At 35.5% G+C, this 57,671-nt stretch carries 50 protein-coding genes (2 of these 50 cut by a window edge); 16 read left to right on the top strand and 34 right to left on the bottom strand.

Annotated features, from left to right (window positions below; all coding sequences use genetic code 11):
• The 5 genes from glnH to BAQ44_RS04460 form a co-directional block, all read right to left on the bottom strand.
• Positions 1–447, bottom strand: partial view of a glutamine ABC transporter substrate-binding protein GlnH gene (gene glnH, locus BAQ44_RS04480; RefSeq protein WP_071720995.1) — the 5' portion only. It extends 381 nt beyond the left edge of the window; 447 of the gene's 828 nt are visible here — the first part of the coding sequence; it begins with the start codon at positions 445–447; the stop codon falls past the left edge of the window.
• Positions 448–459: 12 nt separating this feature from the next.
• On the bottom strand, positions 460–1,191 hold the full coding sequence (locus BAQ44_RS04475) for an amino acid ABC transporter ATP-binding protein (RefSeq protein ID WP_063261635.1): 732 nt from the start codon (positions 1,189–1,191) through the stop codon (positions 460–462).
• Positions 1,172–1,315: an amino acid ABC transporter ATP-binding protein gene (locus BAQ44_RS31755; RefSeq protein WP_249024721.1), complete on the bottom strand. Its 144-nt coding sequence runs from the start codon at positions 1,313–1,315 to the stop codon at positions 1,172–1,174. The genes BAQ44_RS04475 and BAQ44_RS31755 overlap by 20 nt, the downstream gene beginning before the upstream one ends.
• 10 nt (positions 1,316–1,325) lie before the next feature.
• Entirely contained in the window at positions 1,326–2,786 is a 1,461-nt protein-coding gene (locus tag BAQ44_RS04465; protein WP_061676365.1) for an alanine/glycine:cation symporter family protein, read from the bottom strand.
• A 158-nt stretch (positions 2,787–2,944) separates the two neighbouring features.
• Entirely contained in the window at positions 2,945–3,916 is a 972-nt protein-coding gene (locus tag BAQ44_RS04460) for a phosphotransferase enzyme family protein (RefSeq protein WP_071720991.1), read from the bottom strand.
• Positions 3,917–4,103: 187 nt separating this feature from the next.
• Here BAQ44_RS04460 and gerKA point away from each other — a divergent pair, with 187 nt between their 5' ends.
• The 3 genes from gerKA to gerKC are packed head-to-tail and all read left to right on the top strand — an operon-like array spanning position 4,104 to position 7,798.
• Positions 4,104–5,606, top strand: coding sequence for a spore germination protein GerKA (gene gerKA / locus BAQ44_RS04455; protein WP_071720989.1), 1,503 nt, complete (start codon positions 4,104–4,106; stop codon positions 5,604–5,606).
• Entirely contained in the window at positions 5,587–6,693 is a 1,107-nt protein-coding gene (locus BAQ44_RS04450; protein WP_071720986.1) for a GerAB/ArcD/ProY family transporter, read from the top strand. The genes gerKA and BAQ44_RS04450 overlap by 20 nt, the downstream gene beginning before the upstream one ends.
• Complete coding sequence (gene gerKC / locus BAQ44_RS04445) at positions 6,674–7,798, top strand: spore germination protein GerKC (RefSeq protein WP_071720984.1); 1,125 nt, start codon at positions 6,674–6,676, stop codon at positions 7,796–7,798. The genes BAQ44_RS04450 and gerKC overlap by 20 nt, the downstream gene beginning before the upstream one ends.
• Before the next feature lie 32 nt (positions 7,799–7,830).
• Here the strand turns inward: gerKC and treC are convergent, their stop codons facing one another.
• The 3 genes from treC to treR form a co-directional block, all read right to left on the bottom strand.
• A complete protein-coding gene (gene treC, locus BAQ44_RS04440) occupies positions 7,831–9,492 on the bottom strand; it encodes an alpha,alpha-phosphotrehalase (protein WP_071720982.1) in 1,662 nt (553 codons plus the stop codon).
• 13 nt (positions 9,493–9,505) lie between these two features.
• Complete coding sequence (gene treP, locus BAQ44_RS04435) at positions 9,506–10,933, bottom strand: PTS system trehalose-specific EIIBC component (RefSeq protein WP_071720980.1); 1,428 nt, start codon at positions 10,931–10,933, stop codon at positions 9,506–9,508.
• Between the two features lie 140 nt (positions 10,934–11,073).
• Positions 11,074–11,784 (bottom strand): trehalose operon repressor, encoded by a 711-nt coding sequence (treR, locus tag BAQ44_RS04430; RefSeq protein ID WP_061676373.1) that lies wholly within the window; start codon positions 11,782–11,784, stop codon positions 11,074–11,076.
• A 452-nt stretch (positions 11,785–12,236) separates the two neighbouring features.
• Between treR and BAQ44_RS04425 the strand changes: the two genes are divergently transcribed.
• Positions 12,237–13,634, top strand: coding sequence for an amino acid permease (locus BAQ44_RS04425; RefSeq protein WP_071720979.1), 1,398 nt, complete (start codon positions 12,237–12,239; stop codon positions 13,632–13,634).
• A 28-nt stretch (positions 13,635–13,662) separates the two neighbouring features.
• On the opposite strand, the gene BAQ44_RS04420 is transcribed toward BAQ44_RS04425, so the two are convergent.
• Both BAQ44_RS04420 and BAQ44_RS04415 read right to left on the bottom strand, forming a co-directional pair.
• Entirely contained in the window at positions 13,663–15,369 is a 1,707-nt protein-coding gene (locus BAQ44_RS04420; protein WP_063261588.1) for a putative bifunctional diguanylate cyclase/phosphodiesterase, read from the bottom strand.
• Positions 15,370–15,865: 496 nt separating this feature from the next.
• Positions 15,866–16,201, bottom strand: coding sequence for a cobalt transporter (locus BAQ44_RS04415; protein ID WP_071720977.1), 336 nt, complete (start codon positions 16,199–16,201; stop codon positions 15,866–15,868).
• 388 nt (positions 16,202–16,589) lie between these two features.
• Here BAQ44_RS04415 and BAQ44_RS04410 point away from each other — a divergent pair, with 388 nt between their 5' ends.
• The 3 genes from BAQ44_RS04410 to BAQ44_RS04400 all read left to right on the top strand — a co-directional run bounded on the left by BAQ44_RS04410 (position 16,590) and on the right by BAQ44_RS04400 (position 21,027).
• On the top strand, positions 16,590–18,119 hold the full coding sequence (locus BAQ44_RS04410; RefSeq protein WP_063261590.1) for a cardiolipin synthase: 1,530 nt from the start codon (positions 16,590–16,592) through the stop codon (positions 18,117–18,119).
• Between the two features lie 127 nt (positions 18,120–18,246).
• Positions 18,247–19,140 carry an ATP-binding protein gene (locus BAQ44_RS04405; RefSeq protein WP_060629515.1) on the top strand — a complete coding sequence of 298 codons (894 nt, stop codon included), beginning with the start codon at positions 18,247–18,249 and terminating at the stop codon, positions 19,138–19,140.
• Between the two features lie 3 nt (positions 19,141–19,143).
• A complete protein-coding gene (locus tag BAQ44_RS04400; protein WP_063261591.1) occupies positions 19,144–21,027 on the top strand; it encodes a vWA domain-containing protein in 1,884 nt (627 codons plus the stop codon).
• Between the two features lie 39 nt (positions 21,028–21,066).
• Here the strand turns inward: BAQ44_RS04400 and BAQ44_RS04395 are convergent, their stop codons facing one another.
• The 4 genes from BAQ44_RS04395 to BAQ44_RS04380 all read right to left on the bottom strand — a co-directional run bounded on the left by BAQ44_RS04395 (position 21,067) and on the right by BAQ44_RS04380 (position 24,330).
• Positions 21,067–21,489 carry an NUDIX hydrolase gene (locus BAQ44_RS04395; protein ID WP_063261592.1) on the bottom strand — a complete coding sequence of 141 codons (423 nt, stop codon included), beginning with the start codon at positions 21,487–21,489 and terminating at the stop codon, positions 21,067–21,069.
• On the bottom strand, positions 21,476–22,018 hold the full coding sequence (gene pyrE / locus BAQ44_RS04390; protein ID WP_071720975.1) for an orotate phosphoribosyltransferase: 543 nt from the start codon (positions 22,016–22,018) through the stop codon (positions 21,476–21,478). Before pyrE ends, BAQ44_RS04395 begins: the two co-directional genes overlap by 14 nt.
• 111 nt (positions 22,019–22,129) lie before the next feature.
• The gene (locus BAQ44_RS04385) at positions 22,130–23,095 is read right to left on the bottom strand and encodes an L-threonine 3-dehydrogenase (RefSeq protein ID WP_071720973.1); all 966 of its coding nucleotides are present in this window, start codon (positions 23,093–23,095) and stop codon (positions 22,130–22,132) included.
• A gap of 44 nt (positions 23,096–23,139) precedes the next feature.
• Positions 23,140–24,330, bottom strand: a complete 1,191-nt coding sequence (locus BAQ44_RS04380) for a glycine C-acetyltransferase (RefSeq protein ID WP_000095914.1) — start codon at positions 24,328–24,330, stop codon at positions 23,140–23,142.
• Positions 24,331–24,543: 213 nt separating this feature from the next.
• On the opposite strand from BAQ44_RS04380, the gene BAQ44_RS04375 reads away from it, so the two are divergent.
• Positions 24,544–25,275 (top strand): class I SAM-dependent DNA methyltransferase, encoded by a 732-nt coding sequence (locus BAQ44_RS04375; protein ID WP_063261595.1) that lies wholly within the window; start codon positions 24,544–24,546, stop codon positions 25,273–25,275.
• Between the two features lie 31 nt (positions 25,276–25,306).
• Here BAQ44_RS04375 and BAQ44_RS04370 read toward each other — a convergent pair whose 3' ends face one another.
• From BAQ44_RS04370 to BAQ44_RS04360, 3 genes are read right to left on the bottom strand one after another with little or no spacing between them, the layout of a single operon-like run.
• Positions 25,307–26,128 (bottom strand): ABC transporter ATP-binding protein, encoded by an 822-nt coding sequence (locus BAQ44_RS04370; protein ID WP_063261596.1) that lies wholly within the window; start codon positions 26,126–26,128, stop codon positions 25,307–25,309.
• 12 nt (positions 26,129–26,140) lie between these two features.
• Entirely contained in the window at positions 26,141–27,199 is a 1,059-nt protein-coding gene (locus BAQ44_RS04365; RefSeq protein ID WP_063261597.1) for a FecCD family ABC transporter permease, read from the bottom strand.
• A complete protein-coding gene (locus BAQ44_RS04360) occupies positions 27,196–28,200 on the bottom strand; it encodes a FecCD family ABC transporter permease (protein WP_063261598.1) in 1,005 nt (334 codons plus the stop codon). Before BAQ44_RS04360 ends, BAQ44_RS04365 begins: the two co-directional genes overlap by 4 nt.
• A gap of 162 nt (positions 28,201–28,362) precedes the next feature.
• Here BAQ44_RS04360 and BAQ44_RS04355 point away from each other — a divergent pair, with 162 nt between their 5' ends.
• Positions 28,363–29,328, top strand: a complete 966-nt coding sequence (locus BAQ44_RS04355; RefSeq protein ID WP_071720971.1) for an ABC transporter substrate-binding protein — start codon at positions 28,363–28,365, stop codon at positions 29,326–29,328.
• A 381-nt stretch (positions 29,329–29,709) separates the two neighbouring features.
• On the top strand, positions 29,710–31,059 hold the full coding sequence (locus tag BAQ44_RS04350; RefSeq protein ID WP_063261600.1) for a peptide MFS transporter: 1,350 nt from the start codon (positions 29,710–29,712) through the stop codon (positions 31,057–31,059).
• Between the two features lie 39 nt (positions 31,060–31,098).
• Here BAQ44_RS04350 and BAQ44_RS04345 read toward each other — a convergent pair whose 3' ends face one another.
• The gene (locus BAQ44_RS04345) at positions 31,099–31,278 is read right to left on the bottom strand and encodes an acid-soluble spore protein H (protein WP_000382683.1); all 180 of its coding nucleotides are present in this window, start codon (positions 31,276–31,278) and stop codon (positions 31,099–31,101) included.
• 191 nt (positions 31,279–31,469) lie between these two features.
• Positions 31,470–31,757 carry an ArsR/SmtB family transcription factor gene (locus tag BAQ44_RS04340; RefSeq protein ID WP_000081429.1) on the bottom strand — a complete coding sequence of 96 codons (288 nt, stop codon included), beginning with the start codon at positions 31,755–31,757 and terminating at the stop codon, positions 31,470–31,472.
• 894 nt (positions 31,758–32,651) lie between these two features.
• Here BAQ44_RS04340 and BAQ44_RS04335 point away from each other — a divergent pair.
• Positions 32,652–34,271: an L-lactate permease gene (locus BAQ44_RS04335; protein ID WP_061676386.1), complete on the top strand. Its 1,620-nt coding sequence runs from the start codon at positions 32,652–32,654 to the stop codon at positions 34,269–34,271.
• Between the two features lie 40 nt (positions 34,272–34,311).
• Here BAQ44_RS04335 and aspA read toward each other — a convergent pair whose 3' ends face one another.
• From aspA to gloA2, 3 genes are all read right to left on the bottom strand, one after another.
• Positions 34,312–35,745, bottom strand: a complete 1,434-nt coding sequence (aspA, locus tag BAQ44_RS04330; RefSeq protein ID WP_071720969.1) for an aspartate ammonia-lyase — start codon at positions 35,743–35,745, stop codon at positions 34,312–34,314.
• A gap of 277 nt (positions 35,746–36,022) precedes the next feature.
• Positions 36,023–37,321, bottom strand: a complete 1,299-nt coding sequence (locus BAQ44_RS04325; protein ID WP_061676965.1) for a hemolysin family protein — start codon at positions 37,319–37,321, stop codon at positions 36,023–36,025.
• Between the two features lie 107 nt (positions 37,322–37,428).
• Positions 37,429–37,815, bottom strand: coding sequence for an SMU1112c/YaeR family gloxylase I-like metalloprotein (gene gloA2, locus BAQ44_RS04320; protein WP_063261604.1), 387 nt, complete (start codon positions 37,813–37,815; stop codon positions 37,429–37,431).
• Between the two features lie 91 nt (positions 37,816–37,906).
• Here gloA2 and BAQ44_RS04315 point away from each other — a divergent pair, with 91 nt between their 5' ends.
• From BAQ44_RS04315 to BAQ44_RS04305, 3 genes are all read left to right on the top strand, one after another.
• The gene (locus tag BAQ44_RS04315; protein WP_071720967.1) at positions 37,907–39,085 is read left to right on the top strand and encodes a NupC/NupG family nucleoside CNT transporter; all 1,179 of its coding nucleotides are present in this window, start codon (positions 37,907–37,909) and stop codon (positions 39,083–39,085) included.
• 187 nt (positions 39,086–39,272) lie between these two features.
• Positions 39,273–40,289 (top strand): LCP family protein, encoded by a 1,017-nt coding sequence (locus tag BAQ44_RS04310; protein WP_063261606.1) that lies wholly within the window; start codon positions 39,273–39,275, stop codon positions 40,287–40,289.
• A 234-nt stretch (positions 40,290–40,523) separates the two neighbouring features.
• Positions 40,524–41,786 carry a VanW family protein gene (locus BAQ44_RS04305; RefSeq protein ID WP_063261607.1) on the top strand — a complete coding sequence of 421 codons (1,263 nt, stop codon included), beginning with the start codon at positions 40,524–40,526 and terminating at the stop codon, positions 41,784–41,786.
• A gap of 48 nt (positions 41,787–41,834) precedes the next feature.
• On the opposite strand, the gene BAQ44_RS04300 is transcribed toward BAQ44_RS04305, so the two are convergent.
• Both BAQ44_RS04300 and BAQ44_RS04295 read right to left on the bottom strand, forming a co-directional pair.
• The gene (locus BAQ44_RS04300; RefSeq protein WP_063261608.1) at positions 41,835–42,107 is read right to left on the bottom strand and encodes a hypothetical protein; all 273 of its coding nucleotides are present in this window, start codon (positions 42,105–42,107) and stop codon (positions 41,835–41,837) included.
• 15 nt (positions 42,108–42,122) lie between these two features.
• Positions 42,123–42,641 (bottom strand): RNase A-like domain-containing lipoprotein, encoded by a 519-nt coding sequence (locus BAQ44_RS04295; RefSeq protein ID WP_061676970.1) that lies wholly within the window; start codon positions 42,639–42,641, stop codon positions 42,123–42,125.
• A gap of 399 nt (positions 42,642–43,040) precedes the next feature.
• On the opposite strand from BAQ44_RS04295, the gene BAQ44_RS04290 reads away from it, so the two are divergent.
• A complete protein-coding gene (locus tag BAQ44_RS04290) occupies positions 43,041–43,589 on the top strand; it encodes a TVP38/TMEM64 family protein (RefSeq protein WP_061676971.1) in 549 nt (182 codons plus the stop codon).
• A gap of 63 nt (positions 43,590–43,652) precedes the next feature.
• On the opposite strand, the gene BAQ44_RS04285 is transcribed toward BAQ44_RS04290, so the two are convergent.
• The 3 genes from BAQ44_RS04285 to BAQ44_RS04280 all read right to left on the bottom strand — a co-directional run bounded on the left by BAQ44_RS04285 (position 43,653) and on the right by BAQ44_RS04280 (position 46,926).
• The gene (locus tag BAQ44_RS04285) at positions 43,653–45,353 is read right to left on the bottom strand and encodes a M4 family metallopeptidase (RefSeq protein WP_063261610.1); all 1,701 of its coding nucleotides are present in this window, start codon (positions 45,351–45,353) and stop codon (positions 43,653–43,655) included.
• 170 nt (positions 45,354–45,523) lie between these two features.
• Complete coding sequence (locus BAQ44_RS30625) at positions 45,524–45,652, bottom strand: NprX family peptide pheromone (RefSeq protein ID WP_131801846.1); 129 nt, start codon at positions 45,650–45,652, stop codon at positions 45,524–45,526.
• Positions 45,653–45,666: 14 nt separating this feature from the next.
• Positions 45,667–46,926 carry a tetratricopeptide repeat protein gene (locus BAQ44_RS04280; protein WP_071720965.1) on the bottom strand — a complete coding sequence of 420 codons (1,260 nt, stop codon included), beginning with the start codon at positions 46,924–46,926 and terminating at the stop codon, positions 45,667–45,669.
• A gap of 199 nt (positions 46,927–47,125) precedes the next feature.
• On the opposite strand from BAQ44_RS04280, the gene BAQ44_RS04275 reads away from it, so the two are divergent.
• Complete coding sequence (locus BAQ44_RS04275) at positions 47,126–48,589, top strand: nicotinate phosphoribosyltransferase (RefSeq protein ID WP_071720962.1); 1,464 nt, start codon at positions 47,126–47,128, stop codon at positions 48,587–48,589.
• Positions 48,590–48,841: 252 nt separating this feature from the next.
• Here the strand turns inward: BAQ44_RS04275 and BAQ44_RS04270 are convergent, their stop codons facing one another.
• The 7 genes from BAQ44_RS04270 to fdhF all read right to left on the bottom strand — a co-directional run.
• Complete coding sequence (locus BAQ44_RS04270) at positions 48,842–51,205, bottom strand: heavy metal translocating P-type ATPase (RefSeq protein ID WP_071720960.1); 2,364 nt, start codon at positions 51,203–51,205, stop codon at positions 48,842–48,844.
• 23 nt (positions 51,206–51,228) lie between these two features.
• Complete coding sequence (locus BAQ44_RS04265; protein WP_061676976.1) at positions 51,229–51,606, bottom strand: ArsR/SmtB family transcription factor; 378 nt, start codon at positions 51,604–51,606, stop codon at positions 51,229–51,231.
• A 267-nt stretch (positions 51,607–51,873) separates the two neighbouring features.
• Positions 51,874–53,289, bottom strand: a complete 1,416-nt coding sequence (locus BAQ44_RS04260; RefSeq protein WP_001284886.1) for an amino acid permease — start codon at positions 53,287–53,289, stop codon at positions 51,874–51,876.
• A gap of 103 nt (positions 53,290–53,392) precedes the next feature.
• Entirely contained in the window at positions 53,393–54,526 is a 1,134-nt protein-coding gene (gene ald, locus BAQ44_RS04255) for an alanine dehydrogenase (protein WP_001219741.1), read from the bottom strand.
• A 369-nt stretch (positions 54,527–54,895) separates the two neighbouring features.
• Positions 54,896–56,767 (bottom strand): glycerophosphoryl diester phosphodiesterase membrane domain-containing protein, encoded by a 1,872-nt coding sequence (locus BAQ44_RS04250; RefSeq protein ID WP_061676978.1) that lies wholly within the window; start codon positions 56,765–56,767, stop codon positions 54,896–54,898.
• Between the two features lie 156 nt (positions 56,768–56,923).
• On the bottom strand, positions 56,924–57,406 hold the full coding sequence (locus BAQ44_RS04245) for a helical membrane plugin domain-containing protein (protein WP_071720958.1): 483 nt from the start codon (positions 57,404–57,406) through the stop codon (positions 56,924–56,926).
• Between the two features lie 12 nt (positions 57,407–57,418).
• A protein-coding gene (gene fdhF / locus BAQ44_RS04240; RefSeq protein ID WP_071720956.1) for a formate dehydrogenase subunit alpha crosses the window boundary here: on the bottom strand, positions 57,419–57,671 show its final stretch. Its footprint extends 2,684 nt past the window's final position; 253 of the gene's 2,937 nt are visible here — the last part of the coding sequence; its start codon lies beyond the right edge, outside the window; it ends in the stop codon at positions 57,419–57,421.

Genomic DNA, 57,671 nt, shown 5'->3' with positions numbered 1-57,671 from the left:
GACTCCTTTTTTCACAAGTAACGATTGCCCCGCTTTAAAATATACATCCGAAAAATCTACTTCCTTTTTACGTTCTTCCGTAATTGTCATTGTTGCGATAATTGCATCAATATCACCGTTTTTCAGTAGTGGAATACGCGTTTTAGACGTTACTTCTTTTAATTCTAGTTTCTTTTCATCTCCAAGGATTTTTTTCGCAAGCGCCTTTGCGATATCAACATCAAATCCTTCTACTTGCCCTGTTGAAGGATTTTTCAATCCAAATAAGTTCGTATCATTCTTCACCCCAACTACTAATTTCCCGCGCTTTTTAATTTGCTCCACAGCCCCGCCTTGCTTCGTATTCGTTTCTTTCGCCTCATCTTTTTTACTTCCACATCCAGCAACGACAAGTACGAATAAACATGAGAATACGATTAACGTAAATAACTTTTTCATTTTAAGCATGAAATTCCCCCTTTAATGATTTAACACTCTTCTTAAAAATAGGCGTGCTCTTTCTTGTTCAGGGCTCGCAAAGAATTGCGCCGGTGTTGTATCTTCAATAATTTGGCCATCATCCATAAATAAAATCCGATCTGCTACTTCTCGTGCAAATCCCATTTCATGCGTGACAACGACCATTGTCATCCCTTCTTTAGCTAGCGTTTTCATAACATCAAGTACTTCTCCGATCATCTCTGGATCAAGGGCAGACGTAGGCTCATCAAATAGCATAATTTCCGGCTGCATTGCGAGCCCCCTAGCAATTGCTACCCTTTGCTGTTGTCCTCCAGATAGTTGATGTGGGTATACACTAGCCTTCTCCGGGATTCCTACCTTCTCTAAATAAAACATCGCTGTTTTCTCAGCTTCTTCTTTTGAAACTTTATTTACTTTAATCGGTGCTAGTGTAATATTTTGAAGAACCGTTTTATGTGGATATAAATAAAAATGTTGAAAGACCATTCCAATATTTCGGCGTAATTCATTCATATCTGTTTTTGCATTGTGTACTTCCGTATCTTGTACAATTAACTCTCCGTTTGTAATTGTCTCTAACTGATTTATACACCGTAACAACGTACTTTTTCCTGATCCGGACGGCCCAACAACTACTACCACTTCACCTTTTTTCACTTGTACATTAATATCTTTTAAAACTTGAAAGGTACCATAATATTTATTTACATTACGAAACTCTATCAACATACTCCCCCCCTTCCCCTAACAAAGCATGTACATTCTTTTTATATTCAAAAATAGGCAAAAAAATAACTTCCAGCCTCATTTTGCCCATAAAAAAAGCAAAGGGATTGTCCCTTTGCTTCTCCATTTCTATTCTATCAAGATACTTCTTCTTTCTTATCTTTCCCGTATTCATGCTCCCAGAAATCAGCATTTTTAATTCCTAATGGCCCTGGATCAAATACTGGATCTTTTCCTTCCTTTTTCTGCTTTTCATAATCCTTTAATGCAACTAATGCAGGTTTTTGTAATAGTAAAATCGCAATGATATTTACCCATGCCATAATTCCTACACCGATGTCACCTAAAGCCCAAGCCGTTGCTGCTGTTTTTATACAGCCGTAGAATACAGCTCCTAAAAATACAAACTTTAGTACCATAGACAGCCAAGGGCGGTCTTTATCTCGATTTAAGTACGCGATATTCGTTTCTGCAATGTAGTAATACGCCATAATTGTTGTAAATGCAAAGAATAGTAACGAGATTGCAACGAAACCGTTTCCAAATCCAGGAAAAACAGATTCTACCGCTGCCTGTGTATATCCTGGTCCTGGCTGAGCACCATTTAATTTATTTACGATAAAGTTTTTTCCGCTTGCATCAAACACGTTATACATGCCTGTAATAATCATCATAAATGCTGTTGCTGAACAAACAAATAATGTATCAATGTAAACGGAAAATGCTTGCACTAAACCTTGTTTAGCTGGATGTGATACTTCCGCAGCAGCTGCTGCATGTGGTCCAGTCCCTTGCCCTGCTTCGTTGGAATAAATACCACGTTTTACTCCCCAAGAAATTGCTAAACCGATAATACCACCGAAAGCCGCTTCTAATGCAAAAGCACTTCTTATAATTAACATAAATGCTTCTGGCAATTTTTCAATATTCATAGCAACAATAACGCAAGCTACTAAAATATAACCAACTGCCATAAACGGTACGACAACTTGTGCAACGTTAACGATTCGCTTTACGCCACCGAAGATGATAATAGCTAATACAACAACTAATAAAGCCCCTGATACGGTAGTGTTAATTCCAAAAGCTGTTTCTAAACTTACGGCAATACTATTTGCTTGCACACCTGGCAATAAAAGCCCCGTTGCAATAATTGTCGCTGCAACAAATACTAATGCATACCATTTCACACCTAAACCTTTTTCAATGTAATAAGCAGGTCCACCACGAAACTGTCCTTGATGTTTCGTCTTATATATTTGCGCGAGTGTTGATTCTACATAAGCTGATCCTGCTCCTAAAAAGGCTACTGCCCACATCCAAAATACAGCTCCTGGTCCACCGAATGCAACCGCTGTTGCTACCCCAGCGATATTCCCTGTCCCAACGCGTCCTGATAACGAAAGCGCTAACGCTTGGAACGAAGAAACACCAGCCTCTGATTTTTCTCCTTTAAATGTCAGCTTCACCATTTCTCCTACATGCCTTACTTGTAAAAACCTCGTTCGAATGGAAAAATATAACCCTACTCCTAGACATAAATAAACAAGTGCTGGACTCCAAACAATATTATTTATCCAATTTACGATAGCTTCCAATATTCCCCCTCCTTCTTTATAAAGAATTTTCAGAATATATAAAAATTATAAATGTATACCGAATCTATGACAATATTATTTTAATAAAACAAACATATTTTTGTATAAAAAAACAAAGTATATATTTGTTTTATATACTTTGTTTTGAACAAAATGTATTATATATTCACAATTGCTTCTTTGCTTATAATTCTTTCATATAATTCTTCACATAATTTCCGGAAGTTATCTGGCATATCTTTCCCCTTAAACTTCTTTTGCAGCGTGCCATATAAACCTATATCGCGTAAGCGTAAAAATAGCGGTAACGATTCATACCAACTATCCGCCAGCTGATGTTCATATTCGTACCCTTTTCTTAACACTTGTAGCTGCTTACGAGCAAAATCAGTCTTCTCTTCCACTGTCCACGGTGTAAATAAAACAGAGTAATAGAGAACCATCGCTAAATCATGTATAAAGTAATTATAAGCTGCATCATCAAAATCAAAGATTGTTAGCTCTTTTCCATCATAATGAAAATTACCAGGATGAATGTCACCGTGCATAAGGCCGAACGTTTCTCTTTCAATTGGAAGAGCCTTTATTTCATCCATTAATACCGCTGCAATCTTTTTCACTTGATCATCTTCTAATTCATTAACAATTCCACTTTCATCTTCTTCCCACGTATCACGATAGTCTGTTTTAGGATAGTTCATTGTTAGGCGGTGCAGTTGTCCAATCGCTTTTCCCCATGCTTCAAAATAAACATCTCCCCAATAAGGCGATTCTTCTCCTTTTACTTGCTCACCTTTTGCATATGTAAATAAGGAAGCGAAAAAGAAAGTTCCATTCTCTGCCCCGATTTCTTCTACAAGATTTTGAGAAGGTGAATAAAGAGGTCCTGCTACCTTCGCCCCATTCTCCGCAACATATCGTAAAAAATCTAGTTCAGCCTCTACCTCTTTTTTTGAACGATGAGAAGAGTGGGTTAAACGTAATACATACTCTTCACTACTATCACCCTTCGCCTTAAAAATATAATTTTCAAAGTCTCCAAGTGGCTTTTCTTCCACAGTTACATGAAATGCCTTTGCTGCCCCTGCTAAAATCTCTCTTGTAAAAACTCGTTCTACAGCTATTTCCATCTATATCCCTCCTATATATCTTCTTAATTCTACATAAATGCTAGAAGTACTGCTATGAAATTGAATAGCGCGTAAAAGCTAACTGAACATAAACTTCAAGCTTACTTTTTTCAAATAATCCAAGCATAATTTTCTCACAAAAAGCAAAAATTAACAGAAATAATTTCAATGTAAAGGAGTGGAAAGTATGACCGAACAAAAAAGTTCACAACAAGATAATAACCAAAAGCATATGTTTCCATCACTTCCGGAAAATATTAATTACATTGAAAATAAGCTCTATCACTCAGATGATATAAAAAAATTAGATATACCTTTTCAAAATGGAAAAGGAACGATCTTATATATAGAATCTTTATCAGATCCAAATTTAATTCATCAATTAGCTCTTGAGCCATTATTAACGCGGTCTGATTTGTCTATAGATAAAGCTTTTTCCACATTAAATATGAAAAAAGAAACGAATTTGAATTATGGGGTACAGCTTTTATTACAAGGAAAATCCTTATATTTTCATGAACATGTCGACAGTTTTTGTATTTTCGAAACGGCTTTATCTTTAAAGAGAGATATAACAGAACCTGATAATGAAGGTATTGTACGTGGAGCGCATACTGGTTTTATAGAAGATTTAGCAACCAATTTAGCTTCTATTCGTAAACTCATAAAAAGTCCAAATGTCGTCGTTAAATATTTCACACTTGGTGAAGAAATGCACACGAAAGTGGCAATTGCTTACATGCAAAACATAGCGAATGACGATCTCGTTACAGAAGTAAAAAGAAGGTTAGAAACGATTAAAACGGACGCACTTATGCCTCCAGGATACATACAAGAATTTATAGAGGATACGTCTTTCTCACCCTTCCCGCAGCAATTAAATACAGAGCGTCCAGATAGAGTTGCAGCAAATTTAATGGAAGGACGAGTTGCTATTTTATCTGACGGAGATCCAACAGCACTCATCGTACCTGTTACATTATTCGCTTTCTATCAATCACCAGATGACTATAATAACCGCTGGATTGTCGGTTCTTTCGTCCGAATGATTCGCTTAGTAAGTTTTTTAATTGCCTTTCTCTTACCAGCTTTATATATTGCAACTGTCGCTTTTCATCCTGATGTGTTGCCACTCGAACTTGTGTATACAATTAAAGCTTCATTAGAGAAAGTACCGCTTCCTCCTATTTTTGAAGCCCTCTTAATGGAGTTAATTTTCGAGTTATTACGGGAAGCTGGTATTCGTCTGCCAAGCCGCGTTGGACAAACAATCGGTATTGTAGGTGGTTTAGTAATTGGGGATGCGATTGTAAAAGCTGGACTCGTTTCTTACACAATGATTATCGTTGTAGCTTTAACTGCAATCTCATCTTTTCTAGTCCCATCAAACGATATGAGTTCAGCAGTTCGAATTCTTCGTTTTCCATTAATGATTCTTGCTGCCATATTCGGATATGTAGGGATATCATTCGGTCTAATTATAACTTTCGTTCACTTATGTCAGCTTCATTCTTTTCATACACCATACCTTTCTCCTCTTGCACCAATGCGGATAAAGGATATGAAAGATTCTTTCGTAAGACTTCCAATTTGGTCGTTTTGGGAACGACCTCATGATCCAAAACCGAAAAAAATGCAACGACAACATGTAACGAGAGAGGATGAGGACGGTGACAAACACGCAAAGTAAAATCACGCTAGTTCAATTTACCTTTTTCGTTATTCAATGCCAAATCGGAGTGGGCATACTTTCTCTACCAAACCGCCTTCATCCAATTGCTAAAGGTGGCGGCTGGATTTCTGCACTCATCGCTGGATTGGCAATTCAACTAATCATTTTACTTATGTGGCTTTTCTTAAAACGATTTCCTGATGCAGATATGTATGAAAGTGTTTGTATGCTATTTGGTAATAAATTTGGAAAACTATTAGGTTTTCTTTATGTTTTTTATTTTACTCTTATCGGCATGACGGTTATGTTAAACGCTTGTAATGTCATTAAAGTTTGGATATTACAGGCAACTCCTTGGTCTGCCATTCTCATCCTATTTACAATAGCTTGTTGTTATGTAGCTTATAATACATTTAAAGTCATCGTACGATTTTATGTCATGGCCTCTATTCTCATTTTACCTATGGCACTTTTAATTGCCCTAGGGCTTTCCCGGGCTGATTTTTCTTATATTTTCCCCATTACAGAGGCTGGATGGTGGAATATTATTCAAGCATCGAAAGAAACAATTACAGCCATGTATGGTTTTGAAATTATTCTCATCGCTTTTCCAAAAGTAAACGGGAGCTCTGTCGCAAAACTGAAGGCCATTTCTATCGCTAATGGATTTGTAACACTTTTTTATACTTTTACTGTTTGGATTTGCTTTATCGTATTTAGTCCAAAACAAGTTGAGCTTATTCCAGAACCAGTTGCTTACTTATTACGCTCCTTGCATATCGGGATTATAGACCGAACTGATTTACTATTCATACCAATTTGGATGATAACTGTTGTAGCTTCTATTGCTAGTTATTACTGTGCAGCTTCTATCGGAATTGGACATATATTCAATCTTGCTAATCATAAAAAGGCTGTTCCAATCGTTGGTATTATTGCTTTTAGTGTAGCCTTATTTATAGATACACCTGAAGAATTAAAAATAATTTCAACTTTCACTGATAAGTTCACCTATATTTTCATCGTTGTCCTCCCTTTTTTATTTCTACTTTATTCAGTAATAAGAAAGAAGAAAGGAGAACAGTATGTTCAAAAAAAAAGTTAAATTACTTTTTATATTATGTACTAGTTCCCTCCTTTCTGGCTGTTGGGATCAAGAACCATTAAGAGAAGCGAGATTAGCTTATAGTATTGGATATGATATTACGGAAGAGAATAAACTTCAGCAAACGCTTGAACTCGTAAAAAGTTCAAGCGGAGAGCAATCTTCATTCGAGAATGAAATACATTCAGCAACCGGGCATAACATAAGGGATACAAGCGATGCCCTAAAAAAAAATGTGACCGGGAACATTCGCTATTTCAAATATGGTGTTCAATTACTAGGAACCAAAATTCTAAAAAAAGGTATACTACCCTATTTAGATGTCAGTTTTCGGGATCCAACAAACCCAACTGCTTTAGTAAAACTTATTGCAGTAGATGGTGAAACGTCCGAGATACTAGAAAAAAAGAAAGTAGGAAATTTACTAATTGGAGATTTTCTAAAGAAAAAAGTGAAAAGCTTAGAAGATATGAGTGTATTTCCAAAAGAAACTTTAGAAACAGCTGCTACAAAAATGTTAGATCCCGGTAAAGACTTTACCCTCCCTTCTATAAAAATAAAAGGAAAAGAAGTAGTTACAAACGGATTAGCTTTATTTAACAAAGATAAATTAACTGGGCATTTACCTTTGAAACAATCTGTTTTATTCGTATTATTAACCGGAAAAATGGGAACAAGTGCCCGTATAACCCAAAAACTTACTAATGATGAATCTGAGAAGACATCTGATTATTTAACAATGGAAATTAGCAATCGAAAGTTAAAACGAGACTTAAAAATAACAACAGATAAAAAAGGAAATGTTTATGCTCATATTAAGCTCCAACTAAAAGTAATAGCACTTGAAGCCCCAAGAGATAATATTTATAAAATGGACGCCAGAAAAAAACTAAATAAGGAATTATCAAAGCAACTTACGAAAGAAGCAAAAAAAATAACAAACAAACTACAAAAAGCAAATTGTGATGCTTTCGGAATTGGTAGACATCTCATTGCTTATCACCCTGACTTATGGAAGAAAAAAAATTGGAATAAAGATTATGCAAAAGTAAAATTTAAGCCCGAGGTAGAAGTAAGCATTTTGTATAGCGGTGTCTTAAAATAAAAGGTTGTATGCCTCACGGGCATACAACCTTTCTATTTCGTATAACGATATACAATGGATTCATATGGTCTTAAGTTAAGGTTTGTAATATCCTTGCTGGAATCTTTATAATTCGACAGTAGTATTTCTTGTTTCATTCCATCTAATTGAACATGTGCTGGTACAGCGTACGTTATTTCTTCTCCATAGAAGTTATTGATAACAAGTAATATTTCATCATTTACAGTACGTGTGTATGCCCAAATCTTAGGATGATTTTCATCTAAAATAGCATATTCTCCTTCTGTAATAACATCGTATGTTTTTCTTAGTTCAATTAGTTTTTTATAATGATAAAATACAGATTCCTTATCTTCTAACGCCTTCTCTACGTTTATTTCTGTAAAGTTTTCAGCCACTGAAATCCAAGGGGTACTTGTTGTAAAACCACTGTTCATCTTTTCATTCCACTGCATCGGAGTACGGGAGTTATCACGAGATTTTTGTTTTAAAATCCCGATAATTTCTTCTTTTGATAATCCTTCTTCTCGCTTTATATCGTATATATTTAACGATTCTACATCACGATATTGCTCAATGGACTCGAATTTAGGATTCGTCATACCGATTTCTTCGCCTTGATAAATGTAAGGGGTGCCTTGCAACATATGCATAGCTGTCGCTAACATTTTTGCAGATTCATTTCGGTACTTTCTATCATCACCGAAGCGTGACACAATACGAGGCTGGTCATGATTACACCAGAATAATGCATTCCATCCTCCGCCCTTTTGCATTTCAATTTGCCAATTAGACATAATCTCTTTTAATTTAATAAAATCAAAATCTGCTTGTGTCCACTTGTCTCCATTCGGATAATCTACTTTTAAATGATGAAAACTAAACGTCATACTTAATTCATTGCGCTCAGGGTTTGAATATTTAATACAATTATCAATTGTCGTAGATGACATTTCTCCAACTGTAATCACATCTTTCCCTTCAAAAACACTTCGGTTCATCTCTTGTAAATATTCATGAACACGCGGGCCATCTGTATAATATTTACGGCCATCGCTTGTCGCCGTACTTCCATCATCATTTAAGAACTGTTGATCTTTTGAAATTAAATTAATAACATCTAATCGAAATCCAGTTACCCCTTTATCAAGCCAAAAACGCATCATATCATATACTTCTTCACGAAGTTTTTCATTTTCCCAATTTAAATCAGCTTGCGTCTCATCAAATAGATGTAAAAAATATTGCTCTGTCTTCTCATCATATTTCCAAGCAGATCCGCCAAACTTAGATTGCCAATTATTTTTTTCATCGCGCCAAATATAGTAATTACGATATGGACTATTTTTATCTTCCTTCGCTTCTTTAAACCACTTATGCTCCGTCGAACTATGATTTACAACGATATCAAGCATAATTTCAATGTTACGTGCCTTTGCTTCTTCTAAAAGCTCTTCAAACTCTTCCATCGTTCCGTAAGATGGGTCAATGCTGTAGTAATCACTTACATCATATCCATTATCATTTTGTGGTGATTGGTATATCGGTGTTAACCAAATATAATCTACTCCGAGTTCTTTTAAATAATCTAGTTTCTCTGTAACCCCTTTTATATCACCGGTTTCTTTATTGTAATAGCTATTAAAGCTCTTCGGATAAATTTGATAAACTACACTTTTATGCCAATCCTTCATGTTTAACTTCCTCCTACTTCTGTTTTGCTCGTTTTGCAAATAACCACGTTAACGTAAATGGGATGACAACCGCGATAATCATTCCAACAATAAATATTGGAATCGATTTCGGAATGATAGAAATAAATGCTGGTAATCCACCAATTCCGATAGCAGGTGCTAATACACCATTTAGCGTAATAAATATAGCTGCAGTAGCTGATCCTATAATCGCTGCATAGAACGGGAATTTATTTCGTAAGTTTACACCGAACATAGCTGGCTCGGTAATACCGAAATATGCTGAGATTGCTGATGTAGATGCCATACTTTTATCATTTTGATTTTTAGAAATCCAGAACATCGCAAGTGCCGCACTACCTTGCGCAATGTTAGAAAGAGCAATCATTGGCCAAATGAATGTACCACCGTGCTGTGCAATTAATTGTAAATCGATAGCAATAAACATATGATGCATACCTGTAATTACTAGCGGTGCATATAATGCTCCAAACAATACTGCTCCAACTACTGGTACTGTTTCATATACACCTACTAATCCAGCTGTTAATAAATCTCCAATATGACGTGTAACTGGACCAATAATTCCTAATGCTAACACACCAGTTACAACAATCGTCGTAATGGGTACAACTAATAATTGAATTGCATTCGGTACATGTTTCTTTAAGAAGATTTCCACTTTACTTAATACGAATGCCGCTACTAAAACCGGTAAAATTTGACCTTGATACCCTACTTTTTCAATTTGAAATAATCCTAAAATATCGAAGTACTCAATCTTTTGTCCATCTAAACCAGTCGCTGCTTTTCCATAATCCCACGCGTTTAGTAAGGCTGGGTGCACAAGCATTAATCCCATAACAATCCCTAATATCGGACTACCACCAAAACGCTTCGTTGCTGACCAACCGACAAGTGCTGGTAAGAATACGAATGCTGTATTCGCCATCATATTAATTAAATCCCAAAGCCCACTTAAGTTTGGATACACATCTAATAAATTTTTACCTTCAAAAAATAAGTCCTTCGCCCCTAATAGATTGTTAATTCCCATTAGTAAACCAGCTGTTACGATTGCTGGTAATATCGGCATAAATACATCTGAAAATACTTTTACAAACTTTTGAGCTGGATTTAACTTTTGGTTTCCAGAGTCTTTCACGTCAGCTACTGTCGCTTCCTTCATACCTGCAAGCGTTATCAATTCCGCATATACTCGATCCACATCTCCTGGACCAATTACAATTTGAAATACCCCAGCGTTATGAAACGCTCCCTTCACTAATGAAATAGACTGCAATTTATCATTATCTATTTTACTTTCATCTTTTAAAGCGATACGGAGCCTCGTTACACAGTGTGCAGCTTGTTCAATATTGTCTTTCCCACCAATATACTGCAACACTTCCTCTGCTGTTTTACGATAGTCTTTCCCCATATTCCCGTCCCTCTTTTCTTTTTTTGATACCGTTTACAATTACATATTAACTCGTATATATAAGTTAGTCAACACTCGTATATACGAGTTTGTTATTTTTTTATAAAAAAAGAGATGAAACAATAGTTTGTTCCATCTCTTTACTTCCTCCGCGCCACATCCGAAAAATGAAAAATATCTAAACGATGGCGTGATTCTGTATATTCGAACTGACTTCCATCATAAAAATGCGTAAAGTTTTTCACAACGACAACATAGTCTGTTCCATTTAAATCTAAATACTTTCTATCGTCCTCTGTACATGGCTGCACTTCAATTACCCTCTGTGAGTAACTAATATGAAGATCTAGTTCTTTCTCAATGTATTTATAAATAGACTTCGCTGCAATTTCACTCGTTAATCCAGGAATATATTCCGATACAAAATGATTGATATCCAAAATTACTTTTTCTCCATCAATATTTCGTACGCGTTTAATATGATCTATTTCTGTTTTCTCTTTCACATTTAATAGCTTTGCAACCTCTTTTGTCGCTTTTACTTTCTCCATTTCCACGACTTCTGTAATACAATGACGTCCTAAACGTTCATTTTCTTCTTGGAAACTTACAATACCACCAAAGTTGAATTCAATGTTTTTTCGCTTTAAAACAAAAACACCTTTTCCATGTATTTTTTGAACATATCCACGCTCTTGTAATAAATCTACAGCTTTTCTTACCGTACCCCGGCTTGCTTCATACTGCTTCATTAATTCAGTTTCTGATGGGATTTTGCATCCCTCTTTTAATTGTTTATTATCAATAGACTTGCTGATTGCTGTATAAATTTGTTCATACTTACTCATCATCTACAATAGCCCCTTGTCACCTTCTAATTCTATATGTATTATACCATGCTACACTCTTCTGCCAATCTCTCACTTATTTTCCAGTATAGGAAAAATACAGGTAAATATTTAATCTCTAAAACGTATTTTTATAAAAATTTTTATATTTTTCTTTTCATTCAAAAAAACATGTAGTATACTAACTTCAAAATCAGAGGAGAAAGGGAGCAAAGAACTATGCTTACTTATACAACAATTGTAGTTACATTTGCACAAAAACATCATCATCATCATACGTAACCCTTGAAACCTAGCGGAAAAATTACGCGTAGGTACAAGGGTTATTCCCGTTGTACCTACGTTAGGCGAAGAGCCATGTAGGTATTTTTTATCTACATGGCTCTTTTTTTATTGTCAAAAAGCTAGTAAAAAATGATGTTTACGCAAAACTTACTACAAAGGAGTTAACAAAAATGGAAACGAAAAAATGGGGATTATGGATTTTAACAGCTTTTGTGATTGGAAATATGGTTGGCGGTGGCGTATTTATGCTCCCAGCGAATTTAGCACAAGTATCAGGTCCAATGGGTTCTACACTTGCATGGAGTATTACAGGCCTTGGCGTATTTATGATCGCACTCGTATTTGGAAATTTAGCAATTCGCAAGCCAGAATTAAAGGCAGGACCACAAAGTTACGCTCAAGCAATGTTCCCTTCAAAAAAAGCGGGTAAAGTTGCAGGATATAGTATGGCATGGGGATATTGGGCTGCGAACTGGGCTGCAACCGCATCTGTTATTATTTCCTTTGCTGGATATTTATCAACATTCTTTCCAGTTTTACAAAGTAAGCAAATTCTCTTTTCAATGAACGGATTTTCACTAGAACTCGGAAAAGGATTAACTTTCCTCGTATGTAGCCTTATGTTATGGGGAATTCAATATATTCTTTCTCAAAATATTGACCGAGCTGGAAATATGAATCTTCTTGCTACCATTGCCAAGATTATCGGATTTACAATGTTTATTGTAATCACATTATTCATTTTCAATGCCTCTAATTTCGGAGACGGTCAAACATTTATGAATGAAGCGGGGCAATCCATTTCGTTAGGTGGACAAATCAATTCAGCTGCTATCGCAACACTTTGGGCGTTTATCGGTATTGAATCAGCAGTTATGCTTTCTAACCGTGCAAAATCTCAGCGCGATGTAAAAAAAGCTACCATTTTCGGATTAATTATCGCTCTTCTGATTTATATGTCAATTACCCTACTTACAATGGGAGCACTCTCGCAAGATGCTTTAAAAGAATCGCAAAAACCATTAGTAGACGCGTTAAATTTAGCAATTGGCACTAAAGGCGCATATGTCATGGCTTTACTTGCACTTGTATCTTTATTTGGATCTACAGTTGGCTGGATCGTTGTTAGTTCAGAAGTACCTTACCAGGCAGCAAAGAATGGACTTTTCCCTAAGTTTTTCGCGAAAACAAATAAAAAAGGTAGTCCTTCAAAATCATTATTTATTACAAATGTGATGACACAAATTTTCTTATTCTCAACGATTTCTGGCACTGTGTCAGAAGCTTATAATTTCGCTATCGTTGTAGCAACATTAGCTTATTTAATTCCATACCTTGTTTCTACGCTGTACCAATTCAAATTAGTTATTACAGGAGAAACGTATGATATAATGCCTGGCTCTCGAATAAAGGATGGGATCATTACTACATTAGCATTTGTATACTCTATTTGGGTTATCAAAACCGGAACGGCTGATTTAAAAACGTTCTTCTTAGGAATCGGATTGTTCGTACTAGGTCTTGTTCTTTATCCAGTACTAATGAAAAACTCACAAAAAATGAATTAAAAAAAGAGAAGCTACCGGCTTCTCTTTTTTATTCAAAATCTGTAATTAACTTTTCTTTTAACTCTCCTACAGATAAAGGTTTCGCATAATAAAATCCTTGTACATAATCACAACCCATAGATTGTAGTAAACTTTCTTGCTCTACTGTTTCTACCCCTTCAGCAACTACTGCTAAATTTAAACTATGGGCAATTTCAATAACAGATTTTACAATCGTTCGCTCTGGCTGTGCATGATCATAATGGAATTCACGAATAAAGTTACGATCAATTTTCACTATATCCAATGGTAGTTGTTTTAAATAATATAAGGAAGAATAGCCCGTTCCGAAGTCATCTAACGCAATTAAAATACCCATATTTCTTAATTCTTGTAATGTAGCAATAATATAATCAAAATGACGAACAGCAATGCTTTCCGTTATTTCTAAAATTAAACGATTCGGTGGAAATCCCGTTCTCCTTAAAATACTACGTACAGATAAAATAAAACGCTTTTGCATTAATTGTTGTATAGATAAATTCACAGATAGCTTTAGACCGTCTTCGTAATCTGGCAATGTTTTAAACAAGCGACATGACTTTTCTAATACCCAGTCTCCTAATTTTATAATAAGCCCAGATTCTTCAGCTACTGGAATAAATTCGCCTGGCGAAATAGGTCCTTCTTCTGTCGAACAACGTGCTAAAGCCTCAATACCAGTATATTTCTTCGTTTTCAAATCAATAATAGGCTGCAGTGCCACGTCTAACTCTTCATCACGAATTGCCTTTTGCAAAGCAAATTCAATTTTCATTCTACGATTTATTTTCGCACGTAATTCATCTGTAAAGAAACACGCGGCATTTCTACCTTGTTCTTTCGCGCTATACATGGCTAAATCCGAATTTTTCAATAGAGTTTCTACATCTTGTCCATCTTGCGGATATGAGCACAGCCCTAGACTAGCTGAAATGTATACTTCATGACCTTCAAGCATAAATGGTGCCTGAAAACATGACAACACAGATGTCGCTAACTGCCTCATTTCATCTTGTGTATGTTTTTTTGTTAACAGCACAAATTCGTCGCCACCCAGCCTAGCCAGAACATCTTTCTCTCCTAGCACATAATGCAACCGTGAAGCAACTTCGCTCAAAAGTAAATCCCCTATCATATGACCTAGCGTATCGTTTACTAATTTAAAACGATCTAAATCAAAGTAAATCATACCAAATTCTTTTTTGCCTGCAATCATCTCATTTACAGTCGTTATTAACTGTAATCGGTTCGGTAAACTCGTTAAAGCATCATGATACGCAAGCTCCCTATAACGACTTTCGCTTAACCGCAACCTCTGTTCTGCTTCTTTCCTACTACTAATATCATTTCGGATCGCAATAAATTGGTAGGGCTCTCCTTTTTCATTTAAAAATGGAACAATTGTTGTTTTAACCCAATAATATGTCCCATCTTTTGCTTGATTTCGAATCTCACCTCTCCATACTTTTCCGCTCAAAATGCGCTTCCATAAAATTCGAAAAAATGTTTTCGGGTGATATTCTGAATTTAAAATACGATGATCTTTCCCTATTAACTCTTCTCGTGTATATTTGGAGATTTCACAAAACTTATCATTTACATATGTAATACGACCATTTCGGTCTGTAATCGCAACAATTGAAGACTCATCTAATGCTAACTTTAAATCTCGCAATGAAGAGTCATATAATGCATGACCTCTTTGTTCTAGCATGCGCATCTCTCCTTGCTTCCTATCTGACTAAAACACAACTTGTTTCTTTTCATAGAAATAGAGATATTTCATTTCCTAATAATCGTCCTTTACATAAATCACGTTTTGAAATATGCCGATTAAAATAACATAATATTATTTGTAATAAAAAGCAATATAATACCGTTTCGATTATATATAGTAGTTTCTGATCGTTATAATTAGCTTACTTTATTATACCTTATTCATTCTCTTACATTCCTTTATAGCTAGCTCCATACAATCACTGTTTCCTACTAATACCGCTCACATTTAACCTCTTTGCTTTACTAGCAAAATAGAAGTTTGAGCACGCTATACAACTATTCACGAATAATAATATAAAAATTAAAGTTAGTATATATGTTTTTGAATTACAATAACAAAATATTAACATATTTTCACCTTTATTTTGGAAGTATTTTATAAATAAATACTTTATTAAACGAAAAAAAAGAGGATAGCCTCTTTTTTTCGTTTAATACGGATATGGCATTGGCTGATACCCCGGATATGGCGTTGGATATGGTGCTGGGTATGGCGTAGGATAAGTTACTGGGTACGGTGCTGGATAGTAGCCTCCACCTGCTGCACCCGTTAATGCACCAGCTGTAAGTCCGCCTAACATGCCTCCAGCAAAACTTCCAGGGAAAAATCCACCGCCCCATGAGCCGCCGCCCCAGCCCCATCCGCCTCCATGATGGTGGTGATGATCGTGGTGATTGTGTCCTCCATGATTGTGATGTCCACCATTATGATGGTGCCCTCCATGATTATGACGATAATACAATCCATTATTGTCTATATAATTCATGTTTCCCCTCTCCTTTTCCATTTTCTCATCTTAATAAGTATTGTATGAATAGTACGAACCTAGCTGGTAACCTATATTAAGAAGAATCTCTATAATACGGATAACCATACCTTAGGCTTCATCAGGCATCTGCTACAATTCTAGAATATGGTTATCTCTCTTCCTATATATAAGGGGCAAGAGTTTTGTCCCTCTTACACTGTTTATTAACCAGTAATTAACGGGATAATAACGTAACAATATACTGTATGTAGGACAAATGCGGAAAGCATGGGGAAACTGCCTATATTTTGTAAAAAAAACAAAACACTTTATAATAAGAATGTCGGATTATACCTTTTTATATTAGAAGTCTATATTTAAGAAAGATTAGAGGAATTTTATAGAAATGAAGAAGCCTATCGTTCAATTATTATTGGTATTTACAATTATATCTATCGTACTCTTACTTTTAGATACGTCTATCCTCTCGCTATATACCTTTGTCGGTGCATTATGGTCTCTTACAATCATAGGGATTTCTTTCGTTATTTTTATTGAAAATAGATCCCCACAAAGCACTTTAGCATGGTTTTTAGTATTAGCACTTCTCCCTGTTGTAGGTGTGCTTTTATATGCGCTTTTCGGGCGTAGCCGTTGGAGAAGAAAAAAACATCTACATCGTTCAGAAGAGCAACGAAAATTATTCCGTGAAATATTAGAAGGAAGACGAGTAGAATTATCACTCACAGTCCCCTTACATGAACGTTCTACACATTTGACAAAAGTCGTTCAAAAATTTGGAGGCGGACCTGCCGCAGATAAAACAACTACACAACTTTTAACAAATGGCGATCAAACATTCTCAGAAATTTTGCAAGCTATCGACCAAGCAAAACATCACATACATATTCAATACTATATTTATAAATCTGATGAGATTGGTACAAAAGTTCGAGATGCTTTAATAAAAAAAGCAAAAGATGGTGTTATTGTACGATTCCTTTATGATGGACTCGGAAGTAATACTTTAAGAAGAAGATTTTTACAACCTATGAAAGAAGCTGGAATTGAAATTGTTGAATTTGATCCTATTTTTTCAGCTTGGTTACTTGAAACTGTCAATTATCGTAACCATCGAAAAATCGTTATTGTAGATGGTGAAATCGGTTTTACTGGTGGACTCAACGTCGGTGATGAATATCTTGGTCGTTCAAAAAAATTTCCTGTTTGGCGTGATAGTCATTTAAAAATAGAAGGAAAAGCACTATACAAATTACAAGCAATTTTTCTAGAGGACTGGCTCTATGCCTCTAGTGGTTTAAACAACTATTCTTGGGATCAATTTATGAATAGACAATACTTCCCAGGCAAAGAAATTTCAAATGCAGAAGGTGCTGTGCAAATTGTAGCGAGCGGACCAAGCTCAGATGATAAAAGCATTCGTAATACATTATTAGCCGTTATGGGATCTGCAAAAAAATCGATTTGGATCGCTACACCATACTTTATTCCAGATCAAGAAACTTTAACATTATTACGCTTAAGCGCAATATCAGGCATAGATGTACGCATTTTATATCCTGGTAAAAGTGATAGTATTATTAGTGATCAAGCATCACAATCCTACTTCACTCCACTTTTAAAAGCTGGCGCCTCCATTTATAGTTATAAAGATGGTTTTATGCATGCAAAAATTGTACTCGTTGATGATAAAATCGCGACAATCGGAACAGCAAATATGGACGTACGTAGCTTTGAATTAAATTACGAACTTATTAGCGTACTATATGAATCAGAAACCGTTCATGATATTAAACGTGATTTTGAAGATGACTTTAAGCATTCCACTGAAATTAAATGGAACGCTTTCCAAAAAAGAAGTATCAAAAAACGAATATTAGAGTCTTTTATGAGGCTCATCTCTCCTTTACTGTAAGCAATCAATGTACTATTGATTGCTTTTTCTTTTCCATTTCCCCTCTCTCCTTTTCTTTGCATACCATATTAAAACAAGTTATCATAAGATGTATTACTTTATGAAAATAATGTTAGGTGGGAAATACATGTTAGAACAATTTCATATACATGCTGATTTAAAACAACAGCTCTCAAACATTCACGAAAAGAATAAGCAAGAAGCTGGTGAAAATGCACATTTAATTGGTAAGAAAATATATAAGGCGTCTGATAACAGCATTATTGAAGATGCTATTACAGCACTTCTTCTTGGCAAAAACATTCTATTAAAAGGACCAACTGGTAGTGGTAAAACAGTACTAGCGGAAACTCTTTCTTCTTTATTCCAAAAACCAATGCATAGCATTAACTGTTCTGTTGACCTAGATGTAGAAGGTATTTTAGGATACAACACGCTTCAAACGAAAGATGGCGCATCTGAAGTTACATTTGTTAACGGTCCTCTTATGAAAGCAATGAAGAGCGGTCATTTCCTATATATTGATGAAATCAATATGGCAAAACCTGAAACGTTACCACTACTTCACGGTGCGTTAGATTATCGTAAAATGATTACAAACCCATTTACACAAGAAGTTGTATACGGTGATGATGAGTATCGTGTAATTGCGGCAATTAATGAAGGTTACGTTGGTACAAGTGAACTAAATGAAGCATTAAAAAACCGTTTCGTTATTATTGAAGTTCCTTACATTCAAGGTGATACATTAAAAGAACTATTATTAGCTGAATCAAAATTAAATGATGTTGCAACAATTGAAAAGTTCGTTGCATTTGCAAGCGACCTTATGCCCTTAGCTCGTGATGGACGTGTAAGTGAAGAGGCAGCAAGTATTCGTGGCATTATCGATGCATGTGATTTAGGTGTATATATCCCTGTTATGCGTGCAATTGAACGTAGTATTATCGCAAAATTAAACGATGAAACAGAACAAATGACTGTCCGTGAATTAGCAGAAAGTTATTTCTTTGAGGGATAATTCATGAGACAAATTTTTAGTGACAAAAAAATTGATGCGTCGCTGTTTCTACAAATGGAAAACTTAATGTATGCTCTTCTAAAAGAAGACGATGCCTACCTTGAGTATGGCTATAAAGCATACTACGACGAAATTGAAAAAAAGGTTGTCATTAGTCACTTTTGGGATGATCGAAAAGAAGAGGATACAATAATCGGATTAAAAAGCGAAGTGTTTTTAAAAGCACTTGGTAATAAACATTACTCGGACATGACTTTAATTCGTTCTTATGCGATTGAATTACAAGAATCACCTTTAAAAAAGTTTTTAACACAATTATTTGTTCTATTAGAAGATTTACGTGTTGAGGAAATCGTAAAAAACTTACGCCCTGGCACAAAGCATGTTTTTAAAAGAAGAAAAGAAATGTATCGCAATTACTTCGGCTCACAAAATGAAATCAATCGTGTTCGTAACTATCACGGTGATCGTCTATTTTGTCTCTGCTATCTTTCATTAACGAGCGATAAATATGAAATGTTTAATAATGAATATTTCGAGCAAATTGAAGCAATTTTACATGAAACATTCCAAGCTCGTAATACGGAAGATATTATGTATATCGTTGAAAAGATTCGCTATCGCTTAGAGGAGATTCTTGAAAGTGATATGCTTAATAATTATTTCGGACATGCTCCACTTTATTTATCTGTCATTGCAGATGAAAAGAACTGTCGCGTCGAAGATTTAGCAAATGATGATACGCAGCTCATAGATGACGATGAAAACAAAAACAAAATGGATGAAAGTTTCTCGACATGGCATCGTGAAAATAAAAATAACGAAAACGAGAACTTTTTACGCTTCGAATTAGAAAGCGGAACAAAAACAAATATGATGGGCGATACTGCTCGTGAATCAGAAGATGGCGACCAAGCACTTGGTTCTGTACAAGGTACTTCTCAAAAGAGTACACAATCCAATTTTGATGGCGCTGATACAGAAGAAGCAAGAGCTTCACACGCTTCTAGCCAAAACGACGGTGCATACGGTAAGTATAACGTTGGTGCCTCTCATACATTTAAAGAAGCTCGCAAGGCAAATACCGATGAGAAAAAAGATTACCAAGCTATCAAATCAGTCGTTAATAAAGATGTAAAAGAATTAAAGAAAATTATCGAAAAAACGATTGAAAATAAAACGAATGCAAATAGTGATAAATACTACGGAAGACTTCGTAAGAAATTCCTTCGTATTTATACTGAAAAGCAGCCGCGCATGTTTTATAAAAAAGGACAAGAATCACAAGAACTCGATGTTGCATTCCAATTGTTAGTGGACTGCTCTGGTTCTATGTATAACAAAATGGAAGAAACGAAAAAGAGTGTGGTCCTATTCCATGAAGCGTTGAAATCTTTAAAAATCCCGCATGCTATTAGCGGATTTTGGGAGGATGCTTCTAGTGCTAAACCTGAAGATAAGCCGAACGTTATCCATGAAGTTGTAACGTATAAAAACTCAACGTTACCAAACGTTGGTCCCGAAATTATGCAGCTTCGCGAAGAAGAAGATAACCGCGACGGATATATTATTCGTATCGTTTCTGAAAAACTTGCGAAAAGACCAGAAAAGCATAAATTCTTACTTGTCTTTACAGACGGTGAACCTTCTGCGCTAGACTATCAACAAGATGGTATTTTAGATACGCATGAAGCTGTCAAACTTGCTCGTAAAAGTGGTATGGAAGTAATCGGAATCTTCATCGAAGAAGGCGAAGCAAAAGAAGCAACTTATCAATTAATGAAGAACATTTATAACCATCACTTCTTAGTTGCAAATCACGCTGAAGATTTACGTCTGAAGATTAAACCACTATTGAAAAAGTTATTACTGAAGACGATTGAATAGAAAAAACAGGAGCCTTACGCTCCTGTTTTTTCTATTCAATCACTTTGTTTCTGGTTGAAACTTGTATGGAATGGCTACTTCTAATAATGCCTCGAATCCTCCATCGTAGAATGGGAATCGTTCATTTGCAACCGTTCGGTTCACCCACTCTATTGCAGAAATTTCTTCGTCATCTTCCGCAATCAGTTCACCGTTTACTACATTTGCTCGGAATGTAAATAGTATCGCATGATTCCCTGATGCTTCAAAGAATTTTTCATTGATTGCAACAAGTCCACCTATCACGGCTGTTAAACCTGTCTCTTCTTTCACTTCTCTTATTAGTGCTTCCTCTAATATTTCACCTTTTTCAACAGCCCCACCCGGCAGTGACCAAACGTTTTGTTCTATATTATGTACCATTAATATCTTATCTGTTTCTTCATCATGTATTAATGCATATACGACGTCAACTCTTTGCATATTGCTTTTCTCCTTCGATTAACTCATCCATTGTAAATAAAGAATGTAGCTGTAAGCCATCTTCTAATAAGTTTTCTCTTCCCTCTTTCGTTCGTTCAATGACGCCTAGAACATGGTGTACTTTCGCACCCAGTTCCCTTAACTCTTTCGTACTTAATAATATTTGCCCGCCTGTCGTAATAACATCTTCAACAACACAAACATTTTTCCCCGTAATATCAACGCCTTCTGCTAACTTACATGTACCGTACTTCTTCGCTTCTTTCCTTACAAATACAACAGGTATACCTGTTTGTAAAGATAATGCTGTTGCCACTGGAATTCCTCCCATTTCTAAACCCGCGAGTACTTCTGTCTCTGGAGGAATGAGCTCTTTCAATTGTTTAGCAATTTCTAATAACAGTACTGGATTAGATTCAAATAAGTACTTATCAAAGTATTGATTTGATACTTGTCCCGATCGAAGTTTAAATGTTCCCGTTAAACGTGACGTATTGTAAATTTCCTTTGCTAACTCCCATTTCTCCATTGTATCTCTCCCCTTTATGCACAAATTAACTCATTCTATCACACTTGTAATTATTTGTATATTTCTAAAATACAAATAAAAGGGCCGACTCCTAAGAATCGACCCTTACTATTAATTCATCACTAACTCAGCTGTGAGCTTTTTTTTTAACTTAGCCAACATGTCGGTTGTCATTTTGTCTAAATCGTATTCTGCTTTAAAGCCCCACTCGTTCATTGCTGCTGTTGCATCAATAGAGTTTGGCCAGCTATCAGCGATTGTTTGACGAGCAGGATCTACAGCGTAATCCATTGTAAACGTCGGGATGTGTTTACGAATTGATGCTGCGATTTGCTCTGGCTCAAAGCTCATTGCTGTAATATTGAACGCGTTTCTATGCACAAGTTTACTTGGATCAGCTTCCATTAATGAAATGATCGCTTGTAAAGCATCTGGCATATACATCATATCCATGTATGTTCCTTCTGCAATGTATGAGGTGTATGTGCCTTTTTTAATCGCCTCATAATAAATTTCAACTGCATAGTCAGTTGTTCCGCCTCCTGGAGGAGCTACGTAAGAAATTAAACCTGGGAAACGTACACCGCGCGTATCTACGCCAAACTTTTGATGATAATAATCACATAGTAATTCTCCTGCTACTTTGTTTACCCCATACATCGTAGTAGGACGCTGAATTGTATCTTGTGGCGTATTATCTTGCGGCGTTGATGGACCGAATGCACCGATAGAACTTGGCGTGAAAAACTTACAGTTTAATTCACGAGCTGCTTCTAATGCATTTACAAGTCCACCCATATTTAAATTCCAAGCAAATAACGGATTTTTTTCTGCTGTTGCTGAAAGTAAAGCTGCTAAATGAATAATTGTATCTACTTCATTACGCTTTGCAATATCATGTAGTTTTTGTCCATCTGTTACATCTAACGTTTCAAATGGACCGGACGTTACTACTTCACTATCTGTTTCACGAATATCTGTTGCAATAACATTTGATGCACCGTATACATCACGAAGTTTCATTACTAGTTCAGAACCAATTTGCCCTAAAGAACCGGTTACTAGAATTTTTTTCATTTTCCCCACTCCTCATTTGCAAGCTATTCAAAAGATGTCGTTACTTAAATGATGCCCATTTCTTTTCCTACTTTTTCATACTTACGAATTGCTTCATCTAACATTTCTTTCGTATGAGCTGCTGTAGGCATATTACGAACGCGTCCCGTTCCTTTTGCTACAGTTGGGAACACGATAGATTTTGCATATACGCCTTCTTCATTTAGACGTTTACTAAATTCTTGTGTTAATACTTCGTCACCAATAATACAAGGTGTAATTGGCGTTTCACTTTCTCCGATATTAAAGCCAAGTTCTTTTAACCCTTGTTTTAAATATCGACCATTTTCCCATAAACGATCGTGCAACTCTGTGCTTTCCATTAAGATTTCAATTGATCTCATGCAAGCTGCTGCATCAGCTGGTGTTAATGCTGTAGAGAATAAGAATGGACGTGAACGAACTTTTAACCAGTCAATTAAGTTTTGTTTCCCTGCTACATATCCACCAATTACCCCAATTGCTTTTGATAATGTACCAATTTGGAAATCAACTTTATCAGACAGACCGAAGTGTTTTACAGTTCCTGCACCTTTACCAAGTACACCTGAACCGTGTGCATCATCTACGTATGTCATTAAATCTAATTCTTCTGCAATCTCAACAATTTCTGGTAGTTTTGCAACATCTCCATCCATTGAGAAGACACCGTCTGTAATTACCATTAATTTATTGTAAAGACCTGATTCTTTCGCCGCGATTGCTTTTTGGCGTAAATCTTCCATATCAGAATGCTTATAAACGATGATTTTCGCTCTTGATAGACGACTACCATCAATGATAGAAGCATGGTTTAATTCATCTGAAAGAATGGCATCATTTTTATCCATAACGGCTGAAATCGCTGCCATATTACAGTTAAATCCTGATTGATAGGCAATCGCTGCTTCTGTATGTTTAAACTTTGCAATTGTTTCTTCTAATTTAATATGCAAATCTAAAGTACCGTTAATTGTACGAACAGCTCCTGCTCCAACGCCGTACTTATGAATAGCACCAATTGCTGCTTCTTGCAAACGGCTATCTGTTGCTAATCCAAGATAGTTGTTTGAAGATAAGTTAATATATTCTTTTCCGCCAATTGTAATGATCGGTCCATTTGAACTCTCAAGCGGATCAATTACGTTATAAAGCCCCTTTGATTTTAAATCCTCTAAATTTTCTTCTAAAAATTTCGCAAGTGTTTTACTAGACATCGTGAAGCCTCCCATCGTTCATGTAAGCGAATTATTGTCTTAATAGTTCTAATAATCCCTCTACTAGCTTAACACGTTTTCAGAATTTATTATAGAAAAATAGTTTAAAGTAACCGCTTACAATTTTAGATTATATATGATTCATTACAAGAAATCTATCATTTACTTTTCATATTTGGTAGAATAAAAAAAATATTTAAGGGGGCTTCAATCATGGCATTTACTGAATCTGATGTATATAATAACGAAGCATTTTTTAAACAATATATGAAACGAAGATACAGAGAAAATAGTCCAAATGAATCACTTGAAAAACCAGCCTTCTTTCAGCTCATTGGTGATGTGAAAGGAAAGCAAATCCTTGATTTAGGCTGCGGGGACGCTAAATTCGGTGAGGAGTTATTAGAAAAAGGCTGCCACTCTTACACTGGTATTGAAGGCTCCGAACTTATGTATGAAAAAGCTAAAAAACAACTAGAAAATAAAAATGGGACCGTACATTTTTTAAACCTCAAAGACTACACATACCCTCCTGCTACTTTTGATTTAGTAACATCTAGACTCGCCTTACATTATATTGAACATCTTCCTATCATTTTTCAAAATGTGTACGAAACTTTAAAAACAAATGGAACCTTTACCTTTAGCGTTCAACATCCTATTATTACTTCTTCATTTGAAAGCTTGCAAACGAGCGGGAAAAGAACAAACTGGCTCGTCGATGATTATTTTAAAATGGGAAAACGCGTTGAACCTTGGATTGAGCAAGAAGTTATTAAATATCATCGTACAACAGAAGAATATTTTACATTGTTACAACAAGCCGGATTTACGATTACAAACATAAAAGAAGCTACACCCAATCAAACCCATTTTCAGAGTGGAAAAGAATATGAACGTCGGTTACGTATTCCCCTCTTCCTCTTATTTTCTTGCCGAAAATAAAAAGACGATGAATTCTCATCGTCTTTTTTCATTATCTCATTACTTGAGCAACCTCTTTACGTACACGTCTTCCTTTTCCATGTGGGATACAAAGTGGCGTCCCAAATAATGGATCCGTACTGATTTGACACTCCATTCGGAATACATCACGTACTAGCTTCTCATCTACTACTTCTTCCGGCTTACCTTGTGCATATATTTGTTTATCTTGAATGGCTACAATATTGTCTGCATAGCGGCATGCTAAATTTAAATCGTGTAATACCATAACAATTGTTCTTTGTTCTGTTTCATTTAATTCGAATAATAAATCTAGCACTTCAATCTGGTGAGTCATATCTAAATATGTAGTAGGCTCATCCAGTAAAATAATATCTGTATCTTGTGCAAGCGTCATTGCAATCCAAGCACGTTGACGTTGTCCACCTGAAAGAGCATGCACATCACGCTCAGCAAACTCTGTCATACCTGTTGCTGCAAGGGCTTTTTGTACCATTTCCTCATCTTTTTCTGACCATTGCTTCAGCCACGTTTGATATGGATAGCGTCCTTGTTTTACAAGTTGCAATACTGTAAGCCCTTCTGGTGCTTGCGGTCCTTGTGGTAAAATTGCCATTTGACGAGCGATTTGCTTCGTTTGCATACTTTGAATTGCTTGATTATCTAACAAAATATCACCCGTTGTTGGCTTTAATAATCTAGCTAGTGAACGTAATAAAGTTGATTTCCCGCAACCGTTAGAACCGATAAATATTGTAATTTCGCCTTTTGGAATTTCTAAATTCAACTCATCAATAATAATTGCTTCACCATAAGACAGCGTCAAACGTTTCGTCTCCAATGCTTTTTGCATATTCATCTCCCTTTATGAGTTCCGACTTTTATAAAGTAAATAAATAAAATAAGGTGCACCAATTGCTGATGTAAATACCCCTGCTGGAATTTCAAGTGGTGTGAAAACTGTACGCCCAATTAAATCTGCAGCAAGTACTAAAATTGCACCAACAATCGCCGCAACAGGGAGTAATGCACCGTATAAAGAACCAACTAGTCTTCGTGAAATATGAGGCGCCATTAAACCGACAAATCCAATTCCTCCGGCGAAAGCAACTGCTCCACCAATTAAAGCTGTACTCAGTAATAACATGAATACGCGTGACTTCGTTAAAGGAACACCAAGTCCTACCGCAATATCATCCCCTAGCTCCTGAGCATTTAAATGTCTAGCAGCTATAAATGATATTATCGTTAAAATGAGAACCCACGGCGCAAGTACCATAACGTTTTGCCATGAAGAACCGTAAACAGTACCTGTAATCCATACATTCGCTTGGCTCGCTTGATAAATTGGCGCTAACAACATAAACAAAGTCGTTGCTGCTTTCGTCAATGCCCAAAAACCAACACCAATTAAAACAAGACTAATCGGTGATAATCCATCATTTCTCCATGCGAATAAATATACAAAAAGCGCTACAATTGTAGCTCCAGCAAAGGCTGCTAACGGCATATAATGAATGCTTACAGTTAGCGCATTATTTTTATCACTAAATAGAGCTAAAAATAATACAACTGCTACACTCGCACCACCTGTAATCCCGATGATATCAGGTGAAGCCAGTGGATTTCGAACGAGGCCTTGTAAAATACATCCTGCTACAGCAAGTGCGATTCCTACAAGGATAGCAATCAAAATACGCGGCATACGAAACTTATTTACAACCATATTTGACATCGCATCGCCATTTCCAGTAATCGCTTGCCATACATCATAAGGAGCAATTTTCATGTCTCCCATACCTGCACTCGCAAAAAATAAACCTATTAAAACAACTAGTAAACTGAATAAGACGAGACAAGCTCGTTTATACATTAAAAACGAGAGCCCGCCTTTTCCTATACGAAACGGAATATACTTCTTCATTTGCTAAGCCCTCTCTTACGTGCAATATAAATAAAGAATGGGGCCCCGATAAATGCTGTCATAACCCCTACTGGTACTTCTTGTGGCATAATGACATATCTTGCTGCTATATCAGCTAAGATTAATAGTATTGCACCTAACAACCCGCTATACGGTACTCTCCACCTATGATCTACTCCAACTAGAAATCTTGCAAAATGCGGAGTAACAATACCAATAAATCCAATTGGACCAGCGACCGCAACTGAACCACCAGACAACAGGACAATAATAAGTAGTACGAATGATTTCATTAAAATCGTTCGTTGTCCAAGTCCTTTTGCAACGTCTTCCCCCATCATTAATGTATTTACTTTCCCTGCCATCATAAGAGATGCGATCCAGCCTACTAATAAATACGGGAATACAGATTGTAAAATTTCTAACTTTCTTCCTTGCACAGATCCGGCAAGCCAAAATAATACCTCTTCAAGCGCTTTTTCATTTAACACAAGTAATCCTTGTGTTAATGATGAAAATAACGCACTAATTGCGACCCCTGCTAATGTTAGCTTAAGAGGCGTTGTCCCTTCTTTTCCTAAAGAACTAGACGCAAATACAAGTACAGCTGCAACTGCTGCCCCTAAAAAGGCAATCCACGTGAAAGCCGATAATGATGTCACGGAAAAAATAACAATTGCTACAACTATGAAAAACGCAGCACCTGAATTTAATCCAATAAAATCTGGAGAGGCAAGTGGATTCTTCGTTAAAGTTTGCATAAGACAACCTGCAATGGCTAAACTAGCACCGACACTAGCTGCAATTAATGCCCTTGGTAGACGCACATTTTGAATAATAATATGTTCATTAGAACCATTAAAATGAAAAAAAGCATCTAACGCTAATTTCCAGCTCGTATTTGTATATCCGAAAATAATACTTCCCCAAATACAAATAACAACCGCAATGATTCCAACAAATAATCCAATCCATTTTGCTTGATTTGTTTTTAATAACATGCAGCGTTTCCCCTTCAATGTATAATGATACGTTGTAAGTGTATTTCAACTTAATTCTCATTGTCAACGATATTGAGAATTATTTTCATTGACAATTGGACCATGAAGTATTATTATCATGCTTGCTATTGAAAAAACTTCTCAGTATGTAGGGGGTACATAATGAATTTAACACGAAAGAAATCGTTTACAGTATTTGTATTTTTACTAGCCTTTTCATTCCTTTTAAGTGCTTGTGGAAAATCAAATACGAAAGAGGAAACAAAAGAAGATACGAAAAAAGAAATGATTACGGTGGAACACGCAATGGGTAAAACAGAAGTTCCTGCTAATCCAAAACGTGTAGTTATTTTAACAAATGAAGGAACTGAAGCTTTACTTGAACTAGGTGTGAAACCAATTGGGGCTGTAAAATCTTGGACTGGTGATCCATGGTATCCACATATTAAAGATAAAATGAAAGATGTAAAAGTTGTTGGTGATGAAGGACAAGTGAACGTGGAAACAATCGCATCTTTAAAACCAGACTTAATTATCGGTAACAAAATGCGTCACGAAAAAGTGTACGAGCAACTAACAGCAATTGCACCTACTGTGTTCTCTGAAACGCTACGTGGTGAATGGAAAGATAACTTCAAATTTTATGCAAAAGCATTAAGTAAAGAAAAAGAAGGTCAAAAGATTTTAGCTGATTACGATAAAAGTATGAAAGAATTAAAAGCTAAACTAGGCGATAAAGTAAATCAAGAAATCTCTATGGTTCGCTTCATGCCTGGTGATGTTCGTATTTATCACGGTGATACATTCTCTGGTGTTATTTTAAAAGAACTTGGATTTAAACGTCCTGGTGATCAAAATAAAGAGGACTTCGCAGAGCGTAACGTATCTAAAGAACGTATTTCTGCAATGGATGGCGATGTATTATTCTACTTCACATTCGATAAAGGCAACGAGAAAAAAGGTTCTGAATTAGAAAAAGAATATATAAATGATCCTCTATTTAAAAATTTAAATGCAGTGAAGAATGGTAAAGCATACAAAGTTGACGATGTTATTTGGAATACAGCTGGTGGTGTAATGGCCGCTAACCTACTATTAGATGATATCGAAAAACGCTTCGTTAAATAATATTTTTCTAACCAGCTCCCCTTCTATGGAGCTGGTTATTTTTCGATTCACTTAAATGTCACATTATTTCATTTTGTATTTTTATTCCCAATATGTTATATTATAAAAGTAAATAGAATATATTTTCTCTATATCAGAATAAATATTTTAATCTAAATTTTCTGATTAATCACTATTTTATTTTCTTTTAGAATTCAATTATTACATTTGAAAACGCTTATCATCTCGTTTTCAGGGCAAAATACAGTAACGGTTGAAGAAAAATAGAATTTTTTTAGGAATTTTCTTTCTATTTCCATATAATTCTATTGACTTCTAAATATTTTGTAAATTAAAATGATTACATAAATATCCGTTATACAGGATTAGGGGGAAACAAACATGGATGCAGCTTTAAAATTAGACAAAGCTGGAGAGCAACAATCACCAAAAAAACATCCACCAGGATTATATTTGTTGTTCTTTACAGAGGCATGGGAAAGATTTAGTTATTACGGAATGCGTGGCTTATTAGTTCTTTATTTAACAACGAGCTTAGTAAGCGGCGGTTTAGGATTTGATAAAGCAGTTGCAGTTCAAATTTACGGTATTTTCACAATGTTAGTATACTTCACACCAATTATCGGTGGTTGGTTAACTGACCATTTCATTACGAAGCGCCATGCCATTACTATTGGTGGTATCATTATGGCAATTGGTAACTTTGTACTATTTTCAATGAACACTAAAACTGGACTATTTTTAGGATTAGGATTATTAGTTATTGGTAACGGATTCTTCAAACCAAATATTTCGACTTTATTAGGTCAATTATATAGCGAAAACGATTCTCGTCGTGATAGTGCCTTCACTATCTTCTACATGGGAATTAACTTAGGGGCTCTTATTGCTCCATTCATTTGCGGTTACTTCGCAGATTATAGATACGGTTTCTTAACAGCTTGTATCGGTATGATTATTGGACAGCTTGCTTTTAATTTCTTAGCACCTCGTTACTTAGGATCTATCGGAACAACTGTTGTCGGTAAAAAATCTAAAGAAAAAAATGCAAAAGCAATTGAGAAAAAGCCTTTAACAACACAAGAGAAAAAACGTACTACTGCAATTTTAATTTTAACTTGTTTCGTTGTATTCTTCTGGGCAGGATTTGAACAAGCTGGTAGTTCTTTAACACTTTACACAGATAAGTTCGTGGATCGTACAATTGGTGGATTTACAATTCCAACACCTTGGTTCCAATCTGTAAACCCACTATTCATTATCTTACTAGCATTACCGGTTTCTGCATTATGGATTAAACTTTCAAAAACGAAAAATGGTGACTTAAAAATCCCAACAAAAATGGCATTTGGTATGATCTTGCTAGGGATTGGGTACCTAGTTTTAACTTTAGCTGTATTAAAAACTGGTAGCGATGAAGGTAATATCGCAATGAAAGCAAACTTACTATTCATTGTATTCACTTACATGTTCCATACAATCGGTGAATTATTCTTGTCACCAATCGGATTATCTATGGTAAGTGCAATCGCTCCTGTTAAATTAGCATCATTATTAATGGGTGTATGGTTAGCTGGTACTGGCTTCGCAAACTTATTAGCAGGACAATTGGCTGCTTTCACTCAATCTTTAGGATATTTAGAAGTATTCGCAAGCATCGGTGTTATCGTAATCGTACTCGGATTAGTACTTCTTATGTTCTCTAAGAAAATTGCACATATGATGGAATAAATAAGAAGACGCTTCTAGATACTAGAAGCGTCTTTTCTATTACTTCTCCTCTAAAGCCGTCACGTTCACGTGAACGCTTTCTCCAGGATTAGATACATCATACACTTGAGCAACTCCACTCTGCTCGTCACAGCTCTCAATCCATACTGGGACACCCTCATATGTAACGTCAATTCTACTTGAAGAAGATAAAATTTGTTTCACACGTTTTACATCCATACTACTATTCCTCCTTTTACTTACTACACTCCTTTCTATCTTTTCTTTCCCCTTTAGAATATATTCCATATAGCAACATGTTAATTGATATCCTTTTCTTCCTTACATGCTAACATTTTCTTTCCTATTACCTTTCTGACAAATAAAAAAAGACGTATATCCCTCACGTCTTTTTCCATAATATTCAAATTTTAAGAAAATAATGTTTTTACAACTTCACTTACTTTATCATTATGAATTTGATAATACACTTCTAGTCCTCGTCTTTCAAAGCGCACTACTTTATTTTGTTTTAATTTCGTTAAATGTTGCGAAACCGTTGATTGTGGAATTTCTAGCACTTCCTGTAATTGTGTTACATTACAAGTTCCACGTTGCATTAGTTCCATTACTAGGCGTAAACGTAACGGATGCGCTAACGCTCTTAACATTTGTACATCTTCTTCTGAAATACGACATTCGAATTGATTTTGGCTCATAAAGTTCCCCTCATTTTCGTTTTTATTTTCTTTTTATTTATTTATATATCTGTTCTTATATTTCCTGTTACGACATAACTTTATCAACTTATAAAGCCGAAAATTTTTTCCATCTTAACCAGCAAAGAACTCAGGAAATAATCCTTGCTGATTTTGAATATTATACTATATGATATAACGAAAAAGCAAAACAACGGGCTCCAAATACTTTGCTTGTAAACGTTGTTTTATCAGGCTTTTTGTTATATTTTCACCTCACTGCAACGTGCAGTAATAATATCGTAAAATATCATCTATAATTGATAACCTTTCGTAAAGTAGTTGGAGTATATTTAACCTCTTTGTTACACTAAAAGGAATTTTCAGTAAAAAAGATACCGTACCAAAAAAAATTAACTTATTGCTTTTAATTAGTGTTCAATAGCTTGAACTGTGATGGAATACTTCCTATTAAATGCATTTACCGTCCCTTTCTGACTTGATCAAATGGGACAGTCTGTGCTCCCTATCAAATCTTAAGAATTACACCATCCTTTCATATTCGATACAAAGACGGCCTCTACCATAGAGCTTTAGGATCAATAATATAGAAACAAAGAAAAGAATATGCAAATAATTTATCCTGCTATTAGTGGATAATATGAATCCTATTTCAAATTTTGGCGAATGCGGGATAAAGCTTTACTTTATAAAGCACACTCAAATAGATTCGAGTGTGCTTTTTGTCTACTTTATGAACAAAGTATTTCTTTTAACACTATTATGGAATAATTATACTTTTTTACGTTGACAATAGTGTTGAAGGAGAATATACTAAGCATGTGAGTTGATTGTGAATTGTTTCACAAATAATGTGAATTTCTTCACATAAAATAGATAGGAGTTGTCATTATTATGAGTACTTGGACACAAATTTATGACCCATTAAACAATATTTGGTTATCTGCACTAATCGCAGCACTTCCAATTTTCTGCTTCATCATTTGTTTAATGGGACTGAAAATGAAAAGTTACATGGCTGGCCTTTACAGTGTGATTGTCGCTATTATTCTTGCTATATTCGTTTATAAAATGCCAGCAACTGTAGCTGTAGCATCTGCCGGATTCGGTGTTTTATCTGGATTTTATCCAATTTGTACTATCGTTATTGCAGCAATTTTCCTTTACAAATTAACTGTTAAAACAGAGCAATTCAATGTCATTCGTGATAGTATTTCAAGCATTACAAATGACCAACGTTTACAAGTATTATTAATCGCTTATTCTTTCGGTGCTTTCTTAGAAGGCGCAGCTGGTCTAGGGGTTCCAGTTGCTATTACAGCTGCATTACTAGTAGGTATGGGCTTTAATCCATTAAAAGCAGCAGGTATTTGTTTAGTAGCAAACATCGCTGGTGGTGCTATGGGTGCTATGGGTATCCCAGTTACAGTACCAGCACAATTAACTGAACTAGATGCATTAACTATCGGTCGTCAAACTGTTCTTATTTTACCTTTCATTAGTATTGTTTTACCTTTCTTACTTGTATCAATGGTTGATGGAATTAAAGGTATTAAAGAAACTTGGCAAGGTATTCTTGTAAGTGGTGTTTCTTTCGCGGTTACTCAGTTCCTTGTAACTTACTTCTTAGGTGCAGAACTTACTAATATTTTCGCAGCCGTTGTAAGTATGATCTCTCTTGCATTATTCTTACGTGTTTGGCAGCCAAAATCTTCTACTAAAGAAGAAAAACAAGAAGAAAAAGTATCTCATACATTCAATCAAATTTTATATGCTTGGTCTCCATTCGTATTCTTAACTGCATTCGTAACAATCTTTAATTTAAAACCAATTAAAGCTTTATTTGCTCCGGATGGCGTACTAGCAAACTTAGTATTTAACATTCAATTCCCTGGTCTTCATAATGCTGTTATGAAAACTACACCTATTACAAAAGCTGATACACCTTTCGCAGCTGTTTTCAAATTTGATGTATTCTCATCTACAACTACTGCAATCGTATTAGCAATTATCGTTTCACTTATCGTGTACCGCGTAAAAGGTAAAATGGTTAAAGAATTAGTAGTGGAAACAATGAAAGAACTAAAAGCTCCAGTATATACAATCTGTAGCGTTATCGCTTTAGCTTACGTAGAGAACTACTCTGGTATGTCATCTACACTTGGACTTGCATTCTCTTCTACTGGTAATGCATTCCCTGTTCTTTCTCCAATCTTAGGATGGATTGGCGTATTCATTACAGGATCAGTAGTATCAAGTGGTTCATTATTCGCACCTCTTCAAGCAGTAACTGCAGATCAATTAAACATCGTTCCTTCTACACTTGTTGCATTAAACGTAGTAGGTGGTACAATGGCAAAAATGGTTTCACCACAATCTGTAGCAGTTGCTTGTGCAGCAGTTGGACTAGTTGGTAAAGAATCTGCCCTATTTAAAACAGCAATGAAATACAGTTTAATCTTCTTAGCGATTATTAGCTTACTTCAATTAAACTCTGTATTTAATATCTTTTAAAAATAAAACACCGATCCAAATGGATCGGTGTTTTTTCGCATTACATCTTCTTATTCTTTAGTAAAGAAGCACCAGCAATTTCAGGATGCGTCATTTCGAATGGATCCAAAATAATATCCAATTCTTCTTCTGTCAGTACACCATGTTCTAAACATAACTCCCTAACAGATTTTCCTGTTTCAATTGCCTCACGTGCAATACGAGATGCTGCTTCGTAACCAATATGAGGGTTAACTGCCGTAATAATTCCAACACTCTTCTCCACATATTGCTTCAGCAATTCTTCATTTGCTGTAATTCCTATAATACAATATTCACGGAATACGCGGAATCCGTTATTCATAATACTAATAGATTGAATTAAATTAAACACGAGTACAGGCTCCATTACGTTTAACTCTAATTGCCCTGCTTCTGATGCTAAGCAAATTGTATGATCATTACCAATTACTTGGAAAGCAACTTGATTAATTACTTCTGCCATAACAGGGTTTACTTTCCCTGGCATAATAGATGAACCTGGTTGACGAGCTGGCAATTGAATTTCCGCCAATCCAACACGTGGACCAGATGCCATAATACGAAGGTCATTCGCAATTTTAGACATATTCATCATACATACTTTTAATGCCGCAGATACTTCTGTGTATGCATCTGTGTTTTGCGTTGCATCAACTAAATGCTCTGCACCAACAAGTGGGAATCCGCTAAATGTTCGCAAGTGTTTAACCACTTGTTCAATGTACGTAGGGTTTGCATTTAATCCCGTACCAACAGCTGTCGCCCCCATGTTCACTTCATATAAATGTTGGCGAGACTGTTTAATTCTTTTTATGTCACGCTCAAGCACACGGCTATACGCTTCAAATTCTTGTCCAAGACGAATCGGAACAGCATCTTGTAAATGTGTACGTCCCATTTTAATGACGTGATCAAACTCTTTTGCTTTTGCACGGAAAGCAGCATGAAGTTCTTCCATTGTAATAAGAAGTTCTTCTAACATCATAAGAGTTGCAATATGAATTCCTGTTGGAAACGCATCATTCGTTGATTGAGCCATGTTCACATGCGTGTTTGGACTAATTTTCGCATACTCACCTTTTTCATATCCCATACGTTCTAACGCTCGATTAGCGATTACTTCATTTGTATTCATATTAATAGAAGTTCCAGCACCGCCTTGGATTGGATCCACGATAAATTGATCATGGAATTTTCCATCAACAATTTCCTGCGCTGCTTCTGCAATTTCATGTCCAATGTCTTTCGCTAAGTAACCAGTATCCATATTTGCAAGTGCCGCCGCTTTTTTCACAATTGCCATTGCCGTAATTAGTGACGGATGAATGCGATATCCTGTAATCGGGAAGTTTTCAACAGCACGTAATGTTTGTACACCATAATAAGCTACACTCGGTACTTCCTTTTCACCTAAAAAATCTTTTTCTATACGTATATCCTTCGTTGCTATCATTTTCATCACCTATGCTTTTCATTCTAAATCCTTATCTAAAAAATTCGCCATCTAAAAATACGAGTATCATTCAGAAGAATTTTTCAGTATCCACCTTCACTATATAGCACCTCTTTTGAAAGCGCAAACATTTATTTTTCTATATATACCTTTTATAAAGTGACACCTTAATCAGTGGGGATTTTGTTCATCCCCCACCTAACTTCTTCGCTTTCGCCGAATTTTGAGGTGGGGTCTTACTGCCCACAAATATAGCGGGATAACAATTTATAGAAAATCATTCTTCTACCTTCTTTATTTCCACTCGTTTAATTTGATGCATATCCTTTTCGAGAACTTTAAAAGAAAAGCCGTGTTTTTCAATAACATCTCCTTCAGCAACAATTTGCTTTTGCACCATAATCCAGCCACCAATTGTATCTACATCATCAGCAATTAAGTGTATGCCAAATAAATCATTTACTTCACTAATAAGCACTTTTCCCTCTACGATTTTACACCCTTCACTTACATGCTCTACAGGCGGGTGCTCGTCTTCATCGTATTCATCTCGGATTTCTCCAACAATTTCTTCTAAAATATCTTCTAATGTAACAATCCCCGCTGTACCACCATATTCATCATATAATACAGCTAATGGGATTCGTTTTCTTTGCATTTGTAATAGTAAATCATGTATAGGAATATTTTCTAGTACTTCAATAACTGGCCTTGTATACGGTGTAATCGAGCACTCCTCATCTCGATTACCATCCATATAACGAATAAATAAATCCTTTACATTAACCATCCCAATAATTTCATCTTTATCTTCACCAAATACGGGATACCTCGTATATTTTTCTTGTGCGATTATTTTAAGATGTGTTTCAAATGGTTCATCCTCATATAAACCTACAACTTCCGTACGAGGTACCATAATTTCCTTTGCAACTCTATTATCAAATTCAAAAATATTATTTACATATTTAAATTCCCTTTGATTAATCTCTCCGCTCTCATAACTCTCAGATAAGATTAATCGTAATTCTTCCTCCGAATGAGCAACTTCATGTTCAGAAGCCGGATGTAACCCGAATAACCCTGTCACAACCCTTGCTGAACCATTTAAAGCCCAAATAAACGGATACATTACTCGGTAAAAGTAAATAATTGGCTTCGATAATAATAAGCTAACTTGCTCTGCCCTTTGTATAGCGAGCGTCTTCGGAGCAAGTTCACCAATGACAACGTGTAAAAACGTAATCACTGCAAAGGCAATAATAAACGAAACTGTACTTGCAATTGCAGGAGATAAGTGTAGTTTTAAAAACAACGGCTCGAGTAAATGTTTTATAGTCGGCTCGCCTAACCACCCAAGCCCTAAAGCAGTAATTGTAATACCTAACTGACATGCCGATAAATATTCATCTAAATTCGAAGTTACTTTTTTTGCTGCCAATGCTCCTCGTCGTTTTTCACTAACGAGTTGATCAATACGACTGCTACGCACCTTAATAATTGCAAACTCAACAGCTACAAAAAAACCTGTTAATGCAATAAGAATGACTACCATCAGTAATTTTAAAATATCCACATATACCCTTTAGCTTTCTTAGCTAAAGTTACACCTCCTTTAAAAAAGAAGTTTCACTTTAGTTTCTTCATTTACGCAAAAGCAACCCTATATAAAATTCACCAATTTCAAACCTCATACAATTCTAAAGGTAGTCCATCAGGGTCCTGGAAAAAGACGAATTTTTTTCCGGTTATTTCATCCATACGTATCGATTCAGTCTCTACACCACATTCATTTAAATGTTTCACAGCTTCTCCTATATTTGTAACAGCAAATGCTAAGTGTCTAAGTCCAGCCGCTTCCGGGAAACTTGGGCGCTCAGGCGGACTTGGAAATGAAAATAATTCAATTTGATACTCTTCCCCTACACATAAATCTAACTTATAAGAATCTCGTTCCTTTCTATATACTTCATTTATCGCTTTAAAACCTAATATCCGAGTATAAAAATCCTTTGACGTTTCATAATTTGAACAAATAATTGCAACGTGGTGCACTCTACATATATTCATGTTCTCTCTATTCCTTTCTTTACCAAAGATGCATATTCTCCCTTGAAATGAAAAACATATATAGCAGAATATCTCTTTTAGGGGGCTTACTATGAAATTTATTACTTTTTTCGTGGGACTTATCGTTGTTTTCTTCCTTGCTTATATTGCTAGCAACAATAAGAAACATATTAAATTTAAACCAATTTTCATCATGCTTATTATACAGTTAATTTTAACCTATTTATTATTAAATACAGAAATCGGTCTCATACTTATTCGGGTCATTTCCAGTCTGTTTACAAAGCTACTCGAGTATGCCGCTGATGGTATAAACTTCGTATTTGGGGGGCTTGCCAATAAAGGTGAAATGCCATTTTTCCTTACTGTATTATTACCAATTGTCTTCATTTCTGTCTTAATTGGCATACTACAACATTTCAAAATACTACCATTTTTCATTCATTGGATCGGTTACTTCCTTAGTAAAATAAATGGTCTTGGGAAATTAGAATCTTACAACGCTATCGCCTCTGCCATTGTCGGCCAATCTGAAGTATTTATCACGGTAAAAAAACAATTAACTCAAATTCCGAAACACCGCCTTTATACACTTTGCGCTTCTGCCATGTCAACCGTATCTATGTCTATCGTAGGTGCCTATATGACAATGATCGAGCCTAAATATGTAGTAACCGCACTCGTTCTCAATTTATTTAGCGGGTTTATTATCGTACTCATCATTAATCCTTACGACGTTAAAGATGACGAAGATATTTTAGAAATTAAAGGCGAAAAACAAAGCTTTTTTGAAATGCTTGGAGAATACATTCTAGATGGTTTTCGCGTAGCTATTGTTGTCGGCGCTATGCTCATCGGATTCGTCGCATTAATGAGTTGCATAAATGACCTATTCCTCATTATATTCGGCATTACTTTCCAGCAATTAATTGGGTACGTCTTTGCGCCTATTGCATTCCTTATCGGTGTACCAAGTTCTGAAATTGTCACAGCTGGTAGCATTATGGCAACAAAGCTTGTGACGAATGAATTTGTAGCGATGATGGACCTTAGTAAAATTTCTAATAGTCTTTCTCCCCGTACAGTTGGTATTATTTCTGTTTTCCTCGTTTCTTTTGCCAACTTTTCTTCTATCGGCATTATTTCAGGTGCGGTAAAAGGATTAAACGAAGAACAAGGAAACGTCGTTGCCAGATTTGGCCTTAAATTACTATACGGAGCTACTCTCGTTAGCATTTTATCTGCAATTATCGTAAGCATTATGTTGTAATCAGGTAAAATTTTATCATTTTCTTATCCCTATCTTTTGTATACAATAACGAATAGATGTCTTTATAAATAATCAAGACATCTATTTTTTATACATGTACAATCGCTTTTATTTAGCGTACAATATTTTTTATGTGTTTGAATGCGCTTCTAGATGTATACACTTTGATAGCTTTAAAGGAGAAAAAATGATGAAATCCGATATGAACAAAGATACTCGAGCCAAAAAAGGACGCTCAAAGAAAAAACGACTCCTTTGGTTCCTTCTTATTCCATTACTGATTATAGCACTTGGAGCAGGAGGCTATTCCTTCCATATATACAGTAAAGCAAAGTCTGTATTAAATAATGCTTATTCTGAACTGGGCCGCGGGGACAAATCCAGCAAGCGTGAAAAAGCCGTGAAACCTATGACTGACAACATTTCCGTACTTATTATGGGTGTTGATGAAAGTGAGATTAGGGATAAGAATTACGGAAAAGCAACTCGCACGGATGCTCTATTACTTGCAACAATTAATAAAAACGACAAATCTGTTAAACTTGTCAGTATTCCACGTGACTCACGTGTCTTCATTAAATCACGTGATAAATACGATAAAATTACACACGCGCACGTATTCGGTGGTGTAGACAGCACGATTGATACCGTAGAGAACTTTTTAGATGTTCCAGTTGATTACTATGTAAAATTCAACTTTAAATCATTTATTAAAATTGTCGACTCCCTTGGTGGTATTACTGTCGATGTTCCGGTTGAGTTTACGGAACAAAATAGTAAAGACGAAGCAGATGCCATTCATCTGAAAAAAGGACGTCAACATTTAAATGGAGAAGAAGCATTAGCACTAGCTAGAACTCGTCATATCGACAGTGATTATATGCGCGGTCAACGACAACAACTTGTTTTAGAAGCCATTGCTCAAAAAGCATTATCGCTTAATTCCATTAATAAAATCGGTGGTCTACTAGACGCTGTTGATAAAGACTTAAAAACAAATTTAACTTTTGACGATATGATGACCATTGCCAAGAATTCAATGGATTCTAATTTAAAAATGGACAAAATGCAAGTAGAAGGTACTGATAAATATATAGACGGTATTTATTATTACGTTCCAAACGAAAAAAGCGTCAATAACATTTCGACAACATTACAAGAACATCTCGGTGTTACGAATAAAAATGAACATAAAAAATTATAATAAAAAGGCTGCTAGATCTTTCTAGACAGCCTTTTTATTATAATTTTCAACATATTTCTCGTGCATATTGTGACAAAAAGAGACAATTATTACAACAGTGTAACATTTTTTATAAAAACATTACACACATAGTGGAAATAATAGTATACTAGTACGTACATAATGTTATTTTCATCATTTTTATACAAAAAATGTAATACATATATTTATACAAAAATTTCTGGGGGGAAATAAATGAAGCTAAGTAAAATACTGATTGGTTCTGCAATTACTGGAGGCATATTACTTTGTGTAGGCGGTGTTGGTGGATATAAATATGTATCCAAACTAAATAATCAATTAGATACTACTGCATTACCAAATACTACATTTGAAGGTATTTCTCTCGATGGAAAAAACAAAAAAGATATTCAAGCAATTATTAATCAAAAGGTAACTGAATTAGATCAAAAATCTCTTACGTACATATTCCAAAATGATAAACAAACGTACACATGGAAAGATTTAGGGATAAATTATAAGGAAAAAGATATTATCGACAAAATCTTTAAAGAACAAGAAGGAAATGCAATGAATCGTTACAAAATGCGGAAGCAGGCTGAAAACGGTGAATTAAAACGTGATTATAAATTAACAGCTCAATTAAATACAACTGCTTATGAAAGCTTTATGAAAGATAAATATAATGACACACTAAAAAATCCTGTTAATGCAGAATTAAATGTTGAAGGCTCTACAGTAAATATTAGCCAAAGTCAAAACGGAGAAAAAATTGATAAAGGAAAGTTAACTGATTTAACGAAACAGGCCATTACTTCTGGCACATCAGACGTTACGTTACCAGTTACACTCTTAAAACCTGAGCGTTCTACAGAAGATATACAGAAAATGGGGATTAAAGAAGTAATAGCTGAATATTCAACTCCAATGGCTGGTCGTAATGGAAACCAGTCCTATAACGTAAATAAGTCAGCTAATACTTTAAGTGGAGTTATTGTCGCACCTGATGAAACGTTTAGTTTTAATGGCCGCGTTGGCGTAACGGATGCTGCACATGGTTATAAATCCGCAGCAGTATTTTCAGAAGGTAAAGTTATACAAAGTGCAGGTGGAGGTGTTTGCCAAGTTAGTAGTACTTTATATAGCGCCGCTTTAAGGGCAGATTTAGGAATTGTTTCTCGAAGCAATCATTCTATGCCTGTAAATTATTTACCACTTGGGCAAGATGCAGCAGTGGCAGATTATGGTCCAGATTTAAAATTCAAAAACAATACAGGCAATCATATTTATATTCAAGCATTTTCAAATGGAGGCAGTATTACTACTCGTATTTTCGGTACCAATACTGGTAAAAATGTTGAAGTTTCTTCTCAAGTAATTAGTAGAGCTAATGACAAAATAACAGCGGTAACATATAAAAAAGTAACACAAAACGGTGAAGTAATCTCAAATGGACAAATTTCAAAAAGCGTATATAAAAGCGCTCCAAAACAATGAGGTGCTAATAAACAAGCAAATTTCCAAAAAGAAAAAGGCGTGATTTAGTCACGCCTTTTTCTTTTGCAATAATAGTAAAAAAGCTTCAAGATGGTCTTTCGTTTCTTCTAAAGACCACATGCGATTTCCTTGCTTCGCAGCTAATACGCACGCCTCTTCCCAAGCATTCTTTTTCTTCATATATAATAATTCATCGCGTAATTTCAAAACAATTTCTTCATCCTCTTGCTCTATAAACTCTTCCATCACGCCTACTATTTCATCTTCATGAACACTTAACGTACAGTACGATTTAAGAAAGTATTGTAATGTCGTATACATATGTACTCCCCCTTCTTATTTGTCAGATGGATAAGAAGTAATGATCTTATATCCTAAATCTCCTGACTTATCTCTCGCCAAAACAGTAACAGTTTTTACTAGCTTGTCTTTTACATTCATATTTTTCTTTATTACCGTTTTTCCAACCGGGAATGAATGAGTTGTATTTAATACGAGACGAGCCTCTTTAGAATTTTTTAACCAATCTTGAATTTCCTTATCATGCTGCTTCAAACTATCTTTTACAGCTTTCGTCGCTGTTTCCTTATCATAGTATGTACTTGCCGCTGATACTTTATCTGTCTTCAAGCGATTCTTCAAATCCTCTTCTGATTTCCCTACATGTCTTTCAATCGTATGACCATTTTTAGGTGGTCCTTCCATTTCATCTAAAATATTATCACTAATTTTTTCTACTGATGTCGATTGATTTCCTGTTTGTTTCTCTGTTTTTTGTTCTTTTCCTGCACATCCACTTAAGATCAGCATGAATGCCATTAAACCACTCAAGAAAAGACTACTTATTCGTTTCATCATATCACCTCTTCCATGATTATTATCGTAACTTCACTAAAAGTCAATTTCACATAGAAAAAACATATACATTTTTAAAATTCCACGTCTATTTTTCCATATTACCACCCTAATTTCATAAAACTACTATTTCGGCCCTCACCTGTAATATACCCCTATATTTTTTCGATTATTTCCCGAATCAAATCACCTCTTAAAACATCGAATAAACCCTTTAAATTCAAGGTTTATTCGATGTTTTTTAAATCGTAAAAATATACCCCTGTTTTTATATACCCAATACCCTTATAAGGTATATAGATGGTGTTTTATCAACGTTTTCCTACATTATGTAAATTTGCACTTGCCTACACAATAGAAATATGGTGTAATGCAAAAAAAGATAAAGGATTTTAAACAATGGCTGAAACAATTCAAAACTTCTTAACAGACTATTATTCAATCGCAATTCCACTTAGTATCTTAATTAACATCATCATCAGTCTTTTAGGTTTTATCCCTAGTATTTTTTTAACCGCCATTAACATACAGCTCTTTGGCGTAGTAAACGGTACAATCATTTCGATCATAGGTGAGGCCTTAGGGGCTATTATCTCGTTTTATATTTATCGTCTAGGCCTTCAAAAGTTCACTCACGATAAAGTAAATAAGTATCCTAAGGTAGAACGCCTTCTTTACGTAGAAGGTAGAGAGGCCTTTCTACTCGTCCTATCTTTTCGTTTTATTCCATTTATTCCATCCAGTATCGTGACTTTATTTGCGGCTCTAGGCAAAATGTCATTACTATCCTTCAGTATTGCCAGTACAATAGGTAAAATACCGTCCTTATTGATTGAAGTATATTCTGCATACCATGTCATGAATGGTACAAACGAAGCGAAGTGGATTGTAACAATCGCGGGTTGTATCGGATTGTATTATTTGTGGAAAAAATGGAGAAAAAAATAAAGAAGGAGCATAGGCTCCTTCTTTATTTTTGAGGTATTTTATTAATAGCTATCTCTTACAGCCTTAGTTTATACCAACAGCACTAAATGATTGCTTAACTGCTGCTACTTCCGCAGAAGTCGCACCATATAAATCAGCTGCAGCTTGTACTGCACCAGCACGAGCTTGGCTAAATGTAGTAGATTGAGTGAAATATTGCGTGTTTGCACGGTAATAAATTGCACCTAGCTTGTCTTTACCGATACCAGTTACAGTTACACCAGAATGCGTACCGCCATTCGCTAATAAATAAGCTTGTTTGTTAATGATACCACTGTTCGTATGAACTCCACCGTTATCACTTGAACCAGTGTAACGCTTAGAGTAATGGTCTGGGTCACCATATTTCGCTGGATCACTCATAGAGCGAAGTGCATCTCCCGCTTTTCCAGGCGTGTAAATGTCTTCACCAATCTCCCAATCTGGATTACGATTATCATAGAATTCTACTAAAGTACCAAAGATATCAGAAATTGCTTCATTTAGCGCTCCTGATTCGTTTTGATAAATTAAATTCGAGCTATTTTCCGTAACCGCATGCGTTAATTCGTGACCAATTACATCAATACCACCAGATAATGAAGTGAATGTTACACCATCACCATCTCCGTATACCATTTGTGAGCCGTTCCAGAATGCATTATTATACTTACTTCCATAATGCACAGTCGATTTTAACGGCGCTCCTGCATCATTAATAGAGTTTCTATTAAATGTAGCTTTATAATAATCATATGTTCTACCTGCATAGTAATGAGCATCTACTGCCGCTGCATCATACGCTGCATTGAAAACATTATCTGCATCTGCCCATAATGTTCCTGGTAATGTTGAACGGTTTTTCGCATCATATGTGAAAATCGTTGCTCCGCGCGTATTGTCTTGTAAGTAGTAAGATGATCCAGATAATGTTGTATTAAGCGACTTCGTATCTCCTAATACACCTTTACCAGTTCCTACTTTATTTGTTCCTGTTACAGGCTTTATCACCGCTTTTGCATCCTGCTTAGGAGCATCTTGTTTAACTGGAGACTTATCATCATTCGTCACATGATCAATCGTATTAAATTTATTTAACACTTTACCGCTGTCTGCTTCAATGAAATAGTAGTAATTTCCTGGACTTGGATCTAAGAAGTTCAAGTTTACAACGTATGCATATGTTGTTTCTTCACCGTTTTGATATACATATAAGTCCGCTTTTGGTTCTACCTCATATTTCGGTGTTACACCTAAATCTTGCTGTGCGATTTCAATTGCCTTTGCGCCTTCAATCTTATTTTTATTTTTCAACTTGTCCTTTTTGTCTAAATCAGGCGCAACTGTTCCAGACAATACTTTTAAAGAGCCATCTTTACTTACATGAGCTACTTGAGTAGACCCCCATACAGGTACTCCTTCGTAAACTTGTTGCAAACGTACTACTGTTGAATCAGTTACAGCATCTTTCTTCACTTGTTTCACTTTGAAAGAATCTTGCGCACTCTTTTCCCCTAGCTTGTAATCACCTTTTGCTGCGTTTAAGTAATCAAACACAACAGATTCTGCTTTCTTGCCAGTCGCTCCAGTTAAATCACCAGAAATAAACTCAGGTGACTGCACCGTCTCATTGTACTTCTTCGTAGAGAGCACATTTTTAGAATCCGCAAATGCAGAGCCTGTCCCTCCAAACGTTGTAACTGCCATTCCTGTCGCTAACACTAATGCTAAACTCTTCTTTTTCATATAACCTTCCCCCTAATAAAAAATTTTTGTGAAAAAGAGTAGTTTTATCGTAGCACTATGTTTCCACTATTAATATACTAAAAATTCAATTAATTATTTTCTCAAGTTTTGTAGATTTTTGGGGGAAAAATATTGAGAAACCCCTTTCCGGTTGGAAAGGGGTTTCTCCATTATGAATTAATTTGTTGGACTGTTTTAGCTTCTTGACCAAGAGTATCTGGTTTCCACGCATATTGAATATCCAATACCACTGCCGCAATCGCCATAACTACCAATGTTCCTGCAATTAACTTTTTCATACTATTCCTCCTCTTTATTCTTCTAATAAGTTTATCGCTAACTTATAGTAGCGATTACTTTCTTTAAAATCTGAACATTCTTCTAAATATTCAGCTAGTTCTAAGTATATCTTCTTTAAATCTTTTATATTTTCCTCTGCTTTAAAGAAAGGAACTACTTCTGTTTCTAGAAATTTTTTATAAATATCTCTTGCTTCAAAGTACTTATACTGTAGACTTAACAATAAATACAACATCCCTTTATATCTATCATCTTTCCTTGCGGCATTGATGCCTTTTTCAATCCATTTAGCCGCTTCCTCGATCTCTCCTAATTGAATACACTGTAACGAAAGCTCATACATAGCATCAATATAGTTCATATCCTCTTCTTTTTTATACTTTAGGCATTCTATATAGTACTCTTTTGCCTTGGTATAATTTTTTTGGCAATAATACAGGTAGCCAATATTATTTAAAGCAATAGATAGAATATTATCTTTATCCGCAAAAGAGGTTGCTTCCCTTATGATATGATTATAAATTTCCATAGCTTCATTGTATTGTTTTTTTCTAGTATAACTAAAAGCAATTAAAAACTTGCAATTAATTATATTTCTAAATTTATATTCACTTTTAAAGCCCTCTAATGCCACATTAGCAAAGTATAATGTCATATGATCTATTTCCATCTGACTATATGTCAGTGCTAAATTATAATATATTCCCGTTTCATAATATCCTAATTCTTTTGCCATTGCTTCTGTCTTTAACAAATATTCTAATGCCTGTGTATATTTGTACTCTACAGAATATAATAATGCCTTATTATACGTATATAACATCTTCTGAAAAGGTGAGTATTTCTTATACACTTTCTTCAACTTATCCAATTCTTCTTCAACAGCAGGTAAATCTCTCTTCATCATTAAATAACGCGTATACAACAGTTTATAATAATTTATAATTTCAAAATCCAAAACATGCTTCATTTCACCTTGTAATTCTTCATATATGCGTTCTACTTGCTGCTTGTCCAAATGAACAAGTGCATTCAACCACTCATCCAGCTTCCCCTTCACATCTTCTTCTACATCTCTCAAATCCGTCACGGCAATTTCTAACCTTGTGCAGAGCAATTGTAGAATCTCTTCTGATGCTTCGATTTTTCCATTTTCGATCTTACTTAAGTATGAGACAGAACAAATGCCCTGACATAATTCTTCTTGTGTCATTTTTTGCTGTAGCCGTTTATAAAAGACTTGTTTGCCTATTTTTTCTAATGTTTGTTGCATTGTCCTCCTCCATTCTCATTACCCCCATTACTCTAATAATACATAAAATCTTGAGAAATATAAATTGATAAATGTTAATTTTCTAAAAAATATGCAATATTTCATTTTTTTCCCTCTTGACTATACTTTCATATCCATCCTTTGCTACGGGCGGTGAAAAATTGGTATACTATAACCAAATTATGGAGGTGTTTTCGCGATGACTTATTATAAAGACGATAGCTATGCCTTACATACAGATTTATATCAAATTAATATGGCTTATACATATTGGAAAGATGGTATTCACAATCGCCGCTCAGTGTTTGATTTATACTTTCGAAAGCTTCCATTTGAGAACGGTTATGCTGTTTTTGCTGGTCTTGAAAAGATTGTAGAGTACATAGAAAACTTCAGCTTTACCGAAAGCGATATCGCTTATTTAGCAGAATTACAATTTGAAGAAGAATTCCTTCAGTACTTACAAAATATGAAATTCACTGGGACGATTCGAAGTATGCAAGAAGGTGAAGTTGTATTTAATAACGAGCCTTTATTACGCGTTGATGCACCGCTCGGCGAAGCACAAATTATTGAAACTGCCCTGTTAAACATTGTGAATTACCAAACATTAATTGCAACAAAAGCTGCTCGTATGAAGCATGCTGCAAATAATGATGAACTTTTAGAATTCGGTACAAGACGTGCTCACGAGTTTGACGCTGCTCTTTGGGGCACACGCGCTGCCTTTATTGGTGGTTTCTCATCTACGAGTAACGTTCGTGCTGGAAAACGCTTCGGGATACCTGTAGCCGGCACACACGCTCACTCTTTCGTTCAAGCGTATCGCGATGAATATATCGCGTTTAAGAAATACGCTGAAACTCATAAAAAATGCGTCTTTCTCGTTGATACATACGACACTTTAAAATCAGGTGTTCCAAATGCGATTCGCGTCGCGAAAGAGTTTGGAGATCGTATCGATTTTTATGGCATTCGCCTTGATAGTGGTGATATGGCTTATTTATCTAAAAAAGCAAGAAAACTACTAGATGAAGCTGGGTTTACACATACAAAAATTATTGCTTCTAGCGATTTAGATGAATACACAATTATGCATTTGAAATCTCAAGGAGCAAAAATTGATGTATGGGGCGTTGGAACAAAATTGATTACATCCTTTGAGCAACCGGCATTAGGAGCTGTTTATAAACTAGTTGCGATTGAAGATACGGATGGAAAGTTAAATGATACAATTAAAATTTCATCTAACCCTGAAAAAATTACGACTCCAGGACTGAAACGAATTTATCGCATTATCAATCGAGTTAACGATCATGCAGAAGGCGATTATATTGCATTAGATTCTGAAGAACCAGGAAAAGAAGAACGCTTAAAAATGTTTCACCCTGTTCACACGTATATAAGTAAATTTGTAACAAACTTTGAAGCTCGCGAACTGCATAAAGACATTTTCGTTAGCGGCGAAAGAACATATGAACTACCAGATATATTAGCTATTCAAAAATATAATGAACAGAGTCTCGCGCTATTTTGGGAAGAGTATATGCGAACTTTAAATCCCGAAGAGTACCCTGTCGATTTAAGTCAAGAATGTTGGGATCATAAAATGAATTACATCCAAACTGTTCGAGAACAAGTTGAAAAAAATATACAAAAATAAAGTGAAACTTTAATCAGTGGGGGGTCTTACTACCCATTAAAGTGGGATAAAACAGAGAAGCTTCTTCTTCTCTGTTTTTTCAATACGATATGTATCTTTGTGAAAAATATATTAAAATAATAAGACAAATATTTTTTATTTGTAAATTTCAATATTACGTTATTTATTTATAAAATAATATTTGCTATTATTTTATTGAGTCAATTTCAACAAAATAACCTAAAAAAGAGGACGCAGGTTGCGTCCTCTTTTTTATAAATCTTTCACTCGTAGTACACGCATTGCATTTAACACTGCAAGTAGTGTCACACCAACATCTGAGAAGACAGCTTCCCACATTGTTGCGATACCGAAAGCACCAAGTAATAAAACTAATCCTTTTACCCCTAATGCAAAGATAATATTCTGCCATACAATGCGTCGTGTACGTTTTGCGATGTGTAAGGCTGTTGCAATTTTTGAAGGCTCATCAGTCATAATAACGATGTCTGCCGCCTCAATCGCTGCATCTGATCCTAAACCACCCATCGCAATACCAACATCTGCTCTTGCTAATACCGGTGTGTCATTAATACCATCACCAACGAAAGCAACTTTTTCTTTTCCGTTCTTCGCCGCATCAATTTTTTCAATCTCTTCTACTTTTTGTTGCGGTAATAGTTCTGCGTGAACTTCATCTAAACCTAATTCCTTACCGACAGCTTCACCAACTGCTTTTGCATCACCAGTTAACATGACTGTCTTCTTAATACCTAGTTCTTTTAATTTTTGAATTGCTTGTTTTGAATCTTCTTTTACCTCATCAGAGATAACGATATAACCTGCATATTCTCCATCTACAGCAACGTGAACTAATGTACCTACCGTTTCTGGTTGCTTAAATGTAATGTTTTCTTTTTTCATTAATTTAGCATTACCTGCAAAAATTTCTTTTCCTTGTACTTTTACGACTGTACCGTGACCAGAAATTTCGTTATAATCATCGATTATTTTTTCATCAATTGATTTTCCATATGCCTTTCGAATCGATTGTGCAATTGGATGATTAGAATACACTTCAGCAAATGCTGCATACTCTAATAATTCTTCATTTTTTATGCCTTCACTTGGTTCCATTTTTGTAACTTTGAAGACACCTTTTGTTAATGTTCCCGTTTTATCAAAAACAATATATTTCACATCATTTAAAGCTTCTAAATAGTTACTTCCTTTTATTAATACACCACTTTTAGATGCACCACCAATCCCTCCAAAGAATCCAAGAGGAATAGATACAACTAACGCACATGGACAAGAGATTACTAAGAACACTAAAGCTCTATAAATCCATTCTGAGAATGTAGCTCCTTCTAAAATAAGTGGTGGAATAAATGCCATGATCGCTGCTGTAATAACTACAACTGGAGTATAGTAACGCGCGAACTTCGTAATAAAGTTTTCTGTTGGCGCTTTTTTACTGCTTGCATTTTGAACTAAATCTAAAATTTTTGATACAGTTGATTCACCAAATTCTTTTGTAACTTCAATTGTTAATACACCATTTTGGTTCACAAAACCACTTAATACGTCATTTCCAACTTCGACTTCACGTGGTACAGATTCACCAGTCAACGCTGAAGTATCTACCATTGATGTTCCTTCAACTACTTTTCCGTCTAATGGTACTTTCTCACCAGGCTTCACGATAATATAATCGCCGATTCGTACATCTTCTGGTGATACTTGTTTCGTTTCATTTCCAACCTTCACATTCGCATAATCAGGACGGATATCCATTAATGAAGTAATTGATTTTCGGGAGCGATTGACCGCAATACTTTGGAATAGTTCCCCCACTTGATAGAATAGCATTACCGCAACAGCTTCTGAATATTGTTGAATCGCAAAAGCTCCTAGTGTTGCAATTGCCATTAAGAAGTTCTCATCGAACACTTGGCCGCGAGTTATGTTTCTTACCGCTCTCCAAACAATATCTCCACCTATTAATAAATACGCAACGACGAATAACGGAATTGTTATCATTTGTGGTAAGCCAGCTAATGCAGCAATTGCTGTCAAAACTCCGCCGACCACTAATCGTCCTACCATCTTTTTCACATTTGCTTCACCATGGTCGTGACTATGTCCGTGGTGACCACCTTTTTCTTCACGAACAACTTTCACATCTGGTTCTAACTTTTGAACAACATTCGTTATATTTACTACAGTCGCTTCTAATTCTCTTTTATTCGCTACTTCAACTCTTAATTTCTTTGATACGAAATCAACAGTTGCTTCTGAAACGGTCGGCATTTCTTTCACTTTATTTTCGATTTTCATCGCACAGTTTGCACAATCTAAACCTTCTAATATAAACACTTCTTTTGCTACTTTTGTATTTTTTTCTTCTTGTACTTTAATATGCGGTTCTAATTTTGTAACGAGTTGCTTTGCTTCTGTAACAACTTCGCTTTCTTTATTTTGTGCTGTTTCTAAAACCATTGTTTTTGTCGCGAAATTTACAGAGCAAGAATTTACTCCTTCTATATTCCCAACGCCTTTTTCAATTTTCATTGCACAGTTCGCACAATCTAAACCTTCTAACACCAGTTTCTTTTTCACTAATGCTTCAGCCATCGTTCTCCCTCCTCGCGTTCTTTTTATTCTTCCTCGTTTACGTGTTCAAACGCTTGCTCGAAGATATGAATTACGTGCTGATCAGCTAACGAATAATAAACGACCTTGCCTTCTTTACGATTCTTTACAAGTTTCGCTTGCTTTAACACACGAAGCTGATGTGAAATAGATGATTGTGTCATTCCTAATAAATACGCTAAATCACAAACACACATTTCAGCTTCAAATAACGCATGTAATATTCTCGTACGTGTACGATCACCTAATACTTTAAATAATTCTGCTACTTTACTTAAACTTTCATCAGTTGGAATTGTTTGTTTTACTTGATCAACAACTTCTTCATGAATTACTGTTTGAGAACATGTCTCTTGTGGTGTTTCTACTTTATTTCCAGCCATTATAGCTCACCTCTTCATTTGAACATATGAACAATCGTTCATATATCTTATACTCTTATTATATGAGCGCCTATTCATATGTGTCAATGAAATCTCATACATTTTTTTTGAACATTTCGTTCACATTTAAAAAGGTCTATCCATATTTTCCGCATCCATTACATTCTCATACAAAAAAAGATGTACATTTTGCACAAAAGAAAAAAGCCTTGCGCGTTCCCTAGACGCACAAGGCTTACTTATACTTATATCCCTTTTAATTAGCTGTTAATTAGCTTGTTCTAAATTATCCTGCGAACTTCCATCGTCTTTTAAATGACTATGCTTTTTCGAATAAACAAAGTATACAACCACTCCGATTGCTAACCAAACACCGAAGTATATCCATGTTTTTAATGGTAAATTTACCATTAAGAATAGACAACATGCAACTGAAATAATCGGTAAAATCGGTACAAGTGGTACCATAAATCCACGTTGTAATTTCGGATGCGTTTTACGAAGAATGATAACAGTTACACCAACCATGGCGAATGTTAATAACGCTCCAATATTCGCTAAATTCGACAATTCTTTTAAATCGATAAATCCAGCAATTAAAGCACTACCAATTCCTGTTAACCAAACTGAAAATGTTGGCGCTTCAGTCTTCTTGTTAATTTTCGCGAAAGATTTTGGCAATAGACCGTCACGGCTCATTGCGAAGAATACACGAGTTGTTGCATAAATGTAAGCGAAAATTACAGCCATAATACCGATTACAGCTCCAATAGCAATTACACCAGCCACTTTATCTTGTCCTACAACTTCTAACACATATGCCATAGCTTCAGGTACATCTAATTCCTTATAAGAAACCATACCTGTCATAACGAGACAAACTACAACATAAATGATTGTACAAATCACTAACGAAGCAATAATACCAATCGGTAGATCACGTTGTGGATTTTTTACTTCTTCAGCAGAAGTTGCTAATGCATCAAATCCTAAGAAAGCAAAGAATACTGCTGCTCCCCCTGCGAACACTCCACTTAAACCGTACGGTGCAAATGGTATCCAGTTTTCTGGTTTCACGTAAAATACACCAACTGCAATGAATAAAACAACAATACCAATTTTAATTAATACCATTATGTTATTCACACGCTTACTTTCTTTCGTACCTCGTGATAATAACCAAGTTATCACTAACGTAACGATAACTGCTGGTAAGTTTACCATACCACCTTGTGCTGGAATCGTTAGCAATGCTTTTGGAATTTCAAGTCCCAATCCACTCACTAGGTTATGGAAATAACCCGTCCATCCTCCGGCTACTGCGGCAGTCGTTACGACATATACGGATAACAATGTCCATCCCATTAAATGGGCAACAAACTCACCAATTGTTGCATACGAATATGTGTACACACTACCTGAAACCGGCAGTGTAGATGCAACTTCTGCATAACATAACGCTGCAAATCCACAAACAATCGCTGCAATCATGAATGAAAAAATAACTGCTGGACCAGCATCTCTTGCTGCTACTAATCCTGTTAATACTAGAACTCCTGTACCGATTATCGCACCAATCCCTAGCATTGTTAGGTCGAATGCCCCTAGCGTTTTCGTTAAAGTTTTACTTTTACTTTCACCTAACAATTGCGTAACGGATTTCTTTTTAAATAGGTTGGCCACGATGTATGCCCCCTTTTGCCAAGAAGAGCTAAGAGATCTTCACTCTTAGCTCTTATCATGTTGGTTTATATATTGTTCGATTTTGTTTTGTATAATGCTTCTATTAGCAAGATACTGTTTCTGCTTCTAATAATTCTTTAGCACCTTTGTATTCTACACCGTGAGCTTCTGCAACTGCTTCGAATGTTACATAGCCATCTAATGTGTTAATACCTTTTAGTAATGCAGAGTTGCCTAGGCAAGCTTCTTTGTAGCCTTTGTTTGCAATTTGTACTGCATATGGTACTGTTACGTTTGTTAATGCAAGAGTTGATGTACGTGGAACCGCACCTGGCATGTTTGCAACTGCATAATGAACAACGCCGTGTTTTTCGTAAGTTGGGTTATCATGAGTTGTAATACGGTCAGTTGTTTCGAAAATACCACCTTGGTCAATCGCGATATCTACAACAACAGAACCTGGTTCCATTGATTTAATCATTTCTTCTGTTACAAGTTTTGGCGCTTTTGCACCTGGAATTAATACTGCACCGATTACAAGATCAGACTCTTTTACAGCTTCTGCAATATTGTAAGGATTAGACATTAAAGTTTTTACTTGGTTTCCGAAAATGTCATCTAATTGACGAAGACGTTCTGCACTTAAGTCGATGATTGTTACATCCGCACCTAGTCCAACTGCAATTTTAGCAGCATTTGTACCAGCTTGTCCACCACCGATGATTGTTACTTTACCACGTTTAACCCCTGGAACACCTGCAAGTAAGATACCTTTACCGCCTTTGTTTTTCTCAAGGAATTGTGCACCAATTTGTGCAGCCATACGACCAGCTACTTCACTCATAGGTGCAAGTAATGGTAGAGAACGGTTTTCTAATTGTACTGTTTCATATGCAATCGCAACAACTTTCTTTTCGATTAACGCTTTTGTTAATTCTGGTTCTGGAGCTAAGTGTAAGTATGTGAATAAGATCAAACCTTCGCTGAAGTGTTTGTATTCGCTTTCAATTGGTTCCTTAACTTTCATAACCATTTCCATGTTCCAAGCTTCTTCAGCTGTATCAACGATTTTTGCTCCCGCTTCAACATACTGAGCATCTGTGAAACCAGATCCTAAACCTGCACCCTTTTGAATGAATACTTCGTGATTGTTACGAATTAAATGTACAACACCTGCTGGTGTCATTGCCACACGGTTTTCGTTGTTTTTAATTTCTGCTGGTACCCCAATACGCATAATGAAATGCCCCCTTATAATTAACAGAAAAAAGAAAGTCTTTTTTCTTTTTGTAATAATTAATAACTTATGTCCTTATTCTAGCATAACTTAAAAGTTATGAAAACGCTAACATATCATTTTTTTAAAGTTTATATATTTAGAATAGTGTAAATATATGGAACATTGATTCTATTAGCCTCTTCGTTACATTCCATTATCTATCACCCTATTTTCATTATACTCCTTAAAAATAAGCAGCAATCATTTATTATTCGACAATAATGTAACAATGTAAAAAACCCCAATAATGCCGTATACATATACAATTATTAATTTACACAATACTTTAGGGATATATTCTTTTCATAAAAAAACAGCTGCTGGCATCTAGCCAGCAGCTGGGTAACTTATAAATAACTTGGAAAATAAATCATCTGTTGTTTCACTAATTTTATCAAACAGATCACTTTCTTCCGCTTCTTGTTCTTTTAGCATCTTAATTGTTTCACGTGCATCTTCAGGATAATCGGTAATGATACCATCTACGTTTAGCTTATAATATCCCTTTAAACTTTCCATATCATTTACTGTCCATACGTAAATTGGCTTATTTAACTTCCTTGCTTCTTTTACTAACTTCTTATTTAACATATATTCTTCAGCTACATAAAAATCAGCTTTCACATTCTTTAAGTTAGCTCTACTTGCATACAGTATATATCCGACTTTTATATCTGGATTTGCACGCTTAAACTCTTTAATAAGCGGGTAATGTAACGTTTGAATGACACATTGCTTCTCAAATTCATTATCTTTAATCACTTTTAATACTTTGTTTACGAAATCTTTTTCGCCACCATGAAGCTTCACTTCAATATTAAGCTTGATTTTCCCCTTTGCCAGCTTAATGATTTCATCAAGTGTACTGATTTGTCCTGAAAACCCATCTTGACTAAGGGTAAGCTGTCTTAACTCGTCCATCGTTAAATCTGACACATGAACATTAGCATTAGCAAGGCGTTTCAGCTTCAAATCATGTATAACTGCTAGTTCACCGTCTTTCGTTTGCAGTACATCAATTTCAGCATAATCTGCTTTCGCATCAATAGCCCCCTGCACAGCTTCTTTCGTATTCTCTACACCTTTTGAAATATAACCACGATGAGCCATAATAATTGGTTCTTTATATGTGTTTGTAATAAAGGTCACAATGAAGGCAACTACCATCCCCGCAGTAATAATTCCTACAATATATACACCAATAAATTTCCAACGATGTTTTTGGAAGAAACATTTATCTGCTTTCGTTTTTGAATAATCTAATCCTTCTTCTAATAAAACATCTTCAACCGGAACCTTTTGTAAATACAATCTTGTTAACGCCATAATGTAAAACGGCGTCATAATAAAGCTAAATAGATACAATGTACTTGTTAAGAAGACTGAAATAGTTGACTCTGCTAGCAACGCAAATGTCCCTTCTGGGTTTGTAAATTCATATACTCCCCACAGACAAAGTAAATAAATTCCTACACATAAAAGAAAGACGATTCCTACAGATATGAAAAAACCTACTAAAAAGAACAATACTTTAAAGAAGCTTTCTTTTACTAAGTTTGCGCTTTTTCGTGCTGCCGTGCGGAACGGCTTTTCCTCTAAAACAATAATAGGTAAAACAAAAATCCAACGAAGATTTAAATAGGCAACTACAGCGAAGAAAGTATAATACCCAACTTGCCCCATTGTTGTCTTAAATAGTTCACCTGTAATAAAATTAGGAATTTGAATTTCAGGAATCAATGCAGATTTATAACCCATACTTAATAGCGGTAATAGTACAACTGCATACAAAACAAATCCAGGTAAGCAATATGTAAACAGGGAAGGTAAATACGTTACTGTTTTATACAGAATTGGACGTAATCTCACCTTTTGCCTTTTATGAGCGAAGTACGAAATGATAATAAGTACTGCAAACTCTGTAAAGATAAGAAACAATGCCAATATAGATAAAATTACAATCGCCAAAATCCCGTATGGTGTTTTCAAAAATGCTAATAACTCATCATTTGTTGCATTTGCATACCCACCAAAGTACAACAACTTATTGAAAATAATACCGAAAAGTGGGATAAACACAATCGCTGCTAACAATTTATAAGCAAGTTGGAATGTTAACACATTCCAAAAAGCAAATCTAACAGTTTGAAAGGAATGTCTCATTACTCCTGGTATAGATAGTCTTTTACGGTGTTGCATATATTCCTCCACATTCTAAAACGATATTTGAGATGGATTCCATATTTCCATTTCTAATCCATCTTTTTAATAATAATATATTCCGCCTAACATGAACACTCTTATACATACAATGAAAAAAGTGATGGCTACTTCCCATCACTTTTTTCATTTACTCTATTTTTTCTCTAGCCCTTGCCCAAATGCTTTCAAGAAGCTAAAACCGAATGTAATGGCTCTATTGATATCTGGATCTTTTAACACTTTAAAGAAATCCATCACTTTTGTTTTTTTACCATTATTTAATTCATCTGTTGCAAATTGCAATCCAGTAACTAAACTCGATGTGATTTGCTTCGTTACTTCTGGGTCAACTGCGGATAGCGCTTCTCCCGCTCCCATCATATTGTTGAGTGCATTTTTAACTGGTTCACGATTTAATTGCTCCACAGCAATTTTTGAAACATCTTCCTTCGCAGCAAGTAAACTAATCGCCGCATCTAATATCCCAGCCTTCTGCAACTGCGCTAAAAGCTGCATCGTTTCCTCTACTGCTTCACGATTATTAGATAGCTCATTTAGAAGTTCATCTGCTACTTGCTGTTTCTGTTCTTCCTCTGTTACAACTTTCTTTTTAATTAACGTAATTTCTTTCGCCACTATCTCCGCCCCCTAGTCCACAAGTGATACGTATTGTTTTCTTTGCCACTTTTGCTCGATTTCAACACCATTTTGCGGATTACGCTTTTTATCTCGCGGGTTTGAAGATGGTAACGGACGATTTCCTTTTTCACGTAATACACGCATTTTCACCATCGTTTGTTTATATGCTGGTGTACATGTATAAAGGTCTGTTGCTGTCCCAGTTAAAATATTAATCGCTTCTTCATTTATCGTTGCATGCATCGGTAAATATAGCTCTTTC

Origin of the sequence: Bacillus mobilis, assembly GCF_001884045.1 — a bacterium.
Lineage (GTDB): Bacteria > Bacillota > Bacilli > Bacillales > Bacillaceae_G > Bacillus_A > Bacillus_A mobilis.
The sequence above is the reverse complement of the archived record's forward strand: the minus strand, read 5'-3'. Positions and strand labels throughout refer to the sequence as shown.

What these genes read in the sequence shown, in the direction of transcription:
- BAQ44_RS04475 (WP_063261635.1), bottom strand. Translation starts at nt 1,191, where the DNA reads ATGTTGATAGAGTTTCGTAATGTAAATAAATATTATGGTACCTTTCAA.
- BAQ44_RS31755 (WP_249024721.1), bottom strand. Translation starts at nt 1,315, where the DNA reads ATGGAGAAGCAAAGGGACAATCCCTTTGCTTTTTTTATGGGCAAAATG.
- BAQ44_RS04460 (WP_071720991.1), bottom strand. Translation starts at nt 3,916, where the DNA reads ATGGAAATAGCTGTAGAACGAGTTTTTACAAGAGAGATTTTAGCAGGG.
- gerKA (WP_071720989.1), top strand. Translation starts at nt 4,104, where the DNA reads ATGACCGAACAAAAAAGTTCACAACAAGATAATAACCAAAAGCATATG.
- gerKC (WP_071720984.1), top strand. Translation starts at nt 6,674, where the DNA reads ATGTTCAAAAAAAAAGTTAAATTACTTTTTATATTATGTACTAGTTCC.
- treC (WP_071720982.1), bottom strand. Translation starts at nt 9,492, where the DNA reads ATGAAGGATTGGCATAAAAGTGTAGTTTATCAAATTTATCCGAAGAGC.
- treP (WP_071720980.1), bottom strand. Translation starts at nt 10,933, where the DNA reads ATGGGGAAAGACTATCGTAAAACAGCAGAGGAAGTGTTGCAGTATATT.
- treR (WP_061676373.1), bottom strand. Translation starts at nt 11,784, where the DNA reads ATGATGAGTAAGTATGAACAAATTTATACAGCAATCAGCAAGTCTATT.
- BAQ44_RS04425 (WP_071720979.1), top strand. Translation starts at nt 12,237, where the DNA reads ATGGAAACGAAAAAATGGGGATTATGGATTTTAACAGCTTTTGTGATT.
- BAQ44_RS04420 (WP_063261588.1), bottom strand. Translation starts at nt 15,369, where the DNA reads ATGCTAGAACAAAGAGGTCATGCATTATATGACTCTTCATTGCGAGAT.
- BAQ44_RS04415 (WP_071720977.1), bottom strand. Translation starts at nt 16,201, where the DNA reads ATGAATTATATAGACAATAATGGATTGTATTATCGTCATAATCATGGA.
- BAQ44_RS04410 (WP_063261590.1), top strand. Translation starts at nt 16,590, where the DNA reads ATGAAGAAGCCTATCGTTCAATTATTATTGGTATTTACAATTATATCT.
- BAQ44_RS04405 (WP_060629515.1), top strand. Translation starts at nt 18,247, where the DNA reads ATGTTAGAACAATTTCATATACATGCTGATTTAAAACAACAGCTCTCA.
- BAQ44_RS04400 (WP_063261591.1), top strand. Translation starts at nt 19,144, where the DNA reads ATGAGACAAATTTTTAGTGACAAAAAAATTGATGCGTCGCTGTTTCTA.
- BAQ44_RS04395 (WP_063261592.1), bottom strand. Translation starts at nt 21,489, where the DNA reads ATGCAAAGAGTTGACGTCGTATATGCATTAATACATGATGAAGAAACA.
- pyrE (WP_071720975.1), bottom strand. Translation starts at nt 22,018, where the DNA reads ATGGAGAAATGGGAGTTAGCAAAGGAAATTTACAATACGTCACGTTTA.
- BAQ44_RS04385 (WP_071720973.1), bottom strand. Translation starts at nt 23,095, where the DNA reads ATGAAAAAAATTCTAGTAACCGGTTCTTTAGGGCAAATTGGTTCTGAA.
- BAQ44_RS04380 (WP_000095914.1), bottom strand. Translation starts at nt 24,330, where the DNA reads ATGTCTAGTAAAACACTTGCGAAATTTTTAGAAGAAAATTTAGAGGAT.
- BAQ44_RS04375 (WP_063261595.1), top strand. Translation starts at nt 24,544, where the DNA reads ATGGCATTTACTGAATCTGATGTATATAATAACGAAGCATTTTTTAAA.
- BAQ44_RS04370 (WP_063261596.1), bottom strand. Translation starts at nt 26,128, where the DNA reads ATGCAAAAAGCATTGGAGACGAAACGTTTGACGCTGTCTTATGGTGAA.
- BAQ44_RS04365 (WP_063261597.1), bottom strand. Translation starts at nt 27,199, where the DNA reads ATGAAGAAGTATATTCCGTTTCGTATAGGAAAAGGCGGGCTCTCGTTT.
- BAQ44_RS04360 (WP_063261598.1), bottom strand. Translation starts at nt 28,200, where the DNA reads ATGTTATTAAAAACAAATCAAGCAAAATGGATTGGATTATTTGTTGGA.
- BAQ44_RS04355 (WP_071720971.1), top strand. Translation starts at nt 28,363, where the DNA reads ATGAATTTAACACGAAAGAAATCGTTTACAGTATTTGTATTTTTACTA.
- BAQ44_RS04350 (WP_063261600.1), top strand. Translation starts at nt 29,710, where the DNA reads ATGGATGCAGCTTTAAAATTAGACAAAGCTGGAGAGCAACAATCACCA.
- BAQ44_RS04345 (WP_000382683.1), bottom strand. Translation starts at nt 31,278, where the DNA reads ATGGATGTAAAACGTGTGAAACAAATTTTATCTTCTTCAAGTAGAATT.
- BAQ44_RS04340 (WP_000081429.1), bottom strand. Translation starts at nt 31,757, where the DNA reads ATGAGCCAAAATCAATTCGAATGTCGTATTTCAGAAGAAGATGTACAA.
- BAQ44_RS04335 (WP_061676386.1), top strand. Translation starts at nt 32,652, where the DNA reads ATGAGTACTTGGACACAAATTTATGACCCATTAAACAATATTTGGTTA.
- aspA (WP_071720969.1), bottom strand. Translation starts at nt 35,745, where the DNA reads ATGATAGCAACGAAGGATATACGTATAGAAAAAGATTTTTTAGGTGAA.
- gloA2 (WP_063261604.1), bottom strand. Translation starts at nt 37,815, where the DNA reads ATGAATATATGTAGAGTGCACCACGTTGCAATTATTTGTTCAAATTAT.
- BAQ44_RS04315 (WP_071720967.1), top strand. Translation starts at nt 37,907, where the DNA reads ATGAAATTTATTACTTTTTTCGTGGGACTTATCGTTGTTTTCTTCCTT.
- BAQ44_RS04310 (WP_063261606.1), top strand. Translation starts at nt 39,273, where the DNA reads ATGATGAAATCCGATATGAACAAAGATACTCGAGCCAAAAAAGGACGC.
- BAQ44_RS04305 (WP_063261607.1), top strand. Translation starts at nt 40,524, where the DNA reads ATGAAGCTAAGTAAAATACTGATTGGTTCTGCAATTACTGGAGGCATA.
- BAQ44_RS04300 (WP_063261608.1), bottom strand. Translation starts at nt 42,107, where the DNA reads ATGTATACGACATTACAATACTTTCTTAAATCGTACTGTACGTTAAGT.
- BAQ44_RS04295 (WP_061676970.1), bottom strand. Translation starts at nt 42,641, where the DNA reads ATGAAACGAATAAGTAGTCTTTTCTTGAGTGGTTTAATGGCATTCATG.
- BAQ44_RS04290 (WP_061676971.1), top strand. Translation starts at nt 43,041, where the DNA reads ATGGCTGAAACAATTCAAAACTTCTTAACAGACTATTATTCAATCGCA.
- BAQ44_RS04285 (WP_063261610.1), bottom strand. Translation starts at nt 45,353, where the DNA reads ATGAAAAAGAAGAGTTTAGCATTAGTGTTAGCGACAGGAATGGCAGTT.
- BAQ44_RS30625 (WP_131801846.1), bottom strand. Translation starts at nt 45,652, where the DNA reads ATGAAAAAGTTAATTGCAGGAACATTGGTAGTTATGGCGATTGCGGCA.
- BAQ44_RS04280 (WP_071720965.1), bottom strand. Translation starts at nt 46,926, where the DNA reads ATGCAACAAACATTAGAAAAAATAGGCAAACAAGTCTTTTATAAACGG.
- BAQ44_RS04275 (WP_071720962.1), top strand. Translation starts at nt 47,126, where the DNA reads ATGACTTATTATAAAGACGATAGCTATGCCTTACATACAGATTTATAT.
- BAQ44_RS04270 (WP_071720960.1), bottom strand. Translation starts at nt 51,205, where the DNA reads ATGGCTGAAGCATTAGTGAAAAAGAAACTGGTGTTAGAAGGTTTAGAT.
- BAQ44_RS04265 (WP_061676976.1), bottom strand. Translation starts at nt 51,606, where the DNA reads ATGGCTGGAAATAAAGTAGAAACACCACAAGAGACATGTTCTCAAACA.
- ald (WP_001219741.1), bottom strand. Translation starts at nt 54,526, where the DNA reads ATGCGTATTGGGGTACCAGCAGAAATTAAAAACAACGAAAACCGTGTG.
- BAQ44_RS04250 (WP_061676978.1), bottom strand. Translation starts at nt 56,767, where the DNA reads ATGCAACACCGTAAAAGACTATCTATACCAGGAGTAATGAGACATTCC.